Genomic DNA, 57,671 nt, shown 5'->3' on the forward strand with positions numbered 1-57,671 from the left:
CGGCCCGGTCCTCGGTGATGTTGATGCGCTCACCGCGGAACATGGCGTCCCGCAGCCCGAACACATCGGTCGCCGCGGCCAGTTCACGCAGCAGCCGCAGCGTCTCGTCCGTGACGAGGTGCTTGGAGTAGTCGATGCGCAGGTCGCCCACGCGCACCACGTACCGCTCCGCCCGCCCGGGGTCCCGGGCGAACAGCTCACGCAGGTCCGGGTGGGACAGCGGGCCCTTGCTGTGTTCGGCGAGCGCGGTCCACTCGGGCCGCCGGTCGAGCCTGGGGGTGTCAGACATGGACGGGGTTCTCCTTGCCGGCCTCGCCGCGCAGGGCGACGGCGTACATCTCGTCGGCGTCGAGGCGCCTGAGCTCCTCGGCGATCAGTTCGGAGGTGGGGCGCACCTTCAGGGCGACGGAGCGCGGGGGCTGCCCGGGCAGGGTCATCGTGGCGAGCGGACCCTCCGGGCGGTCGACGACGATCTCGCCGTTCGCCGTGCCCAGGCGGACGGCCGTGACGACCGGCCCGTCGGTGATCACGCGGTCCACGCGGACGCCCAGGCGGGCCTCCAGCCAGCGGGCCAGCAGCTCGGCGGCCGGGTTGTCCGCCTCGGCCTCCACGACCGCCGACGTCACCGGCACCCGGGCCTGGTCCAGGGCCGCGGCCAGCATGGAACGCCACAGTGTCAGCCGGGTCCAGGCGAGGTCGGTGTCGCCGGGGGCGTAGGCACGGACCCGGCGCTCCAGGGCCTCCATCGGCCGCTCCACCGTGTACAGGTCGGTGATCCGGCGCTGGGCCAGCGCGCCCAGCGGGTCCTTCGCCGGGTTGTCCGGCGCCTCCACCGGCCACCACACGACGACCGGCGCGTCCGGCAGCAGCAGCGGCAGCACCACCGAGTCGGCGTGCTCGGACACCTCCCCGTACATGCGCAGGACGACGGTCTCGCCGGTGCCCGCCTCGGAGCCGACCCGGACCTCGGCGTCCAGGTGCGAGCGGGTGCGGTCGCGCAGGTTGCGGGGGTGGCGCTTGATGACGACCAGGGTGCGCGAGGGGTGCTCGTGGGAGGCCTCCTCGGCCGCCTTGGTCGCGTCGTAGGCGTTCTCCTCGTCGGTGACGATGACCAGGGTGAGCACCATGCCCACGGCCGGGGTGCCGATCGCCCGGCGGCCCTGCACCAGCGCCTTGTTGATCTTGCTTGCCGTGGTGTCGGTCAGGTCGATCCTCATGGCCTGCGCCAGCTCCGTCCGTCTCGTGCGAGCATCTCGTCCGCTTCCCGCGGTCCCCAGCCGCCCGACGCGTACTGCGCGGGCTTGTCGTGCGAGGCCCAGTACTCCTCGATCGGGTCGAGGATCCGCCAGGACTCTTCCACCTCCTGGTGGCGCGGGAACAGGTTGGCGTCCCCCAGAAGGACGTCCAGGATCAGCCGTTCGTACGCCTCCGGGCTGGACTCCGTGAACGACTCGCCGTAGGCGAAGTCCATCGACACGTCGCGGATCTCCATCGACGTGCCCGGCACCTTGGAGCCGAAGCGCACCGTCATGCCCTCGTCGGGCTGGACGCGGATGACGATGGCGTTCTCGCCCAGCTCCTCCGTCGCCGTGGAGTCGAAGGGGGAGTGCGGGGCCCGCTGGAAGACCACCGCGATCTCGGTGACGCGGCGGCCCAGGCGCTTGCCGGTGCGCAGGTAGAAGGGGACGCCCGCCCAGCGGCGGTTGTCGATGCCGAGCTTGATGGCCGCGTAGGTGTCGGTGGTGGAGGCCGGGTCGATGCCCTCCTCCTCCAGGTAGCCGGGCACCTGCGCGCCGCCCTGCCAGCCGCCCGCGTACCCGATGCCGTCGTAGTAGCCGGCCCGGCCGCCGATGCCGATGTCCTCGGCCATCGTGATCTGCACGTGGTCGACGTAGGACCGGTTCCAGATCGGCTCGTACATGGTGTTGGCGAAGCGCAGCGCCAGGATGTTCTGGACGGTCTCCTTGCCCAGGTAGTGGTCGATGCGGAAGACCTGCTCCGGGTCGAAGACCTCGTGCACCAGCGCGTTGAGGTCGCGGGCACTGCCGAGGTCGTGGCCGAACGGCTTCTCGATCACCGCACGGCGCCAGGAGCCGTCCGGCGCGTCGGTCAGGCCGTGCTTCTTGAGCTGCTGCACGACCTTCGGGAAGAACTTCGGCGGCACGGAGAGGTAGAAGGCGTAGTTGCCGCTGGTGCCGCGGGAGGCGTCCAGCTCCTCCACGGCGTCGTGCAACTGTTCGAACGCCTGGTCGTCGTCGAAGTCGCCCGGGATGAACCGCATGCCCTCGGAGAGCTGCTGCCAGACCTCCTCGCGGAACGGCGTGCGCGCGTGCTCCTTGACCGCGTCGTGCACGACCTGGGCGAAGTCCTGGTCCTCCCAGTCCCGGCGGGCGAAGCCGACCAGCGAGAAGCCCGGCGGCAGCAGGCCGCGGTTGGCCAGGTCGTACACGGCCGGCATCAGCTTGCGGCGGGACAGGTCGCCGGTGACGCCGAAGATGACCAGCCCGGAGGGGCCCGCGATGCGGGGCAGCCGCCGGTCCCGGGGATCGCGCAGCGGGTTGCTCCAGTCGAGCGGTGCCACCGGCTCCACGCCCTTCCCGGCCGCGCCCCCGCCCTTCGCCCCCTTGGCGGCACGGGCCGTCCCGCCCTTCTTCGCGCTCCGGGGAGCCTTCGACGGCCCGGACGCCTTCGCCGCACCGGCGGCGCCGGCCTCCTCGGCCTCCTCGGCGTGCAGCGGCCCCGCCGCCTCCCGGGCCGTCCGGGTCTCCTTGGCCTCCTTGGACGCCTTGGTCTCCTGGGCCGCCCCAGGGGGAAGCTCCTCGCTCATTCCCCGTCAACTCCCTTGCCGTCGAGGGACTTCGTCACGGCGGCGAGCAGGTCGTCCCAGGCCGCCTCGAACTTCGCCACGCCCTCTCGCTCCAACTGCTCCACCACCTCGTCGTACGACACGCCGAGCCGCTCCACCGCCGCGAGGTCGGCCCGGGCCTGGGCGTACCCGCCGGTGACCGTGTCGCCCCGGACCTCGCCGTGGTCGGCGGTGGCGTCCAGGGTGGCCTCCGGCATCGTGTTCACGGTGCCGGGAGCGACCAGCTCCTCCACGTACAGGGTGTCCCGGAATGCCGGGTCCTTCACCCCGGTGGAGGCCCACAGGGGACGCTGGGGGTTGGCGCGGGCCGCCGCGAGGGCGGTGAAGCGGTCGCCCGCGAAGACGTTCTCGTACGCCTCGTAGGCCAGCCGCGCGTTGGCGAGGGCCGCCTTCCCGCGCAGGCCGAGCGCCTCGTCCGTGCCCAGCAGCGTCAGGCGCTTGTCGATCTCGCTGTCGACGCGGGAGACGAAGAAGGACGCGACCGAGTGGACGCCGGCCAGGTCGATGCCGGCCGCCCGCGCCGTCTCCAGGCCGGCGAGGTAGGCGTCCATGACCTCGCGGTAGCGCTCCAGGGAGAAGATCAGCGTGACGTTGACGCTGATCCCGGCGCCGACGACCTCCGTGATCGCCGGGAGACCGGCCTGCGTCGCCGGGATCTTGATCATCACGTTGGGGCGGTCGACCAGCCAGGCGAGCTGCTTGGCCTCGGCGACCGTGGCCCGCGTGTCGTGGGCCAGCCGCGGGTCGACCTCGATGGACACCCGGCCGTCCCGGCCGCCGGTGGCGTCGTACACCCCGCGCAGCACGTCGGCGGCGGCGCGGACGTCGGCGGTGGTCATCATGCGGACCGCCTCGTCGACGGTGACGCCCCGGGTGGCCAGGTCGGCGAGCTGCTCCTCGTACCCTTCGCCGGAGCCTATGGCGGCCTGGAAGATCGACGGGTTGGTGGTGACGCCGACGACGTTCTTCGTCCTGATCAGCTCGGCGAGGTTGCCGGACTCGATCCGCCGCCGCGACAGGTCGTCCAGCCAGACGGACACGCCCTGGTCGGCCAGGCGCCGCAGTGCTCCCGCGGTGGCGGTTGCTTCGGTCACAGTGATCATCTTCTCTTTCTGCTTCGCAGGGGTGGGCTCAGCCGCGGGCGTCGGCCAGGGACTCCCTGGCGGCGGCGGCCACGTGTTCGGCGGTGAAGCCGAACTCGGTGAACAGGGTCTTCGCGTCGGCGGAGGCGCCGAAGTGCTCCAGGGAGACGATGCGGCCCGCGTCCCCGACGTACCTGTGCCAGGTCAGGGCGATCCCGGCCTCCACGGCCACCCGGGCCCGCACGGACGGCGGCAGCACGCTCTCGCGGTAGGCGCGGGGCTGCTCCTCGAACCACTCCACGGACGGCATCGACACCACCCGCGCGGCGGTCCCCTCGGCCTCCAGCGCCTCCCGCGCGGCCATCGCGAGCTGCACCTCGGAGCCGGTGGCGATCAGCACGACGTCGGGGGCGCCGGTGGACGCGTCGGCCAGGACGTACCCGCCGCGCGCCGCGTCCGGGTTCGGCGCGTAGACCGGCACGCCCTGGCGGGTGAGGGCGAGGCCGTGCGGGGCCGGGTGGGTGGAGTGGCGCCGGAGGATCTCGGCCCACACGGTCGCCGTCTCGTTGGCGTCGGCCGGGCGGACCACGTTCAGGCCGGGGACGGCGCGCAGCGAGGCCAGGTGCTCGACCGGCTGGTGGGTCGGCCCGTCCTCGCCCAGGCCGACGGAGTCGTGCGTCCACACGTACGTCACCGGCAACTGCATCAGCGCGGACATGCGGACCGCGTTGCGCATGTAGTCGGAGAAGACCAGGAAGGTGCCGCCGTAGACACGGGTGTTGCCGTGCAGGGCGATGCCGTTCATCTCCGCGGCCATGGAGAACTCGCGGATGCCGAAGTGCACGGTGCGGCCGTACGGGTCGGCACCGGGGAGCGGGTTGTCCGCCGGGAGGAAGGAGGAGGTCTTGTCGATGGTCGTGTTGTTCGAGCCGGCCAGGTCGGCGGAGCCGCCCCACAGTTCGGGCAGGACCGGGCCGAGTGCCTGGAGCACCTTGCCGGAGGCGGCGCGGGTGGCGACCGACCTGCCGGTCTCGAACACCGGCAGGGCGTCCTGCCATCCCTCGGGCAGCCGGCCGGCGAGCACCCGGTCGAGGAGCGCCGCGCGCTCGGGGGCGGCGTCGCGCCAGGCGGCGATCCGCTTGTCCCAGGCGGCGTGCGCCTCGGCGCCCCGGTCCAGGGCCCGGCGGGTGTGGGCGAGGACCTCGTCGGCCACCTCGAAGGACCGTTCCGGGTCGAAGCCGAGGACGCGCTTGGTGGCGGCGACCTCGTCCGCGCCGAGGGCGGAGCCGTGGGAGGCCTCGGTGTTCCGCGCGTTCGGGGCGGGCCAGGCGATGATCGTGCGCATCGCGATGATCGACGGGCGGCCGGTCTCGGCCTTCGCCGCCGTCAGCGCCGCGTGCAGCGCGTGCACGTCCACGTCGCCGCTCTCGGCGGGCTCGATGCGCTGCGTGTGCCAGCCGTAGGCCTCGTACCGCTTCAGCACGTCCTCGGAGAACGCGGTGGCGGTGTCGCCCTCGATGGAGATGTGGTTGTCGTCGTAGAGGAAGACCAGGTTGCCGAGCTTCTGGTGACCGGCCAGCGACGACGCCTCGGCGGAGACGCCCTCCTGGAGGTCGCCGTCGCTGACGATCGCCCAGATCGTGTGGTCGAAGGGGGACTCGCCCTCGGGCGCCTCCGGGTCGAACAGGCCGCGCTCGTAGCGGGCGGCCATCGCCATGCCCACCGCGTTGGCCACGCCCTGGCCCAGCGGACCGGTCGTGGTCTCGACGCCCGCCGTGTGCCCGTACTCGGGGTGGCCCGGCGTCCTGGAGCCGTGCGTGCGGAAGGCCTTGAGGTCGTCCAGCTCCACCTCGTACCCGGCGAGGAAGAGCTGGGTGTAGAGGGTCAGCGAGGTGTGGCCGGGGGAGAGGACGAAGCGGTCACGGCCGGTCCACTCGGGATCGGCGGGGTCGTGGCGCATCACCTTCTGAAAGATCGTGTACGCGGCCGGGGCGAGCGCCATGGCCGTCCCCGGGTGACCGTTGCCCACCTTCTGCACGGCGTCGGCCGCGAGGATCCGGGCGGTGTCGACGGCACGCCGGTCCAGTTCGGTCCATTCGAAGCGGTCCGCGCTGTCCACCGTCTGCTTGCTCGCCTGCGTGCTCATCTTCAAGAAATCCTCGATCGGAGCGGAGTGGCTGGTCTGACGCGTTCAAATCTAAAAGTCTGACTTTTTGGAGTGAAGGTCGTGGTGTGCCAGCCTGTGGTGAAACTGGGACACGCCCCGGCCGCGCGGCGGACGGGCGGGACGGCGCGAGAAGGACATGGCGGACGAACACCACCAAGACGGCGAGGGCGGCCGGGGTGCCGGCGGAGGAAGCGGCGAGGGCATCAGGACGTTCCCCTTCCCGGTCGATCTCAGCCTCCTCGGTGTCGGCATGCAGGTCGGGCCCATGGGTGCCGGCCGGACCTGGCACGCGCACGCCCCGCTGCACCGCGTGCACCGCATCGACTTCCACACCGTCATGCTCTTCACCGGCGGTCCGGTCCGTCACATGATCGACTTCGCCGAGTACGAGGCGTCGGCCGGCGATCTGCTGTGGATCCGTCCCGGACAGGTCCACCGCTTCGCGCCCGAGGGCGAGTACCGCGGAACGGTCCTCACCATGCAGCCCGGATTCCTGCCCCGCGCCACCGTCGAGGCCACCGGCCTCTACCGCTACGACCTGCCGCCCCTGCTCCACCCCGACGAGGCCCGCCTCGCCGCGCTGACGGCGGCCCTCGGCCAACTGCGGCGCGAGTACGAGGACGCGACCACCCTCCCGCTGAGCCTGCACACCGCCGTGCTGCGCCACACGCTCTCCGCGTTCCTGCTGCGCCTGGCACACCTGGCGGCCGGCTCGGCACCGGAGGGGCGCGCGGACGCGCCGCAGGACAGCACCTTCACCCTCTTCCGGGACGCCGTCGAGCGGGGCTTCGCCACCAACCACAGCGTCAGCGCCTACGCCGACGCGCTCGGCTACTCCCGCCGCACCCTGGTACGCGCGGTGCGGGCCGCCACCGGCGAGACGCCCAAGGGGTTCATCGACAAGCGGGTCGTCCTGGAGGCCAAACGGCTCCTCGCCCACACGGACATGCCGATCGGCCGGGTCGGCGCCGCGGTCGGCTTCCCGGACGCGGCGAACTTCTCCAAGTTCTTCCAGCAGCACACCGACCAGACACCGGCGGCCTTCCGCGCGGAGCTGCGCTGACAGCCGCGCGCACGACGAAGGGGCCCCACGGTCGCGTGGAGCCCCTTCGCCCTCCTGCGGGGGGTCGTTCGCGGCTCAGCGGCCGAAGCCGAACCAGTTCACGTTCACGAAGTCGGCGCCCTGGCCGCTGGTGAAGGTCAGGTAGACGTCGTGGGTGCCCGTCACCGAGGAGATGTTCGCCGGGATCGTGCGCCACGACTGCCAGCCGCCCGTGTTGCCCACGGCGAAGCTGCCGATCGGCGTGCTCGTACGGCTGTCCAGGCGCACCTCGACCAGTCCGCTGACCCCGGCGGGCGCACCGCTGGCCACCCGGGCCTTGAACTGGGTGGCGGGACTCGAACCGAACTTGACGCCCTTGTACTGCGCCCAGTCGCCGTTGGCGAGGGCACCGAGGTTGCGGCCGCCGCCCGAGTCGGACGTGGACTCGGTCATGGTGCCGGACTGGGCGTCGTAGGACTCGGCCTCGATGGTGCCGTACGCGTCACGGTCACCGCCGGTCGGCGGCGGCGTGGTACCGCCCCCGCCGGCCGACAGCACCTGGACGTAGTCCACGAGCATGGAGTGGCCGGGCTGGGTGCCGCCGTCCGGGCCGCCGCCGAAGGCGTCCGGGAAGCCGCCGCCCATCGCCACGTTGAGGATGACGAAGTACCCGTGGTTGGTGGCGTTCGCCCACGTCGTCGCGTCCACCTGGTTGGCGCGGACGGTGTGGAAGGTGGTGCCGTCGACGGAGAAGCGCATCTCCTCGATGCTCGTCGAGCGGTCCCACTCGACCCGGTAGGTGTGGAAGCCCGCCTGGCAGGTGGTGCCGGGACAGGGAGCGTTGCCGCCGATGCCGCTGGTCTCGTTGCACGGGCCGCCGGGCGAGGTGCCGCAGTGCAGGGTGGACCAGACCGTGTTGAGGCCCTGGGTGTTCTCCATGATGTCGATCTCGCCGACGCCGGGCCAGTTCCAGTAGTTGCCCCGGTAGGGCGCGCCGAGCATCCAGAACGCCGGCCAGTAGCCCTTGGCCGCGGCGCCGGTGACGTTCGGGACCTGGATGCGGGCCTCCACGCGCAGCTTGCCGCCGGCCGGCGGCTGGAAGTCGGCGCGCTTGGTCTCGATGCGGCCCGAGGTCCAGTTGCCGGTGCCGTCGCGCTGCGGGGTGATGCGCAGGTTGCCGCTGCCGTCCAGCGAGACGTTGCTCGGGGAGGAGGTCATCGTCTCGATCTCGCCGGTGCCCCAGTTGGCGGGGCCGCCGGGGTACGAAGTGCCCGTGTCGTACTGCCAGTCGGCCGTGTTGACGCCGGAGCCGGCCGCGCCGTCGAAGTCGTCGGCGAAGACCTGCGTCCAGCCGGACGGGGGCGGGGGCGCGGCGGCGCCCGCCGACGGACCCGTCACGGCCGTCGCCGCCGCGGCGAGGCCGAGCGTGCCGACGACGGCCACCAGCGCCCGGCGCAGCGGCCGGCGTCTGGGCGGGTTGCCGGATGTCTGACTCATGTGGGGGTCGCCTCTCGGTGCGGGGGTGGGAAGCGGGTGCGCCCGAGCGCGCTCGGGGGAGGAGGAGCTGGCGTTGAGAGCGCTCTCAGAGTGCCGCCAATGTGCTCCCGGTCGTCGTCGCCGTCAAGAGGTGAAGCCGAGAAAGTCCTTACCGCGCAGGGGAGTTCAGCCCGTGAAGGCCGCGAACGTCACGAAAGTGCCGGGCCGGAGGGCGGGCGGTCGGAGGGGCGGGCACGGACCGCGGGCGGGATCTCGGCCGGCGGCGGGGCGGGGGCGGGCCGTCGGCTCGGCGCCCGCGGGATGCCGGGGGCCGGCGTCAAGGGGGCGCCGGCGCGGACGCGCGCGCCGACCGGCGTGGTGGCGGCCCGGGCACGTCCCGCTCCCGGGGCCCCACCGCCGGGGGGGGAGCACCCCCTCGGACACTCGGCCGTGCCATGATCGGCGCAGGCGCAGGCGCAGGCGCAGGCGCAGGCGCAGGCGCAGGCGCAGGCGCAGGCGCAGGCCGAGCGAGGGTGCGGGCCGAGCGAGGGTGCGGGCCGAGTAAGGGTGCGGGCCGAGTAAGGGTGCGGGCCGAGTAAGGGTGCGGGCCGAGTAAGGGTGCGGCCCGGCGACGGAAGGGTGCGGACGGCGTGAGGCTGACGATGCTGGGCGGCGGCGGGTTCCGGGTGCCGCTCGTGTACGGGGCACTGCTCGGGGACCGCGCCGAGGGGCGGGTGACCGAGGTCGTCCTGCACGACACCGACGCGGCCCGTCTGACGGCGGTGACCAGAGTGCTGTCGGAGCAGGCGGCAGACGTGCCCGACGCGCCGGCGGTGACCGCGACGACCGACCTCGACGAGGCACTGCGCGGCGCCGACTTCGTGTTCTCCGCGATCCGCGTCGGCGGCCTGCGGGGACGGGCCGACGACGAACGGGTGGCGCTCGCGGAGGGCGTCCTCGGCCAGGAGACGGTGGGCGCGGGCGGCATCGCGTACGGGCTGCGGACCGTGCCGGTCGCCGTCGACATCGCCCGCCGGGTGGCCCGGCTGGCGCCGGACGCCTGGGTCATCAACTTCACCAACCCGGCCGGACTGGTCACCGAGGCCATGTCCCGGCACCTGGGCGACCGGGTCATCGGCATCTGCGACTCGCCGGTCGGCCTCGGCCGCCGCGTCGCCCGCGTGCTGGGCGCCGACCCGGGCCGCGCCTTCGTCGACTACGTCGGCCTCAACCACCTCGGCTGGCTGCGCGGGCTGCGCGTCGGGGGACGCGACGAACTCCCGCGGCTGCTCGCCGACCCGGACCTGCTCGGTTCCTTCGAGGAGGGCCGGCTCTTCGGCCCGGAGTGGCTGCGCTCCCTCGGCGCGATCCCCAACGAGTACCTGCACTACTACTACTTCAACCGGGAGACCGTCCGCGCCTACCAGGAGGCCGAACTCACCCGCGGCGCCTTCCTGCTCGACCAGCAGGCCCGCTTCTACGACGAGATGCGCCGCCCCGGGGCCCCGGCGCTGGCCACCTGGGACCGCACCCGCGCCGAGCGGGAGGCCACCTACATGGCCGAGAACCGCGAGACGGCGGGCGCGGGCGAACGCGAGGCCGAGGACCTGTCCGGCGGCTACGAGAAGGTGGCGCTGGCGCTGATGCGCGCCGTCGCCCGCGACGAGCGCGCCACCCTCATCCTCAACGTCCGCAACCGCGGCACGCTCTCCGTGCTCGACCACGACGCGGTGGTCGAGGTCCCCTGCCTGGTCGACGCCAACGGCGCCCACCCGATGGCGGTCGACCCGCTGCCGGACCACGCCACCGGCCTGGTCTGCGCGGTCAAGTCCGTCGAGCGCGACGTCCTGACCGCGGCCGCGACCGGCTCCCGCGCCGTGGCGGTACGGGCCTTCGCCCTGCACCCCCTCGTCGACTCGGTGGGCGTCGCGCGCCGCCTCGTCGACGCCTACCGGGCGGTGCACCCGGGGCTGGCCTACCTCAGGTGAGCCCCGCCGGCGCGGACGTCGCCGGTGCCTGGGCGGCGGCCGCCGGACGTGCCGGTTCCGGCGACGGTGCGGGCGCCGGCACGGCCGGAAGGTCCGGGAGCCGGTGGGGCGGGGACGACGGGAGCAGGGGGCGCGGTCCCGACACCACCGCGTAGTCCTGGCCCAGGAACGGCGGCTCCAGCTCGCCCGGGTCGTCCCCGAGGGCCAGCCGGACCGCCGCCCACGGCACGTTGAGCCCGCACAGCGCCAACTGGTGCAGGCCGCCGGCCGGGCGGGTGTTGACGTCCATCAGGACGGGCCGGTCGCCGTACATACGGAACTGCACGTTGGACAGGTGGTGCAGCCCGAACGCCTCCGCGACGAGCCGCGCCGGCGCCAGCCACCGCTCGTGCAGGGTGAACCCCCGGCGGCGGCCGTTCTTCGTGCGGCCCACGGCGAGCCGGACCCGGTTGTCGGGCCCCGTGAGGCAGTCCACCGAGACCTCCGGCTGCTCCAGGCGCGGCATCACCAGCCAGTCCACGGGCTCCTCGGCCGCCCGCAGCGCCTGGAGGACCAGGGGCAGCGGCACCGACGGGCTCGGGAAGCCGTTGAGGTGCGCGAGCGAGAAGGGGTCCCGCGTGACCATCCGGAAGCCCACGCCGCCCGCGCCGGACGCCGGTTTGAAGCACGCCCGGTGGCCGCCGGCCTCCAGTTCCTCCACGGCGAGGAGGAGTTCCTCCGCGCTGCGCACCCGCCACCACGGCGGCACCGGCACGCCGACCGCCCGGACCGCCTCGTAGGCGGTCACCTTGTCGGCGAACAGGGCCACCGCCTCCGGCGAGGGGGCCAGCAGGGCCGTACCGGCGGCCTCGAACTCGGCGCGGTGCGCCACGATCGCCGCCTGGTGCAGCCGGGGCACGAACACGTCGATGCCGCGCCGTGCGCACTGCGCCAGGGCGAACTCGACGTAACCGGCCGGGGAGAGACCCTCGGGCTCCAGATCGGCGGTGTCCGCGGCGGCCAGTACGGGGGAGTCCGGGTCGCCGTGCGTGGCATGGATCTCGACGGCCCGGTCGGCGGGATTTCTCCGCAACTGGTCCATGAAGAAGACGTTCTCCGCGTACGTGCGGTTGAGCCAGACGCGTACGGGAGAAGCCATGCAAGCCGCCTTCCAAGGGTTCGCGGGCAGGGCGGAGCGGGCCGTGCCCGGCCAGGGGTTCGAAAGGGACACCGGGCCGCTCTGCGCGAAAAATGGGGCGTGGCGGTGGTGTTGGGGCGATCATAGGGGTACGCGCGGCCCGGAGCGCAACGCGCCTCACACGGATGCCCCGGCCCGCCGCACACCGGCCCGCGGGCCCGGCGGGGCGGGCGGACGGCGCCGGGGCACCTTGTGACCGGGGCGGCGATGTGATCTCGTGACGGAGGCGCCGGACACGTCGGCGGGGGAGGGCGGGGATGACGTCGAAGGCAGTGGCACCGGGCAGGGTCTGGGCCGTCAGCGACCTGCACATCGGGTACCCGGAGAACCGGGCCCTGGTCGAGGGGATGCGCCCCGAGTCGGCGGACGACTGGCTCCTGGTGGCCGGCGACGTGGCGGAGACCGTCGCCGACATCCGCTGGGCACTCGAAATCCTCGCGGACCGCTTCCGCCGGGTCGTGTGGGTCCCCGGCAACCACGAACTGTGGACGCACCCCCGGGACCCGGTCGCCCTGCGCGGCGTCGCCCGCTACGAACACCTCGTCGCGATGTGCCGCGAGCTGGGCGTGACCACGCCCGAGGACCCCTACCCCGTCTGGGAGGGCGAGGGCGGCCCGGTGGTCGTCGCACCGCTCTTCCTGCTCTACGACTACTCGTTCCTGCCCCCGGGATGCGCGACCAAGGCCGAGGGCCTGGCGTACGCCCACCGCACCGGCGTCGTGTGCAACGACGAGTACCTGCTGCACCCCGACCCCTACCCCAGCCGCGAGGCGTGGTGCCGGGCGCGGGTGGCCGAGACCGGGCGCAGGCTCGCCGAGATTCCCGCGGAGCTGCCGGTGATCCCCGTCAACCACTACCCGTTGCACCGCCATCCCACCGACGTCCTGTGGTACCCCGAGTTCGCCCAGTGGTGCGGCACCTCGCTGACCGCGGACTGGCACCGCAGGTTCCGGGTCGAGACCATGGTCTACGGCCACCTGCACATCCCGCGCACCACCTGGCACGAGGGAGTCCGCTTCGAGGAGGTCTCGGTGGGCTACCCGCGCGAATGGCGCAAGTGGCCCGGGCCGCCCGGACGGCTGCGCCGCATCCTGCCCTCCCGAGTGGCGTCCGCCGCGCCGAGCAGCCCCGAGGTGACCCGTTGATCGAGGAACTGCTGCCCGACTCCGTAGTCGCCGTCGAGGCGTTCGGCCACGACGAGACCGGACACCTGCCCCTCTTCCCGGAAGAGGAGGAGTTCGTCGCGCGGGCGGTCGCCAAGCGGCGCCGGGAGTTCACCGTCGTACGGTCCTGCGCCCGCCGGGCCATGGAGAAGCTGGGCGTGCCCCCGCAGGCCGTGCCGACCGGCGAACGCGGGGCCCCGCGCTGGCCGGCCGGGCTCGCCGGCAGCATGACCCACTGCGACGGCTACGGCGCCGCCGCCCTGGTCCGCCTGACCGACCTGGCCTCCCTCGGCATCGACGCCGAACCCGACGGACCGCTCCCGGACGGCGTCCTGAAGACCATCGCCCTGCCCGCGGAGGCGGCCCGGCTGCGCCGGCTCGACGAGACCCGGCCCGGCGTCCACTGGGACCGGCTGCTGTTCAGCGCCAAGGAGTCGGTCTACAAGGCGTGGTTCCCCCTCACCGGTCAGTGGCTGGACTTCTCGGAGGCGGACATCGAGATCCACGCCGACGACCCGGCCGACCCGCGCCGCGGCACCCTGCACGCCGCCCTCCTGGTGCCGGGACCCACCGTGGGCGGCAGGCGCCTGGCCCGCTTCGAGGGCCGCTGGGCCGCCAGCGACGGCCTGGTCGCCACGGCCGTCGCGGTCCCGTACCCCTGACCGGCGGTCCGGGTGCCCGCGCCCGTCACGTGCGCGGGCACCACTGTCGCAGCAGCCAGAAGAACGCCTCCTCGTTCCCCGCGAGGCCCGCCGCCGCGAGGGCCTGCTCCGCCTCCGCCAGCACGGAGGGCGGGACGAGCGGCGGCCGGGGCGGGGCGCCCGGGCCCGGACCGGTGTCCAGACCGGCCCGCACGGTGTGCAGGAGCCGCAAGTAGGCCTGGACGGCGCTGCGTTCACGGTCGGTCAGTACGGCGGTGGTCATCGGTCGGCACTCCCCACAACGACGTCAGCGGTCACGCGCCCCCGCACGGCGACGGCACCCTCCCAGCTTGCCGCCCACCACTGACAGTCCCGCCCGGCCGCGCCTGGAGCGCGGCCCCCTCCGCACCGTTCGGACCACCGGTCGGTCGGCTGCGCGACGGACGCACGGCCGGGCCGTGCCCGGCGCCCGTCACCGGCGCCCCTGCCCGGCGTGCTCACGGCTCGGGGCGCTGCACGTTCTCCAGCAGCATGTCCAGCCACTCGGCGACCTTGTCGCGGTGCTGGTCGGTGGGCAGTTGCGCCGCCCGCCACGCGATGCCGCGCACCCCGTGGTCCTGGAGCAGCCGCTCCAAGGGGTCCTCGTCGGCGGCCGCCTCCCGCTCCCGGTCGGCGAGTTGCTGGAGCAGTTCCTGCTCGGTGTGCTGGAGGGCGCCCGCGAGCGCCTCGGGGTCCTCGGCGGTGAGGAAGCCGGCGTGCACCCGGAAGAAGCGCTGAATGGCGTCGCAGTGCTCCATGGTGGGACGGCGGTCGCCGTTGATGAGCGCGCCCGCCTGCTGCCGCGACATGCCCGCGCCGTCGGCGATCTCCTGCTGGGTGTACTTGCGGCCGTTCGGCTTCAGCCGAGTGCGCCGCAGCAGGTCCAGACGCTGCACGAACCTGGTCTGCACATCCGGCTCGCCCGCGGGCCGGCCGCCGAGCAGGGCCCCCACGACGGGCTCGGGGACGCCGGAGGCGGCGGAGAGCCGGCCGACGTCGAAGACCTCGGTGTGCGGCACCCCGAGGCGGTCCGCGAGGGCGCCGACCCGGGCGACGACGGCGGTCAGCGTGGTGGCCGGCGTGGCGCCCGGACCCTCGAAGCCACCCGTCACCGACAGCTCTCCTACGTCTCTCACAGGCCTCACAGGCTTCTCACAAGCAGTTGCCGTGAACTTCCCGGAGAGTAGCCTGCCGCTCGAACTCGCATCCAGGCATCGCCACAACTGTGGCCTATTTCAGCCGTCAACATGCGCGAAATGCCACGATAGTTGACACGCCTCACGTCGGGACGCCAGGATGCGGGACGCCGCGAGAAGGCCGCATAGGCAAGAGGGGTGACCTCCCGATGGCATTTCAGGCAGGAGGGCAGCGGTCGGCGCCGCGGCCCGGACCCGCGACCCCCGAGGCCCAGGCCTATCTCCAGGACTACACCGCGCTCCTGGACTCCGTCCCCCATCCCTCCCTCGTCGTCGACCACCGCTGGGACGTGGTCCTGGCCAACGGTGCCTTCCGGACACTCTTCCAGGGGGCGGGCCCGCATCCGACGGCCATGCCGGACGACAACTTCCTCAGGTTCGTCCTCTTCCACCCGGACGCCGCCACCGTCCTCGGCGAGCACGAGTCGAGCTGGTGCCTGCCCATGCTGGCGCACTTCGCCGCCACCCTGGAGCGGTACGGCCACGACCCCGGCCTGCAGGCCGTCCGCCGGGACATCGCCCAGGACCCGCTCATGGAGGCCGCCTACCGCCAGGGCCTGCCGCACTGGGTCCGTGCCGTCGGCGCCCGTGCCGTCGAACACGACGGTGCCGTACGGCCGCTGCACCACCCCGACCCCCGCCGGGGCACGACCGAATGCCGCGTCGTGGTCGAGACGCCCGGGGCGCTGCGGCAACTCGGGTACACCCGGCTCACGCTCGTCCTGCGGGAACCGCGCCGCACCGCGCACCGGTCGTCTGGTGCCCGGCGTGCCGCCTCCCACCTGAGGGCCGTCCCCGCCGCCGAGTGACCGCGGGTCACGGGCCTGAACCCTCCCGCTCCGCTCTCCCGCGCCCTCCTGCGCCCGCGAAGTTACCTGTGCGTTCCGCACGCCGGAGTGGTGACAGCGGCAACTGTGCGGCACGGCACGGTGCGTGACAGCGTCGTCCCCGTCAGCGACCGGGTCGTCCCCGTCAGCGACCGGCGGGAGGGGAGAAGACGTGAACAAGGGCTACGCCGTGTACTGCGACGCGGACCCGTACTTCTACGACGCCCCGCACCGTGCGGCGGACCGGACCGGCACCTCGCGCCCCCGGTACGCCGCGGCCTGCTCGCCCCTGCCGCGGGGATGGCGGCGCAACGAGAGCGGGGACTGGCTCGCGCTGCGCCCGGCCGACGCCCGCCTGCCCGACCAGGGCTGGAAGATCCACGTCTCCGCCTGCCTCGACAACGCCGAGTCGGTGCTCGACCGCGTGTGGCGGCACTGCGTCGCCGGCGGGACGGCCTTCAAGTTCGTACCCGGCCGCCACCTGCTGCACCAGCGCAACGCCAAGTACGCCGACCGGGCGGGCAGCGGCAAGTTCGTCACCGTGTACCCGGCCGACGAGGCGGACTTCGAACGCCTCGTGGGGGAGCTGTCCGACCTGCTGGCCGGCGAGCCCGGACCGCACATCCTCAGCGACCTGCGCATCGGCGACGGCCCGGTGCACGTCCGCTACGGCGGCTTCACCCGCCGCGACTGCTACGACGCGGACGGCGAACTGCGGCCGGCCGTGGCCCGCCCCGACGGCGTGCTGGTACCCGACCCCCGCGGGCCGGTCTTCCGAGTCCCGGACTGGGTCGTCCCGCCCGCCTTCCTGCGCCCCCACCTCGACGCCCGCTCCGCGGTGACCGTGACCGGCATGCCCTACGCCGTCGAGTCGGCGCTGCACTTCTCCAACGGCGGCGGCGTCTACCTCGCCCGCGACACCCGCACCGGCGAGCGTGTCGTCCTCAAGGAGGCGCGTCCGCACGCCGGTCTCGCGGCCGACGGCGCCGACGCCGTGACCCGGCTGCACCGTGAACGGCGGGCGCTGGAACGGCTGTCGGGCCTGGAGTGCACGCCCGAGGTGCTCGACCACCTCACGGTCGGGGACCACCACTTCCTCGTCCTGGAGCACATCGACGGCAAGCCGCTCAACACGTTCTTCGCCCGCCGCCACCCGCTCATCGAGGCCGACCCGGGGGAGCGGAGACTGGCCGAGTACACCGCCTGGGCCCTCGACGTCCACGCGCGGGTGGAGCGCGCCGTCGAGGCGGTCCACGCCCGGGGCGTCGTCTTCAACGACCTGCACCTGTTCAACATCATGGTCCGGGAGGACGGCACCGTCGCCCTGCTGGACTTCGAGGCCGCCCACCCCGTCGGCGAAGCGGGACGCCAGACCGTGGCCAACCCGGGGTTCGTGGCGCCGTCCGACCGGCGCGGCGTCGCGGTGGACCGGTACGCGCTGGCGTGTCTGCGGCTCGCGCTGTTCCTGCCGCTCACCAGCCTGCTGGCGGTCGACCGGAACAAGGCGGCGCATCTCGCGGAGGTGGCGGCGGAGCAGTTCCCGGTGGACCGGGCTTTCCTGGACGAGGCCGTCGAAGAAATCACGCGCGTCGACGGCGACCCGACGGCGAGAACGGGCGCCGATGCGGCGGTGCCGCGGTCGAACGGGGCGGGGACGCCCGGGACCGCCGGTACCGAGGAGCCTCGGAGCGCGGGACCCGCGGTGCGGCGGACTCAGGGGCCGTTGGTGCGGCGGGCCCACGGGGCAGTGGTGCGGCGGCCCCACGGGCCGGTGGTGCCGGTGCGGCCGGACGACTGGCCGCGCAGCCGGGACTCCATGGCCGGGGCGATCCGTGCCTCCGCCGCACCCTCCCGCACCGACCGCCTCTTCCCGGGCGACATCGCGCAGTTCGCCACCGCCGGCGGCGGGCTGGCCTTCGCCCACGGCGCGGCGGGCGTGCTCTACGCCCTCGCCGAGAGCGGAGCCGGGCGGGACGAGGACGGCGAGCAGTGGCTGCTGGAGCGGACCGCCCAACCGCCCTCGGGCACGCCGCTCGGCTTCCACGACGGGCTCGCCGGGATCGCCTGGACCCTGGAGCACCTCGGCCACCGCGACCGGGCCCTCGACCTGACCGAACTCCTCCTCGACCAGCCCCTCGACCACCTGGGCCCCGACCTGCACAGCGGCACCGCCGGCCTCGGCCTCGCCCTGGACTCGCTGGCCGGCACCACCGGAGAGACCGCACCGCACGCGGCGGCCCTGCGGTGCGCCGAACGGGCCGCCGACGGAGTACCGGCGGACCGCGCGGGCCGCGGACGCGTCCGCGCCGGGCTGCTGTACGGGGGCGCGGGCCGGGCGCTGCTCTTCCTGCGGCTGTTCGCCCGCACCGGGGACACCGCCCTGCTCGACCTCGCCCGGGACGCGCTGCGCCAGGACCTCGCCCGCTGCGTGCGCGGCGCGGGCGGCGCCCTGCAGGTCGACGAGGGCTGGCGCACGATGCCCTACCTCGGCGCCGGCAGCGTGGGCATCGGCATGGTCCTCGACGACTACCTGGCGCACCGGGCCGACGAGGAGTTCGAGCGGGCCAGGAACGAGATCGTGGCCGCCGCCCAGGCGATGTTCTACGCCCAGCCGGGTCTGTACCGCGGCGTGGCCGGAATGGTGCTGTACCTCGGCCGCACCACCGCCGCGGTGCCCGGCACGGGCCCCGCCGCCGTACGGCGCCAGCTCGACGCGCTGTCCTGGCACGCCATGTCCTACCGCGGCCGCCTGGCCTTCCCCGGTGAGCAGATGATGCGCCTGTCCATGGACCTCTCCACCGGAACGGCCGGATGCCTGCTGGCCGTCGCCTCCGTCCTCGGCGACGCGCCCGTCGGGCTGCCGTTCCTGCCGCCGCTGCGCCGAAGCGGCACCCCCGGACCCGGCCCCACTCGGGGTCGTGAGAAAGCACACCCGTTGCCGAACGAAAGGAAGTCGTCATGAACCTGTTCGACCTGCAGTCGATGGAGACCCCCAAGGAAGAGGCCATGGGGGACGTCGAGACCGGCAGCCGCGCGAGCCTCCTGCTCTGCGGCGACAGCAGCCTGAGCATCACCACCTGTAACTGACGCAGAAGGTGACGGCCGCGGCGACGCGGTGAGCCATGTCGCCGGGCGCGGGCGCCCCGGGTTCCGGCCCGGGGCGCCGACGCCTGCCCGGACGTACGGAGGTTTCGCAGGTGCGAACGAGAAGACCGGCGGTGCCGCGGGCGCCCGGGAAGCGGAACGGGGCCGACGGCCCGGCACCCGGGCGCGCGCTGGAGGCACTGGTGCTGCTGTGCTCGGTCGCGGCGGCCGGTGCGGCCGTGGCCCAGCCCCTGGTCCTCGGCCGCACCCTGGACCTGCTCCTGCGGGACGGCGACGCGGGGTGGTGGCTCCCGCTGAGCGCCGGGCTGCTCCTGGGGGAAGTACTGCTGGACAGCGCGACCTCCCTGTGCACCGGGCGCTGCACCGCCACCTGGACGGCGGCCGTCCGCGCGCGCGCCCTGCGCGGACTGCTGCACGCCGTGCCCGACCACGCACGCGCCCTCTCGCCGGGGGACGTAGGCACCCGCCTCACCCTCAACGCCGCCGACGCGGGGGGCGCCCCGGCGGCACGGGCGGCACTGGCGGCCTCACTGATCACCCCGCTGGGCGCCCTCGGGGCCCTGGCCTTCGTCGACCTCTGGGTGGCGGCCTGCGTGCTGGCGGGACTGCCCGCCCTCGCCCTGGTACTGCGCTCCTTCGCACGCGACACGGGCGCCACGGTCGCCGCCTACCAGCGCACGCAGTCCCTGATCGCCTCGCGGCTCCTCGAGGCGCTGGAGGGCGCGGCCACGATCGGCGCGGCCGGCACCGTCGGCCGGGAGCGCGCCCGTGTCCTCGCCCCGCTGGCGGAACTGGCCGACCGGGGCCGGCACATGTGGGCGCTGCACGGACGGGCGCTGGCCAGGAGCGGTGTCCTGGTCCCGCTGCTGACGCTGGCCGCCACCGCCGTCGGCGGACTGCGCCTGGCGGCCGGCGAACTGAGCGTGGGGGGCCTGCTCGCCGCCGGCCGCTACGCACAGCTCACCGCGGGTGTCGGCGCCGCCGCGTCGCTGCTCGGCGGGATCGTACGGGCCCGCGAGGCCCGGCACCGGACCCTGGAGCTGGAGGGGATGGAACCGCTCACGTACGGAACACGACGGCTGCCCCCGGACGGGCCGGGGGAGGTCGAACTGCGCGGCGTGCGCGTGGTGCGCGACGGCAGGCAGGTGCTGCGCGCCGACGGGGTGCGGGTGCCGGGCGGCAGCACGGTCGCCGTGGTCGGACGCGGCGGAGCGGGCAAGTCCGTGCTGGCGGCGGTGGCGGGACGGCTCGTCGACCCGGACGAGGGACACGTGCTGCTGGACGGCGTCCGGCTCGACCGCCTGACGCGCGACGCGTTGCGCACCGAGGTGTCCTACGCCTTCGAACGCCCCGTGCTGGGGGAGGGGACGGTCGCGGAGGCGGTCGCGGGCGGGGTGCGGCAGCCGACCGGCGAGCAGGTGCGGGAAGCGGCCCGCGCGGCCGGCGCCGACGGCTTCGTACGCCGTCTGCCGCACGGTTACGACACACCGCTGGCGCAGGCGCCCCTCTCGGGCGGGGAACACCAACGGCTCGGCCTGGCAAGGGCGTTCGCGCACGCCGGACGCCTGCTGGTCATGGACGACGCCACATCGAGTCTGGACACCGCCACGGAGCACGAGGTTGACCTGGCGCTGCGCCGCTCGGTCCGGCCCGGGACCCGGCTCGTGGTCGCCCACCGGCCCTCGGTGGCGGACCGGGCGGACCTGGTGCTCTGGCTGGAGGACGGGGAGGTGCGCGCGGTCGGAACGCACCGCGAACTGTGGCGCACGGCCGGCTACCGGGCGGTCTTCGGCGCTGGCGCGGGCGCGGACGCCGACGGCACCGGGACGGCGGCGCCGGCCGACGGGCCCGTACCGCCGGGCGCGGGGGAGGCCGAACCTTCCGCATGCCGTCAGGAACCGGAAGAGGCGCACCCGTGACGTCCGCCGGACACCGCGCGCAGGCACCCGGCGACGCGGGTACCGGGGACGCCGGGACCAGGGCGGTGCGCCGGCTGGCGCCGCCCGCGCGGCGCTTCCTCGCCCGCCGCAGGGGTGTGCTGCTGCGGCTGGCGCTCTGGTCGCTGGCGGAGTCGGGGCAGGCGTTCCTGGTGGGCTACGGAGTCGCCCGCTCCGTCGACGACGGATTCCTCGCCGGCGACCCGCGCCGGGGGCTGCTGTGGCTCGCGGTCGCCCTGGCCGCCGTACTGACCGGAGCGCCGGTCGTCCGGGGGGTGTTCGCGCAACTCGCCGGATTGACGGAGCCGTTGCGCGACGCCCTGGTGCGGCGCGCGGTCGACCGGTCCCTGGTCCGGGTGGCCGCGGGCGGCCCCGGCGGGCCGGACCGGGCGGCCGTGTCACGGCTGACCAACCAGGTCGAGATCGCCCGGGACAGTTTCGCCGGCCTCGTCCTCACCCTGCGCTCCTTCGTCTTCACCGCCGCCGGCGCCTTGCTCGGCCTGCTGTCCCTGCACCCGGCCCTCCTCGTCGTGGTGATGCCCCCGCTGGCGGCCGGTCTCGCGCTGTTCCTGCTCACGCTGCGGCCCATGGCGGCCGCCCAGCGCCGGGCCCTGGCGGCCGACGAGGCCCTGGGCGACCACGCGGCGCGCGCCCGTGCCGCGCTGCGGGACCTCACCGCCTGCGGCACCGGGTCCGCGGCGGAACGGCGCGGCGCGGACCTGGTGGCCGACGCCGCCGCGGCGGCGCGGACGCTGGCCGGGTGGGCGGCGGTGCGCACGGCGGCACTCGGCGTCGCGGGCCACCTGCCCGTGCTCGCGCTGCTGGTGGCGGTGGAGTGGCTGCGCGGGCGAGGAGTGAGCGCGGGCGCGCTGCTGGGCGCGTTCACCTACCTCGTGCAGTCCCTGCTGCCCGCCCTGCACAGCCTGATGACCGCGCTCGGGGCCGCCGGGGCCCGGCTGCTGGTCGTCCTCGACCGGATCGTGGGCCCGCAACCGGACCCCACCGACGCCCCGGGGGCGGCGGCCTCCCGAGCGGACACCGCGGACGGCCACGGCCATGGCCACGGCCACGATCTCGGCACCGGTCACGGTCCCGGCGGTCGGCCGTCCGTCCACCGTCCCGGCGGTCGGCCGTCCGTCCAGGGCGCACGCCCGGCGCACCACCGGGACGCCCCGGTCCCGGCGCTGGAACTGCGCTCCGTCACCCTGTCCTACGGCGCCCGGGCGGAGCCCGTGCTGGACGCGCTCGATTTGAGCGTCGCCGCGGGGGAACACCTCGCCGTCGTCGGACCGAGCGGCATCGGCAAGTCCACCCTCACCCGCCTCGCCGCGGGCACGCTCGCGCCGAGCGCCGGCGAGGTGCGGGTGGCCGGGAACCCGGTCGCGGGGCGCACCGCCGCGCAACTGGCCGCCCTGCGGGTGCTGGTCCCGCAGGAGGCCTACGTCTTCTCCGGCACGGTCGCCGACAACCTCGCGTACCTCAGGACGGACGCGGACCGGGAGGAAGTCGACGCGGCGGTGGGGGCCTTCGGCCTGCGGCCCCTGGTCGAGCGCCTGGGCGGGCTGGACGGGGAGCTGCGGCCCGCCGAACTCTCCCCGGGAGAGCGGCAGTTGGTCGCGCTGGTCCGCGCCCACCTGTCGCCCGCCCCCCTGCTGCTGCTCGACGAGGCCACCTGCCACCTCGACCCGGCGTCCGAGGCCCGCGCCGAGGAGGTCCTCGCGGCGCGGCCGGGAACGCTGCTCGTGGTGGCGCACCGGCTCTCCTCCGCGGTCCGTGCCGACCGGACCCTGGTGCTGGACGGCGTACGGGCCGTGTGCGGGACGCACGACGAGCTGCTGGGCCGTTCGCCGCTCTACCGGGACCTGACGGGCCACTGGTGTGCCCGTCCGTCCGGGCGGGCGTGAGCGCGGGCCGCCGCCGTGCGGCGCCGCACGGCGTTCACGTCCAGCCGGCGCTCTGGACGATGCGGATCGCGTCGACCCGGTTGCGGGCGCCCACCTTGCGGATCGCCGTGGCCATGTAGTTGCGGACCGTCCCCCGGGAGAGGTGCAGCCGCGCCGCGATCTCGGCGATCGGCGCCCCCTGGGAGGCCAGGGTCAGTACGCTCAGCTCCCTCGTGGTCAGCGGCATCTCCGCACCCTCCAGCAGCGCCACGGTGAGCGTCTCGTCCAGGAAGCGTTCGCCCTTGGCGACGGTGTGCACCGCCGTGATCAGCCGGTGGACCGGGGCGTTCTTGTCGACCAGTCCGAGGGCGCCTCCCTCGAACGCCCGGCGCAGCACCCCCGGCCGCTTGGCGGTCGCCAGCACGACGAGCCGGTCCCCGTACCGGGCCCGCAGACGCACCGCGCGTCCGCCGTCCGGGCCCGTCAGGCACTCCCCGTCGACGACGCAGACGTCCGACGGCGGCGCCTCGCGCACCCCACCGTCGGCGTCGGGACACTGCGCGGACACGTCCAGCGTGTCGTCGGATCTGAGCAGTTGCGCCAGCGCCGACCGCAGCAGTGTCTCGTCGTGCACCACGACAATACGAACCATCTCCCCCACCTCATCGTCCGGCGGCGGTCCCGTACGGACCGCCGGTTGCGCGCGCCCCCGCGCCACGGGCCATGTGCCCCCCACCGGGACGGCGGAACACCACGCGTACGCACGTGCGAACGGCATCGGAGGCAATGCGCCGTCGCCGACGCAGTGCAGAGGGACGGGCGGGACGGGTGACCCGACGAAGAAGGGCGGATAACGCACCGGTCCGCGGCCGGCGCGGGAGCCTGCGGGGACCGGCGTGCGACGGCCGGTCCCGCGTCCCGGGCCCCGGCGCCCAGGCCAAGAGGGGGTCCCGTGCCCCGGAGCCGGCCGTGCACCCGCCCTCCGGGTCCGGCGGCCCCGTTCCCGGCCGCCGCCGGACCCGGCCGAAAACCGCCGCTGCCCAATCTGGCGCGAAAGGCACCGCGCCGCACGAGATGGGGACTGTCGGTGGGCGCCCCTAGTCTTTGGCCAACACCTCAGCAGAGCGTGCTGGTTCACGGCTCGGCCCGTCTGCTGTGCCGTGTGTTCCCAGTGGTGGCGAGAGGCGAAGAGCTGATGGGTTGGCTGGCAGCGGGCGACGAGTACGAAGTCGCCCTGGTGGAAGGCCGGGTGGTGGCGCGGACCGCGTCGGCGGAGTCCCGGGCGCGGGGCGGGCACGAGCGCACCCTGCCCGCGGAGATACGGGACCGTCCCGAGGTGGTCGAACTCCAGCGCTTCGCCGAGTGGCTCGACCGGCACGCCGCCGAGTGCGCGGCGCAGGTCGCCGCCTGGATGGTGTCCTCGCTGCCGGTGCCGGCCGGGCTGCTGGCGCAGGTGTGGCCCGACGAGGCGTGGCGGGCGGCACTGCGGGACATCGTCGTCGTCGGCGACGGACCCGGCGAGACGGGTTTCCTGCGCGACGCCGACGAGACGGAGGGCCTGCGGGTGGTGAACCTGGACGGCGAGACCGTCCGGCTGACCTCCCCCACGGTCACCATGCCCCACCCGGTCCTCCTGCCCGACCTGGAGGAACTGCGGACCTTCGCCGCCGAGGCGGGCGTGGTCCAGGGCGTGGCGCAGATCCACCGCGCCACCTGGCTCAAGCCCGCCGGGACGGACGACGGGGCCGACTCGGTCTCCGAGTTCGAGGGCGCCGAGTACCGCTCGTGGTTCCACCTCTCCGCCCGTGCCACCTCCCTCGGCTACCGGGTCTCCGGCAACGGCGTCGTCGACCGCGTCCGGGACGCCGGCCGCACCGTCACCGCCCGGGTCGGCATGAGCGACCCCTACACGGAGGAGAAGGCGTGGACCGGCCGTCTGACCTGGCACCACGGGGACGACCGCCGCAGGCTCCCGCTGCGCGAGGTCGGTCCCGTCGCCTGGTCCGAGGGCATGCGCATGGCCGCCGCCCTGCACGCGGGCCGCACCGTGCCCGCGGACGACGCCCGGTGAAGACCTCCACCGCACGCACACCCACGAAAGGCAAGCGATCATGAGCGACGGCACGACCCGGGACGGGGCGGACGCCAAGGCGGAGGAACTGCTGCGCGCGGGAGCCGTACTGCCGCCGGGCACCACCACGGGAGGCGACCGCGCGGTGCCCGTGTTCACCCGTGCCTACCGGCACCCGGGCCTCGACGACCGGGTCGTCGTACGCCTGACGCCCGCGGACCCGTACGCCCAGGAGCCCGCCGGGGACGGCGGCGGATTCCTCGGCCTGCTGCCGGCCGGTGAACCGGTCGAGGTCGGGGTCGGACAGCACCGGGCGATGGGCTTCCCCGAGTGGGTGCTGGTCCGCCACCCCGCCGACGGCCATCTCGCGATGTCCCTGGTGGAGGAGATGGACAAGATCGCCAGGACGGTGCGCTCCCGGCCGAAGCGGGCCCGCGCCGCCTACGAGTCGGCCGCCGAGCGGCTGGCGGGCTCGGTGCCGCACTTCCTGCCCACCTTCTACGAGGAGGCGGGCCGGGTGTTCCTGGCCGCGGGCCAGAAGGCGTACGCCTCCCAGATGTTCGTCAACGCGCGCAAGGCCGAGACGGCCCACGCCCTGCCGTTCGACGAGGCCCGCATGGACGCCGTGTTCCTGGAGTTCGCCCTCGCCGACGCCGTGCCGACCAAGGTGCTCTCCACCTACGCCAAGGGCCTGGCGTCCCGCGTGCCGGCCGCCACCGCCTTCAGGCACCTGCGCGGACTGTTCGTCCGGCTCGCCGCGCACGGCGTGGCACCGTCGAGTCCCGGCGCGAGCGACCTGCGCAAACTGGCGAAGGCCGCCGCGGGCAAGGACGCGCTCGCCGAGGAGACGGCCTACCTGCGCGAGGTGCTGCCGCTGCCGGGCACCCTCAAGGCACCGCCCGGCTGGTGGAAGGCCCACCTGGCCGCCCTGCGGGAGCTGACCCGGCGCGAACCCGCCGTCCGCGGCACCCTGTTGGGGCTGCTGCCCGCGGAGTGGGAGCAGGACGACCTGGGCCAGTGGCTCGGCCTGCTGGAGAAGACCGGCGCGACCGGGGGACTGTGCGACCCCGCCCAACCCGCCGAGACGCGTTCCCCCGACGGCACGGCCGGCTGGACCCGCCGGTTCCTCCGCCTGTGCCGCACCGACGAGGGGCGCCTCGCACCGCCCGAGCTGTACCCGCTCGTCGACCGGCTCGCCGACACCCTGCGCGCCGAACTCCACGCCGGGGGCGGCGCCCTGCCGCCCCCCGTCAGCGACGTCGACCTCCTCGACCAGCTCCTCGCCCTGCGCATCCCGGTCGGCGACCCCGAGGAACGGCCCGGCCTGGACCTGCAGGCCTGGGCGGCGCGCGACGAGCGGCGCGACCTCCTGGCCCTCGCCGCCGACAGCCGCTTCCGCGCCGCCTTCCGGCGCGGCTGCCCCAGCTACGAACGCGAGGGCATCGACCGGCGCACCGTGACCCGGCTGGCCGAGTCGCCGGGCGGACGCCCCATGCTCGCCGAGTGGGTGGCCGAGGTCGGCCGCAGGTATCTCACCGCCGAACTGGGCGAGTTCGCCCTCCGCAACGGCCCCCTCCAGACGCTGGCGTGGCTGCCCGGCGAGGTCCTCGCGACCGCCGAGCAGGAGGTCCGGGACGCCCTGAGCACCGGCATGGCCCCGAACCTCGCCCGTGCCCTGCGGGGCGGGATCCTCGACGAACTGGGCTGGCCCGCCTGGGAGGAGGCGGTCGGCACGCCCGCGTCGCCCGAGGACGCGCGGAGCACCCTCGTGAGCGAGGCATGGCCGCACCTGATCGTCTTCCGTGACGGCCGCGCCCGGGTGATCGGGGCCGAGGGCACGGTCCTCAGCCACGAGATGCGCCTGCCGCCGCCGTCGGAGCGCTCGGGCCCCGAGGCCCGCTACGTGGACGGCGGGCTCCTCGTCTTCTGGAAGGGCATTTCCTCCTCTTCCTTCACCGGCTCCCTCGGCTACTGGTACGCCCCCGAAACGGGTGCCTCCCCGCCCACCGAGGTGGACGGCGACGTCAACTCCCCCTACCCCTGCCACGCGAACGAGCGGGGCGGAACCAACGGCATGCGCGCCACCTCCCTCCCGCTCCCCGGGGGCGGGAGGGCCACCGGAGGGCGCGTGCTGCGGCGGGGAGACACCCACGTGCCGCACGGACGGCCCGTGATCGGCGACGGCACGTCGTACTGGGTCTGGGTCAGGGACTGGTCCGACGCGCGGAACAGCGCCTGGTTCGCCTACGACCCGGCCGCCGGCACGGTGGGGGAGCGCGACGAGCCGGACTGGTTCACGCAGGGGCTGCGCGCCGCGCCGGAAGGCAGCACCCTCGGCACCGCCTGGCTGCTGCCCGCCCCCGACCTGGTACCGGGCCCGGTGTCCGCCCCGGTGGACGGCGTGCTCGGCTGGCGGGTCCTCACGCTGCCCGACGGCTCGCAACGGGGCGAGGACCTGTCCGGCCGCACCGTCGTCGTACCCCCGCGCGTGGGCGGAAGCCCGGAGCACGCGCTCGTCTTCCCCGGCACCGACCGGGTCGTGACGGTGATGCGCTGGTCGACCGAGGTCCAACTGCGGGACGCCGGGGGCGCGGTCCTCGCCCATGTCGACGGCCACCAGACGGCCGGCCCCTTCTCGGCGGGCACCCCGCTGTTGCCGCCCCTGCGCTACTGGCCCCTGCTCAGCCCCCGCGACCCGCAGGGCTCCGCCGCGCTGCGCCGGGCCGGCGACGACACCGCGGCGGCCCTGCTGGCCGCTGCCCTGGCGGAGGCCCCCGGAATCGCCGCGGAGGACCGGGACCCGGTGCTCGCCCCCGTGCGCACCCTGCTCCCGGAGGTCGGCCACGAGGCCCTGCGCCAGGGCATCACCGGCCTGGCCCGGTTCGCCGCCGAGCAGCAGCGCACCCTGGACGCCGCCCTGGCCCGCCTGGACACGGCGGTTCGGGGCGCGACCCCGGAGCAGCCCCGGCCCGCCGTCGGCGACCGCCTGCTCGCCTCCGCGCTCAACGGCGCCGGCCTCACCGAACGCGACGCGCGCTGGTACTTCGACTTCCGGCACGACCTCTTCGAGCTGCCGCAGCTCGTCGCCCGGTCGATGAAGGCCCCGCCCGCCCCCGCCGAGCACGGCCCGCTGAAGCACCTGAACGCGGTGGCCCTGCCCGAGCTGCCCGCGGTGGTGGCGCTCCGGGCGGCCTCCGAGGCCACCGTCGAGGAGCACCGGCAGGCCCTGGGCGCCTTCCTGGACGAACTGGACGCACAGGGACTGACCGAGCTGGACCCCGGCCACTGGCGCCGCGTCCACCTGGCCCTGGAGCCCCACGCGTTCGACAGCCCCGGCGCCAGGCCCTGGAAGGGGACCGTGCTCGACCTGGGCGGCGGCGCGTTCCTGGTCTTCCCCGACGCCTGGTACCAGTTCGTCCGCGAGTACGGCGACCACGAGATCAAGGGCAGGCACTACGGCGCCCTCCACCACGACCCGTCCGGCCGCTTCGAGACGCCCGCGCCCTTCACCCCGGTGTCCGCGGAGCCGTTCGTCCCGGAGCCGGCCCGGGCGCCCGGCTGGGCCGCCGCCCTGCGCGCAGAGCTGGCCGAGCGCGGCCCCGCGCCCTGGCGCCCGGAGGCCGCCGACGAGTTCGCCCGGCTCACCGGGGTCACCCCGACCACGGCCAGGATCATCCTCGCCGGGGTGCCGCAGATCGACGACAAGCGCACGAGCGTGCCCTCCGCGACCCTCAAGGCCATCGGAGTGAAGGCGGCCGACGCCCGCGTGTCGAAGGAGGAGCTGAGGTCCCTCGACAGCGCCGCCCTGCGGGCCGTCGTGGCCGCCCTGCTGCCCACCGAACCGTCCCGGCTCTGGACCCACGGCCCCGACGCCGCCCGCGCGGCCGCGGTCTGGAACGAGCGTCTCGGCCGGCGCACCCCGCTGCCCGAAGACGTGCTGCACGACGCCGTCCGCAGCATCGAGCCCGTGGGCTGGGCCCCGGCCGAGGCCCTGCGGGGCTTCGTGGACCTGGCCGGCGAACCGCGGCTGACGACCGACCTGACCTGGAGCTTCGGCGACTACTACCTCGAAACCGCCGAGAAGACGCCGCGCTTCGACAGCTCGGTCCTCAAGGGATCGGTGGCCCTGGCCGCATGGCTCGCCCACCGGCTCCCCTCCGGCGACCCGATCCGGGCCACCCTGCCCGGCGTCCTGACCGCGCTGCGCGAACGCCTGGCCCACCCCGGCCTGCTGCTCGCCCTGGACCGGCGGGGGATCGACTGGGAGGCGTTCCGGCGGGCCGCCGGAGAACCCACGGAGACCGGCCACGGCTTCGAACGCTACGGTGCGGTGGCGGTGAGCACCGTGAACCCCGCAACCCTCGCCGCCGTCCGGCCGGCGCTGCTGGACGCGACCGGTCACGAGGCCCACCTGACCGCCCTGTGCACCGGCGAGCGGCCCAACGCACAGGAGACGGCACTGCGCCTGGTCCACGACCGGGCCTTCGCCGAACTGCTCGCCGACCCCGGCAACCCCCTGGCCGGCGAGCGCGACGCCGACGGGCTGTGGTGGCCCCAGGACCCGGCCCGCTCCGTGCCCGACCTGGTAGGCGAGGCCGCCGAACAGTACGGCGTCGGCGAGGACGCCGCCGTGCTGTACCTGATGCTGCTCGCCCTGCCCGACCCCACCGACCGCAACACCGCCCGCTGGACCGGCTGGGGCGGGCAGCGGGGCGGAACGGCCCGGCTGCGGGCCGCCCGCGCCGAACTCGCCGCCACCGGCCTCGTGGTCGAGGGCAGCCGCGCCAAGGCCGGACGCTCGCTGTTCCTGCCCGGCGGCTGGACACGGTTGCCCACCCCGCACCTGCCACTGGAGCGGTGGAAGCTGCCGATGTACGACCTGCGGGAGGGCGAGGCGCCCGTCCTGGGAGTCGTCGTGCCCACCCGGCCCGTGGCCGTCCTGTACCGCGAGGCCTGGCAGCGCGTCCAGGAGGGGGACGGACCGAGCCTGGAGGAACTGGAGGTGCCGCGACCGCGCAAGCGCCGCCGCTGAGGTCCGGCCCCGGCGGGGACGGCCGCCGCACGCCGCCGTCCCCGCCGCCCCTCCGTCCCCCGCCCGCCCACGCCCCTGGACCCATGACCGCACGCGAAGACACCGCCGGCCGTCCGGCAGCCCGCAGACAGCCCCTCGTGATCGGCGTACGCCATCACAGTCCCGCCCTGGCCGTCGCCGTCCCCCGGCTGCTGGACGCGGTGGACGCCGAGGTCGTGTGTGTGGAACTGCCGGCCGACTTCCAGCCGTGGCTGCCCTACCTCGCCGACCCGCGGACCGTGGCGCCGGTGGCGCTGGCCGGTGTCCACGAGGACGGACGGCTGCGGTTCCATCCGCTCGCCGACTTCTCGCCGGAACTGGCGGCGATCCGCCGGGCACGGGAGCGGGGCGCGGAGGCGGTCTGCTGCGACCTGCCGCTGGCGGACCCGCGATGGCCCTGCGGGCCGCCGGACGGGGGTGCCCGCGCCGTGGCCGTCGACGACTTGTGGGACCGCACCGTCGAGGCACGGGCGCCGGGCAGCGCTCCCGAAGCCGTGCGACGAGCAGCCCTCGACTTCGGACGGGCGGTGCGCCTCGACACCGCGGCCCACGGGGGGATCGCGGCCGGTGACCTCGCCCGCGAGGCCCACATGCGCCGGGTCCTCGGCCGGTGCGCACCGCGTCGGGTCGCCGCGGTGGTCGGTGCCTTCCACGCCCCCGCGTTGACCGACGCGGACGAGGGGGACGCGCCGGGGGAGGCGGGGCGGGAGCCGGATGCGGCGACGGGGGTGGGGGCGGATGCGGCGCCGGGTGCGGAGGTGGAGGCGGAGGCGAAGACGGAGGCAGTCGTCACCTCCCTCGTGCCGTACGCCTTCGCCCTGCTGGACCCCCGCACGGGGCACTCGGCCGGCATCCGCGACCCGCGCTGGCGCCAGGCGGTCCTCGACGCGGGCGGCGATCCCGGGCGCGTCCGGAACGCCGCCGCCCGGATCATCACCGAACTGTGCCGGGAGATCCGGGCGTCCGGGGGCGCGGCGGGCACCGGCGAGGCCGTCGAGACCCTGCGGTTCGCCTGCGACCTGGGCACCCTGCGCGGTCTGCCCGCCCCGGGCCGCGGAGAACTCCACGAGGCGGTGACGTCCGTACTCGGCCGGGGCCGCCCCCTCGGCCGGGAACTGGACGCCGTCCTGGTCGGCACGGGACGGGGCCGGCTCGCGCCCGGAACACCCCGCTCCGGACTCGGGCCCTGGGCGGAGGCCGAACTGGCCGCGCTGCGGCTCCCGGGACCGCATGCCCCGGACGGCCGGGACCTGCGGCTCGCTCCACTCCGCTCCGACCTCGACGCCCGCCGCGAGATCCTGCTCCAGCGCCTCGGGGAGTGCGGGGCGGGCTACGCGGAGCCGGTCCCGGTGAGCACGCCCGGGGAGGGCGGCGCGCTCACCACACGCTGGCGGGCCGCGTGGACCCCGGCGGTCGCCGCCCGCCTCGACCTCGTGGGCGTCCGCGGCGTCACCGCGGCCCAGGCGGCCGACGGCATCCTCCGCGAGCGCCACCGCAGGGCGGCCGAGGCCGGCCGGGTCACCCCGGCCCGGGTCGTCGCCCTCCTGGGGGCGGCGGCCAGGTGCGCCCTTCCCGCCCTGCTCCAGGACGGTCTGACGGAGGCCGAGCGGGTCCTTCCGGGTGCCGCCCGCCTGCCCGAACTGCTGGACGCGCTGGACCTGTTGGAAGCACTGCGCCGACAGCACCTGCCCGGCACCACCGAAGCCGTCCGCGTCCGGGCGGCCCGTCTCGCCGGGCTCCTGCTTCAAGCCGCCGTCCGGCTCCTGCCCGGACTGGCCGGCAGCGACGACCCCGAGGACGCCGTCGCGGTCGTGACCCTCGCCGTCCGCCGCGCCGAGGACCGGCTCGGACTGCGGCTGGACGGCGAGCTGTACGCGCTCTCCCGCACCGGCTCCCCGCTCCTCCAGGGTGCGGCACAGGCCGCCCGGGTCCTGCTGGACCTCGACGGCTCCGATCTGCTGGGCGCGAGGCTCGCCGGCTGGGTGGACACGGCGACGGGACCGGACGGCCGGCGCCGGCTGGAACGCCGGCTCACCGGGGTGCTCGTCGCCGCCGGACCGCTGGTCGAGTCGGCGTCCACCGCCCTGCGCCCGCTCTTCGAGCGCGTGGAGACCATGGACGACCGTGCCTTCCTGGACCGGTTGTACGCGCTGCGCGGCGGCTTCGGAGCCCTCACGCCGGAGGGGCGCACCCGGGTGCTCGCGGCCGTCCGCGACCGCCTGGGCGGCCGGCCCGGCCTCGGGCTCCCCGCCCCGGCCGAACTGGTCGGGCGGTGGGCCGCGGCCGACGCCGAGGGCCACGCCCTGCTGCGGGAGCTGGGCCTGGCGGGACCGGTGCGCGCCCCCGCGCCCGGGCAGGCCACCGTCGTGTCGCCGGGGCAGGCCACCGCCGTGCCGCCGGGGCACGGCACCGCCATGCCGCCCGGGCAGCGTGCTGACGCATCCGAGGCCGTGCGGGGGACCCGACGGATCGGTCCCGCCGACCGCTGGCGGCTGGTGCTCGGCCGTGACACCGCCCAACTCCCGCCCGGACTACGGCCGTACGCACACGCCCTCGACGAACTCTTCGGCCACGACGCGGCCGAGGCGGAAGAGAGCCGCGACGGGAGCGGGGAGGGAGCGGCCGACGACGGGCCGGAACCCGGCGCGGGCGGCACCGCCGCAGACGGCGCCGACGACGAGGACGGAACCGGGGGGCGGGCCCGGAGCCGCCCCGACGTCCGGCACTGGGCCGAGGACCTCCGGGTGCTCTTCGGCGCGGAGATCCGCGAGGAGATCCTGGGCCGCGCCGTCGCCGACGGCCGGACCGACGCCGTCGAACTCCTCGACGCGGGCTCCGTACGCCCCTCCGTCGAGCTGCTGTCCACCGTCCTGACGCTGGCCCGGGGGATGCCCGAGCAGCGGGTGGCACGTCTGAGGCCGCTCGTGAAGCGGCTGGTCGGGGAACTCACCGAGCAACTCGCCACCCACCTGCGCCCCACCCTGACGGGCCTGGCCGTCCTCCGCCCCACCCGGCGTCCCGGCGGGCCCCTCGACCTGCCCCGCACCCTGCGGGCCAACCTCGCGCACACCCGCCTGCGGGAGGACGGACGGGTCGAAGTCGTCCCCGAACGGCCGGTGTTCCGGACCCGCGGCGCCCGGCAGAACACCTGGCGGCTCGTCCTCGTCGTGGACGTCTCCGCCTCCATGGAGTCCTCGGTGGTGTGGTCGGCGCTCACCGCCGCCGTCCTCGCCGGTGCGCCCATGCTCTCCACCCACTTCCTCACCTTCAGCACCGAGGTCGTCGACCTCACCGGCCTGGTCGGCGACCCCCTCTCCCTGCTGCTGGAGGTGAAGGTCGGCGGCGGTACGCACATCGCCGCGGGCCTCGCCCACGCCCAGACCCTGGTGAAGGTGCCCGACCGGACCCTGATGGTGGTCGTCAGCGACTTCGCGGAGGGCGCCGCGGTCGAACGCCTGCTGGCGGAGACCAGGGCCCTGGTCTCGTCCGGGGTCCGGCTGCTGGGCTGTGCCGCCCTGGACGGCGAGGGAACGCCGTGCTACTCGGTGCCGGTTGCCCGGCAGCTCGTCGCCGCCGGCATGCCGGTGGCCGCCCTCAGCCCGTTCGCGCTCGCCCGCTGGGTCGGCGAACAGGTCCGCGGAGCCGCCCGGTGACCCGCCCCCGCCCGGACACCGCGCCCGTGCTCCCACCGGTGGCCCCGGAGGTCCTCGCCGCCGCGGTGGAGAGCCTGACCACCCGGCTGCGCGGCCGGCTCGACGCGGCCGTCGAGGCGCTGGCCGCCAACCCGGTCGACACGGCGGACGACGGCACCTACGGCGTCCACTGCGCGGTGGACGCCCGAGTGACCCTGGCACCGGGGCCGTCCGGCACGATCACCGCCCCCGACCAGGCACGCTGCACCTGCCTCCTGTCGCCCCGCTGCCTCCACCGCACCGCGGTCCTGGCCGCGGCCCCGGTCGCGGAGGCGGCCCCGCCCGCCCCGGGGGAACCGGCCACCGTGGGGGAACCGGCCACCGCCCCGGCTCCGTCCGCGGCCACGGCTCCTTCGACCGTCCCGGCTCCCTCCGCCGCCCCGGCCCCGTCCGCCGGTCAGACGCGTGCCGCCGCGGACCTCTGGACGGCGGGCGCGGCGGTCCTGGCGGCGGGCGTTCCCGCCGTCGGCGCCGTCCTGCGGGCCGAGTTGCTGCGGGCCGCACACACGGCGCGTCTGGCGGGCCTGTACCGGGCGGAGGGCGCCGCCCTCGACGTCGTACGCCGGGTGCGCGAGGCGCACGACCCGGACAGCCCGAACAACCCACGCGGTACGGGCGAGTTGACGGCCGCCCTCCGTGAGCTCCTGCTCGTCGCCCACCGGCTGAAGGCGGCCGACGCCGACCCGGCGCTGATCGGCGCCGTCCGCCACCATCACCGCCCCGACCGGCCCCTGCGCCTCTACGGCGTCTGCCGCGAACCGGTCGTGGAACCCGGTGGCCGGGGCGGTGTCGTCACCCGTCTGGTCGGGGACGACGGCCGCTGGTACGCGCTGCGCGACGTCGGTCCGGGCGGTGCCGGGCGGGCCCGCCGTGCCGGTACCGCCCCTGTGGCCCTCCGCTCCTTCCTGAGCGACCACGAGCGGCTGTCCCGCGGTGGTCTCGTCGTCACCGGCGCGGTCGTCGCCCCCGACGGCAGCCTGCTCGCGGAGCCCGGCGTCCGGGCCGCCTTCGCGCCCGGACGCCCCTGGACCGACGTCGTGCCCGCGACCGCCGCTCCCGCCGGCCCCGGGCAGGCCGCGCCGCCGACCGTGTGCGCCGTGGAGGTCCTCGCCGCCGACGGTGAGGGCGTACTCGTCCGCGCCCTCACCGGCGACGCCCCCGGGCCGGTCCTCCGGCTCGCCCCCGCCCACCGGCACCCCGCCCTCGCCCACACCGCCAACCTCGGGCGGCTGGGCGCGTGTCCGGGGCTGCGGGTCCGGGTCCTCGGCCGCGTCGACCCCGAGCGGGCCACCACCCTGCGCCCCCTGGCCGTCGGACCGGTGAACGGCAGCGGGGCGCCGACCCTCGCCCTGCCCGAGCAATGGCGGGGCCGCGCCGACCTCGGCTACGACCGGCTGCGCGACGAGCACCTCCCGTTCGGGGCGACCGCCCGCCCGGCCGCGTCCGGCCTCCCCGGCGCGACGCCCCGCCCGGCCGACCCGCCGCTCCGGCACCTGCGCGACCTGGTCGAGCTGGCGGTCACGGGCGGGCGCCGCGCCGCCGCGGAACCCGCGCGCACCGGCGACCGCGACGGCCGCGCCGCCGCCCTGCGCGACGGCGGTTTCACCACCGGCGCGGACCTGTACACCGCGCTCGCGGCGGCGGCCGCCCGGCGTTCCCGCGACGTCTTCGGACGCCCGGCCGGGGACGACCGGGACCACTACGCGGCCCGGTGGCTGGCCACGGCCGTCTACCTCACCGGCACGGAAGCCGCCCTGGGCCGCGCCCTGTGGCAGGGCTGAGCCGCGGCTCGGCGGGCGGCGCGGCCGACGCGTGTGCGGCGGCGGGCCCGGGGCGCACCCCGCGTACCGGTGACTTTCACACGAGCGCCACCGGGCCCTTCCCCGACGTTTGCCGCTCCTGGAACACTCGTTCCGCGCGCATTCCGTCATCACCCGGCACCGTCCGGCCGGTTGACTCCCCCCAGACGAAAGGCCCCTCACCCCCATGGCCGAAGTGAACCGCCGCAGGTTCCTGCAACTCGCGGGCGCCACCACGGCGTTCAGCGCCCTGTCCGCGAGCATCGACCGGGCCGCCGCGCTCCCGGCCAACCACCGCTCCGGATCGATCGAGGACGTCGAGCACATCGTCGTCCTGATGCAGGAGAACCGTTCGTTCGACCACTACTTCGGCACGCTCCGAGGTGTCCGCGGCTTCGGCGACCCGCACCCGGTGGCGCTGGACGGCGGCAGGCCGGTGTGGCACCAGCGCAAGAGCGACGGCACGGAGGTGCTGCCGTTCCGTCCCGAGGCCGACGACCTCGGCATGCGGTTCCTCGAAGGGCTCCCGCACGGCTGGGCCGACGGACAGGACGCCTACCACAACGGCAAGTACGACCGGTGGCTGCCCGCCAAGGGCACCACGACCATGGCCCACCTGTCCCGCGAGGACATCCCGTTCCACTACGCGCTCGCCGACACCTTCACCGTCTGCGACGCCTACCACTGCTCCTTCATCGGCTCCACCGACCCCAACCGCTACTACCTGTGGTCGGGTTACACCGGCAACGACGGCCGCGGCGGCGGCCCGGTCCTCGGCAACGACGAACGCGGCTACGACTGGACGACGTACCCCGAGCGTCTGGAAGCGGCCGGCGTCTCCTGGAAGATCTACCAGGACATCGGCGACGGCCTCGACGCGGCCGGCGGCTGGGGCTGGATCGACGACCCCTACCGGGGCAACTACGGCGACAACTCCCTGCTGTACTTCAACGCGTACCGCAACGCGAAGCCCGGCGACCCCCTGTACGACAAGGCCCGCACGGGCACCGACGCCAGGAGGGGCGAGGGCTACTTCGACAGGCTGCGCGCGGACGTCAAGGCGGGCACCCTGCCGAAGATCTCCTGGATAGCCGCCCCGGAGGCGTTCTCCGAGCACTCCAACTGGCCCTCGAACTACGGCGCCTGGTACATCTCCCAGGTCCTGGACGCGCTCACCTCCAACCCGGCGGTGTGGGCGAAGACGGCCCTGTTCATCACGTACGACGAGAACGACGGCTTCTTCGACCACGTGGTGCCGCCGCTGCCGCCGAAGTCCGCCGCGCAGGGCCGCTCCACCGTCGACGTCTCCCTGGACGTCTTCGAGGGCGGCGCCACCCACCGCGAGGGCTTCTACGGACTGGGCCCGCGGGTGCCGATGCTGGTCGTCTCGCCCTGGAGCAAGGGCGGCTTCGTGTGCTCCGAGACCTTCGACCACACCTCGGTGATCCGGTTCATGGAGCGGCGCTTCGGCGTCCGCGAACCGAACATCTCACCGTGGCGCCGTGCCGTCTGCGGCGACCTGACCTCGGCCTTCGACTTCTCCCGCAAGGACAGCCGCCCGGCCCGCCTGCCGGACACCGACGCCTACGAGCCGCCGGACCGCACGCGCCACCCCGACTACCGCCCGGCACCGCCCGCCGATCCCGGCATGCCCCGGCAGGAGCGCGGGTCGCGTCCCTCCCGCCCGCTGCGCTACGACCCGTACGTGGACGGTGCCGCGGACCCGGCGGCCGGGAGGTTCACGCTGACCTTCGCCTCCGGGGCCCGGGCCGGCGCCGCCTTCCTCGTCACCTCGGGCAACCGCACGGACGGCCCCTGGACGTACACCACCGAAGCGGGCAAGAGCATCGCGGACACCTGGAACTCGGCGTACTCCGGCGGTTCCTACCACCTGACGGTGCACGGCCCGGCCGGTTTCCTGCGGGTCTTCCGCGGCCCGAACGAGCCCGCCGGTCCCGCCGGATGCGAGGTCACCGCCCGGCACAGCGGGGACGACCTGCGGCTCACCCTCACCAACGCCGGGACCGGCACGGTCCGACTGCGGATCGCCAACGCCTACGACGGCCGCGCCCGGACCCTCGCCGTCCGCCCCGGCGCCACCGTGCACCACACCGTCGGCCTCGCGCGCAGCCGCCGCTGGTACGACGTGACCGTGACCTCCGAGACCGACCCCGCCTTCCTGCGGCGCTTCGCCGGTCACGTGGAGAACGGCAGGCCGGGGGTGAGCGACCCGGCGATCGCCACCGACTGAGGCCGGGGCCGGCGAAGACCGGCGCCGTCGTACGGCGGGCAGCGGTGGCTCACGGGCCGACCTGATGGCCAGTCAGCCCGTGAGATATCGTGTACCGGGAACAAACAGCAGGCAGGCGGTCCGTCGAGTTCCAGCCCGGGAGAGTACAGCCGATGGCGAGGCAGCTACGCGCCGAGCAGACCCGCGCGACGATCATCGGTGCCGCGGCCGACCTGTTCGACCGGCCGCCGCTGCCGCACCCCTTCACCGAGTGGCGGGAGACGGCCACCTCCCGGCTCCTGAACGCGGTGCGGCAGGCCGACGTGCACCCGGACTCCGACGTCGACTCCGTCGCCCACGCCCTCGTCTGCTCCGTCGTCGGCACCTGCGTCGTGGGCGCCGCCCTCGAACCGGCCGGCCGCCAGCCCCGGCGCCTGGCCGAGATGTGGTGCATCTGGATCCGCGGCATGGTCCCGGTCGCCCGGCGTGCCCGCTACCTCTCCCTCGCGGCCCGTCTCGAGCGGGAGACGGGCGCGGCCTGACGGCGGTGACGCGTGCGCTCCGCCCGGCTACAACTGGGCCGAGGCGAAGCCGCTCAGCAGAACCAGGGTGCCGCCGATCTCACCGACGACCAGCGCCTCGCGCACCCCGCGCAGGCCGGCCCTCCGGTCGCGCATCTGGTTGTCGGTCCGGCCCTCGCGTCCGAGCCGCGCGTACTTCGAGATCGTCAGAACGAACATGCCGATGATCGCGGCTGCCGCCGTGACGTTCACCGCGGACGGCCAGCCGGAGAACTGGACGAGCGGCGCCACGATGGCGGAAGTCGCGAAGGAGTACAGCAGCGCGGCGTTGTGCGCGACGCTCACGTAGCGGTGTGCCGTTCCGTCCGGGGACGCAATGGACTGCTGCCATTTCCACACCCCGAGGACCAGTGCCACGAGGAAGATCAGACCGGCGGCGAAGAGGACCCAGGCGGTCTCCTGGCGGATCATGGTGTGCCTCCGAGTGGGGGGAGTCGTCGCGCGTCACGTGCGGGCCGGGGGGGGGCGCGGTGGGGCCGCGGGTGAAGGGCCCGGGGCGCCACGTCGGGCGGTCCTCGGAAACGGTAGCTTGGATCTTGGCGACCCCGGTGAGGAGGTCCCCGGAGGCGGCGACCGCGAGGCCCGTCCCCGGCCTCCGCGAAGGGCGAGCCGCCGGAACGGCTGCCGCGGGAACGGATGTCACGGGAACGGCTGCCGCGGGAACGGCTGCCGCGGGAACGGCGTCTCCACGCGGCCGGTCCGCGGTGTCATCTCCGAGGGGCCGCGGAGACGGCGGGCCCGAGATCCGCACCGTCTGCGCCGAGCCCGCTGCGACCCCCGTCCGCACTCGGCTCGACACCGTTGCCGGCATGCTCGGCCGACGGCTCCGTCACTGCCTGGAGCCGTATGGGGTGCCCCGTCCCCGGGCGGCGGGACGCCGGAACGGCGGTCGCCCGCCCGCAGCCCCCTGGCTCCGGGGCGGAGGGCGCCGGGGCGGCGAACGCCGCTACGGCCGCCGTCCCGGTCCGCTCCGGGGTCGCGCGGCTGAGCTGGAGCACGCCCCAGGCGGCCAGCGCCGCTCCGGCCAGCGCGAGGAGCACACCGCCCGCTCCGCCCCTGAGCCGTTCGCCCAGCAGTGAGAGCCCGATCACCGCGGCGGCCACCGGATTGGCCAGCGTCACCACCGCGAGCGGGGCACCGAGACCGCCCCGGTAGGCCGTCTGGGACAGCAGCAGGCCGCCCGCGGCGAAGGCGGCCACCAGCACGGCCACGCCGATGACCTGGACGCTCAGCAGGGGTCCCGAGCGGTCGGTGACGGCGACCGTCACGGTCTGGGTGAGCGCCGAGGCGACGCCGGACGCGATGCCCGACGCCGTGGCGTGCCGCAGCCCCGGCCGGCCGCCGGGCCAGGACAGCATGCCGATCAGCGCGGCCGTCGCGCCGGACACCGTCAACGCCTCCGGCACGCTCAGCACGTCGTCGGGCGCAGGCCCGGACGCGGTGAGCAGCAGGGCGCCGAGGCCCAGCAGCGTCAGCCCGGTGCCCCGCCACTCGATCGCACTCACCCGCCGCCCAGCCAGCCGCGCCCCCAGGGGCACCGCCGCGACCAGTGTCAGGGCGCCCAGCGGCTGCACCACGGTGAGCGGGCCGTACTTGAGCGCCACGACGTGCAGCAGCGCGGCCGATGCGTTGAGCGCGACCGCCCACCACCAGGCGCCCGCGGTGAGCATCCGCAGAGGACCGGCGCCGGCGGCGCGCGCGGCCAGCCGTTCCTGGGCGACGGCCGCGGCGGCGTACGCACAGGCCGAGACGAGGGACAGCAGGACGGCGACGAGCGCGGCGTTCACCGGCCCACTCCGACCGGTTGGGGCCGTGCGGCCGACGACCGGCGGCGGATCTCGGGCCGCCGTCGGGCCGGGAGGCGTCGCGGGCGGGCGGGCCGGTGCGGCGGGCGGAGCAGCGCGAGCGCGAGCCCGAGCAGGGCCGTGGCCACGATCACGTCGAGCCAGTAGTGGTTCGCGGTGCCCACGATCACCAGGAGGGTCGCCAGCGGATGCAGCAGCCACAGCCACCGCCACCGCGACCGCGTCGCGACGATCAGACCGATCGCCAGCATCAGGGCCCAGCCGAAGTGCAGCGAGGGCATCGCCGCGAACTGGTTGGACAGCGAGTCCGCGCGCGGCGGGCCGTACACCGAGGGGCCGAAGACCCTGGCCGTGTCGATCAGACCGGTGCCGCCCAGCATCCGCGGCGGGGCGAGCGGGAACAGCAGGTGCAGCAGCAGGGCGGCACCGGTCACGGCGGCCAGGACCCGGCGGGCCCAGACGTAGTGCGCGGGCCGGCGCAGGTAGAGCCAGACCAGGAAGGCCAGCGTCGCCGGGAAGTGGACGGCGGCGTAGTACGTGTTGGCCCCGTGGACCAGCGTGTCGCCGTGCAGGAGCAGGGACTGCACCGTGCCCTCGTCGGGCAGCCGGAGCACGCGCTCCCAGTCCCACACGTGGTGGGCGTTGCGGAAGGCGTCGGTGGTGTGTCCCGTCGCCAGTTGCCGGCCGAACTTGTAGACGAGGAAGAGCCCGGCCACGAGCAGGAGCTCACGGACGAGCGGTGGGCGCGCGGGCGTGTCCGGCCCCGCTTGTGCAGGCTCGCTGCGGGAGTTCATCCCCCGGCCCCTTCGCTGACGGTGGTGCGTGCGACTCATCGGTACGGGGGCGTGTGACGGTTCTCATCGATACGACCGCGTTCCGATACGCCAGTGTACCGATACGGTGGTGTACCGGTACACTGGCGTATCGGAAGACGGACGACACACTGGGTGCGGGGCCGGAAAGAAGGCCCCCGGGTGAGAGAGAAGGAGCGGGGCCGATGACGTCGCAGGACGCGGTCCGGCCGGAAACGGCCGGCACCTCGCGCCGCTCCAAGATCACGCCCGAGCGTGAGCAGGAGTTCTTCGACGCCGTGCTCGAACAGCTCCGCTCCTGCGGCTACGACGCCGTGACCATGGAGGGCATCGCCGCCAGCACCCGGTGCAGCAAGTCCACGCTCTACCGGCAGTGGAAGACCAAGCCCCAGTTCGTGGCCGCCGCCCTGCGCTCCAACAGCCGGGTGCGCTTCGCCGACATCGACACGGGCTCGCTCGCCGAGGACCTGCGCCGGGCGGCCGCCGCCGCGGGCGAGGGCGCGGGCAAGGACACCGGGCTGCTCCAGGCGCTCGGCCACGCGGTCATGCAGGACCCGGAACTCAAGTGCGCGCTGCGCGAGGCGCTCGTCGAGCCGGAGATCGCCGCGCTCCGGGCGATCCTCGCGCGCGGGGTGGACAGGGGAGAGGTCCCGGCCGGCCACCCGGCGCTGGAGTACGTGCCCGCGCAGCTCTTCGGCATGCTGCGGATGCGTCCGGTCCTGGAGGGCGAGCAGGCCGACGCGGCCTACCTCGTCCGGTTCGTGGAGGCCGTCGTGCTGCCGGCCCTCGGCCTCCCCTGAAAGACCCAGGCCGCCGTCCACGGGATGACTGGACGGCGACCTGCCCGCGCCGCACCGTGGGGACGGGGGCGGCGCGCACCCCCGGCCGGGTGGGGAGCCCTTTGAGCGGAAGGGCGCCCCACCCGGCCGAACGCTTCACGGCCGCGTCGGCCGGGGCCCGTCAGACGTCCTGGCCGCTGCCACCGCCGCCGCCGGAGGTGTCCACCTTGATGCCCCGGGTGATCTCGTCGATGACCGTCTGCTTCTGGTCGGCGTCGACGCCGAAGCGGACGACGACGATCTGCGACGGCCGGGCGGGGGAGGGGAAGGCCAGCGACTCGACGAAACCGTCGGAGCCCTTCGCGGTGACCACCTTCCAGCGGACCAGGTAGCCCTTCTGCCCGGCGACGGTGACCGCCTTGGAGGCAAGCTCGTCGTGCGAGGTGATGCCGCCGTAGGACTCCTCGCCGTAGGACTCCTCGGCGTTCGCCGCGATGTCGGCCTTCGCGACCTCTTCCGGGGTGTCGCCCTCGGTCTTCAGCAGCATCGCCGGGGCCGAGTAGGCACCGCCCTTCGTGCAGGACTTGGCGGTGTCGCCGGGGCACTTGTAGACGTCGTCCGACGTGATCTGCGCGCCGACCTGCAACTCCTGCCCCGACCAGCCGTGCGGGAGAGGCAGGCTGATCCCGCTGAGCGCGTCCGTCACCGGGCCGCTGTCGATCGTGGGCGGTTCCGAGGCGTCCGGCGACTTCGGCGAGGGGCCCTCGCCGTCCTCGCCGCCGTCCTTGCCCCCGCTGCCGCCGCCGGGGCCGCCGAAGGGATCGTTCCGGTCGCCGGAGCCCGGCCGGTCCTGCTGCGACCCGGCCGCCCGGTCGCCGCCCGAGCCGTCGTCGGTCAGCGCGTACACGCCGACCCCGATGCCGGCCAGCACCGCCACGGCCGCCGCGACGGCTATGCCGGTGCGCACCCGCCGCCGGCGCGCCGACGGCGGCGGGACCGGAAAGCCCGCGTACCCCGGGTGCACGGGATACGGCCCGGGCCCGGCGTCCGGAAGCGGGGGCTGGAGCGGGGGCTGGGCCGGCGGCCGGGCGGGCGCGGGCGGGGCCTCCGGGGCGGCCCCTCCCGCCGGACGCACCTGGTCGGTCCACGCCGTGCCGTCCCACCAGCGTTCGGTGGCGGGACCGTCATTCTTCTGTCCGGGGTCCGGGTACCACCCGGGAGGAGTCGCCTGCGTCATGTGCCCACCGTATGAGGCGTCGGTGAAAGCCGGATGAGAGGCCCGGCCGGAGGGTCCGTCACCACCGCCGCGGAGCCGCGCCGTGAGAGGTTGACGGGCCCTCGGTCCCACCGGCGCTGATGACGGGCCCCACGCGTCGATCACGCTTTACCGCATGTCACCCGTCACGGCAACTGCTCGGCGGAGCGCCCACCACGTGAGCGGTCGGAGGGCTAGGCTCAGGCTCTGTACGTCATTCGGGCGACTCGGGGAGGTAGCGGGATGACGGAGGTACGGCGGACGGGCGCCGTCCCGCCCTCCCTCTGGGAGCGTGACGAGGAGGTCGCCACCATCACGCGCGCGGTCGACGTCCTGTGCGCGGACCGCTCCTCCCCCGGCACCCTGCTGGAGGCCCGCGGCGAGGCCGGGGTGGGCAAGTCGGCACTGCTCGCCGAGACCCGCCGCATCGCCGAGGCCCGGGGCTGCACCGTCTGGTCGGCCCGCGGCGGCGAGACCCTCCGGTCCGTCCCCTTCAACGTGGTGCGCCAACTCCTCCAGCCCGCCCTGGTGTCCATGCTCCCCGAGGAGGCCCGCGACTACCTCGGCGACTGGTACGACATCGCCGGCCCCGCCCTCGGCATAACGGACCCCGGCGAGCGGCAGGCCGACCCGCAGGGCGTGTGCGACGGCCTCGTCGCCGCCGTCCGCCGGCTCGCCCGCCGGGAGTGGCCGCTGGTGCTGGTGATCGACGACGCCCACTGGGCCGACCAGGAGACCCTGCGCTGGCTCGCCGCGCTCGCCGAACGGCTCGACGAGACCTCCGTCCTCGTCGTCATCGCCCGCCGCCCCGGCGACGTCAGCGGCGACAGCGCCCGCCACCTGGAGGCGGCCAGCGCCGTGGGAAGTCCCCTCGCCCCGCTGAACGCTCTCACCCCGGACGCGACGGCCGGGCTCACCCGCGCCACGCTCGGCCCGCACGCCGAGGCCGCGTTCTGCCGCGAGGTGTGGGCCGTCACCGGCGGCAACCTCTACGAGACCGTCGAACTCCTCGCCAAGGTCCAGGACAGCGAACTCCAGCCCGTCGAGGCGGAGGCCGCCGAACTGCGGTCCCTGAACCGCTCCGCCCGCGGCAGCGGCCTCGTCGCCCGCCTGGAGCAACTCGGCGTCGACGCCACCCGGTTCGCCTGGGCGGCGGCCATCCTCGGCGGCGGCATCACCGTCGACATGGTCGCCGCGCTCGCCACCCTCGACCGCGCCGACGCCGCCCGCTGCGCCGAACTGCTCCGGGGCGCCCGGATCCTGTCCGTGCCCGACACCGCCGGACAGCCGGGCGGGGACGAGCTGGAGTTCGTCCACCCGCTGATCGCCACCGCCGTCTACAACTCCATCCCCGGTGCCCTGCGCACCGCCATGCACGGCATCGCGGCCCAACTGGTCACCGACTCCGGACTCGGTGCCGCGGCCGCCTCCCGCCACCTGCTCAAGGTGTACCCCGACGACGACCAGGAGGTCGTCGCCCAGTTGCGCGAGGCAGCCCGCGAACACCTCGCCGTCGGAGCCCCCGACGCCGCCCGTCGCTGCCTCGAACGCGCGCTCCAGGAACCGCCGTTGCCCGAATCCCACGCGCTCGTGCTGTTCGAGCTGGGCTGCGCCACGCTCCTGACCGCGCCCTCCACCACCATCGGCCACCTGCGCACCGCGCTCGCCATGCCCGGGCTGGACGGCGAGCAGCGCGTGGACGCCGTCTTCCGGCTCTCCCAGGCCCTGCTCCACAACGACCAGTTGGAGGAGGCCGTCCGCACCGTCGAGGCGGAGGCCGCCCGCAACCCCGACCCCTCCGCGCGCCTGCGGCTCCAGGCCGCCCAGTACATGTGGGAGGGCATCCACGCGGGCGAGACCTCCTCGCCCCACCGCTCCGCCCGCCTGGCCGAACTCGCCGCCACCTGCACCGGCCGGGACAACGCCGAGCGGGCCCTGCTCATCCTGCGCGGCTTCGACGCCATGACCCACGGCGAGAGCGTCGAAGAGGTCGTCGAGCTGTGCGACCGCGCCCTCGTCAACGGCCGCCTCGCCCCCGGACTCGGCTGGACCGACACCGAATGGGGCCTGGAACTGCCCATGATGCTGGCCAGTTCCTACGCCTACGCCGACCGCCTCGACCGCGCCGAGGCCCTGTTCACGGAGGCCCTGCGCGCCTACGAGAGCGCCGGCTGGAACGGCGGGCACCTCGCCCTCGCCCATGCCTACGTCGGCCTCGGCCACCGCAGGAGGGGCCGCCTCAGGGACGCCGAGCAGTCCCTGCGCGCCTCCCTGCGCATCGCCGAACGCGTGGGCCGCGGACTGCCGTTGTACTGGTCGGCCACCTGCAACCTGGTCGACACCCTGCTCGCCCGCGGCCACGTCGAGGAGGCCCGCACCGTCGCCGACCAGTACGACTTCGCACCGCCGTACCCGTCGACGATCGTGCTGCCCGACCCCCGCACCGTGCGCGGGCGCCTGCTGCTCGCCACCGGCCGCACCAAGGAGGGCGTCAACGAACTGGAGGCGGCCGAGAAGGCGGCGGCGGCACGCGGCCGGCACAACCCCGTGGTGGTCCCCTGGGCGACCGAACTGGCCCGGGCACTGGCCGCCGAGGACCCCGCCCGCGCCGCCCGGCTGGCCACCGACGCCCGCCGCCAGGCCGAACGCTTCGGCACGGACACCGCCATAGGAGAGGCCCTGCGCTGCGCCGCCGCGCTGGAGACCGGGCAGCGCGCGGTCCGGCTCGCCGCCCAGGCCGTCACCTACCTGGAGGCCTCGCCCTGCCAGTACGAGCACGCCGCAGCCCGCGTCGAGTACGGCATCGCGGCCCGCTCGGCGGCCGAGCTGAACCGGGGCATGGCCCTGGCCGACTCCTGCGGCGCCGACGGCCTCGTGGCCCGCGCCCGCGAGGCCCTGGCGGTCGTGCGGGCCGGCTGACTCACGGCCGGGGCGCGCCGCGGCACCTCACCCGGCCGCGCCGTCCGCCTCCTCGGCGAGCACCCGCTGGGCCGTCGCGAACGCCGAGTTCGCGGCCGGCACGCCGCAGTACACCGCCGTCTGGAGCAGCACGGCGCCGATCTCGTCCGCCGACAGCCCGTTGCGCCGGGCCGCCCGCACATGCATCGCCAGCTCCTCGTAGTGGCCGTGCGCGACCAGCGCCGTCAGCGTGACCATGCTGCGCTCGCGCCGCGACAGCGTCTCGTCGGTCCAGATCTCGCCCCACGCGTAGCGCGAGATGAAGTCCTGGAAGCGGGCCGTGAACGGAGTCTGACGCCCCTGCGCCCGGTCCACGTGCGCGTCGCCCAGCACCTCGCGCCGCACCGCCATGCCCCGCCCGGCGTCGCCGTCGAAGTGGGCCCGCAGCGCCGTCAGCACCGCCTCCGGCCGCTCGGCCGGCGCCAGGTGCGAGGCACCCGGGATCTCGGTCAGCGTCGAGCCCGGCACCGCGTCGGCCAGCTCCCGCAGGTGCGCGGGCGGCGTGGCCGGGTCCTCGCGCCCGGCGACCAGCAGCGTCGGCACGGAGATCTCCCCGATCCTCTCCCGCAGGTCGAAGGCGGCCAGCGCGTCGCAGCAGGCGGCGTACGCGCCCGGATCGGCCTCCCGGTGGTCCCGGACCAGCCGCGGCACGGTGAACCCCGGTGTGAACCACCGCGCGTCCGCGCTCCGGGCGAGTTGCGCCAGTCCTTCCTCGCGCACCCGCGCCGCCCGCTCCTCCCACGCCTTGGCGCCGTCGAAGTGCGCCGACGAGCAGACGACCGCCAGCGACGACACCCGCTCGCTGTGGTGCACGGCCAGGTGCAGGCCCACCGCGCCGCCCAGCGAGACACCCGCGTACGCGAACCGCTCCACGCCGAGCGAGTCGGCGAGCGCGAGCACCAGCTCGGCCAGGTCCCCGACGGTGGCGCCGGGGCCGATCAGGTCCGCCGGCGAACCCCCGTGTCCCGGCAGGTCCCATCGGATCACCCGGTGCCGGACGGACAGCTCGGGCGCCACCGCGTCCCACAGCGCGTACGAGGTGCCCAGCGAGGGCCCGAGCAGCAGCGGGGGAGCGGAGGCGGGGCCTTCGGACAGGTGGTTGAGCAGGGCCGGGGTCGTCAACGTCGCTCCAGAGCACGGTCGGTGAGGGTGGCAGCGGCACCCGTGTAGCGGGCGGGGTCGGTGAGGGCGGCCAGGTCGAGGTCCCGCAACTCGGGTACTTCGGCGAGCAGTTCGCCCAGGCTCCGGTCCTCGGCGTAGGTGCGCGCGGCCAGTTCGGTGAGCAGCTCCTTGGCGCGGGCCCGCCCGAGCACCGGTGCCAGTTCGGCCGAGAGGCGCTCCGACACGATCAGTCCGTGGGTGAGACCGAGGTGCGCGCGCATCACGTCCGGGCGCACCCGCAGCCCCTCGGTCAGCTCCGCGGCGTCGCGGGCCGCGCCGCCGGTCAGGCGCAGCAGGTCCCGCAGCGGCTCCCACTCGGCGTGCCAGGCCCCGGCCGGCCGCTCGTCCTCCGCGGTCAGCGAGCCGTACAGCGTGGCCGCGAGCTGCGGGGCGCGCCGGGCGGCCGCCGCGACGAGCGTGGACCGCACCGGGTTGGCCTTGTGCGGCATCGCCGACGAGCCGCCGCCGCTGCCCTCGGCGACCTCGCCGATCTCGGTGCGGGACAGGGTGAGCACGTCCACGGCGATCTTCCCGAGCGCCCCCGCGGCCAGGGCGAGGGCGCCGGCCAGGTCGGCGACCGGAGTGCGCAGGGTGTGCCAGGGCAACAGCGGTGCGGCCAGGCCCAGTTCACGTGCGTACGCCGCCGGGAGTTCGACCGGGCCGGTCGCGCCGTACGCGCCGAAGGCCGCCAGGGTGCCCGCCGCACCGCCGAGTTGGGCGGGGAGCGTGGCACGCACCGCCGTGATCCGGTCCCGCGCGTCCAGCACCAGCGAGCGCCAGCCCGCCGCCTTCAGTCCGAAGGCCGTCGGCACGGCGTGCTGGGTGAGGGTCCGGCCCGGCATCGGTGTGTCCCGGTGCTCGGCGGCCAGCCGGGCCAGCGCCCGTTCCGTACGGGCGAGGTCGGGCAGCAGCAGGTCCAGGGTGCGGGCGGCGACCAGCATCGCCGCCGTGTCCAGGATGTCCTGGCTGGTCGCGCCCCGGTGCACGTACGGCCCGTAGGGCTCGCCGACCGCCTCGGTCAGGTCGGCCACCAGGGGGATGACCGGGTTCCCGCCGCTCCGGGCCCGCTCGGCCAGGGAGTGCGCGTCGAAGGCGCCCGGGTCGGCGGCGGCCGCGCTCACCGCGTCCGCCGCCTCGGCCGGGGCGAGCCCCAGCGCGGCCTGGGCACGGGTCAGTGCCGCCTCGGCGTCGAGCAGGGCCCGCAGATACGCGCCCTCCCCGGTCGCGGACGCGGCCGGCGAGCCCGCCCACCCGGGGGCGAGCAGGCTCGCGCCGGTGTCGGCGGGGTCGGCAGGTGATGTCACTGGAACTCCAGGAAGACCGTCTCGCCCTCGCCCTGAAGGCGGATGTCGAAACGGTACGTCCCGTGGCCCTCGTCCGCCGCGATCAGCGTGTCGCGGCGCCCGTCCGGCACCCGGGCCAGCAGCGGGTCGGCGGCGAGCGCCGCCTCGTCGCCCGGCAGGTAGATCCGGGTGAACAGGTGCACGAGCAGCCCGCGTGCGAACACGCACACGCTCAGGTAGGGCGCGCTCCGCCCGCGAGCCCCCGGTCGCAGCGTCCGCGCGTACCAGTGGCCGTTCGCGTCGGTCTGGATGCGCCCGAAGCCGGTGAACTCCACGCCGTTGCGGCCCAGGAAGTCCCCGGAGGCCGGGTCGCGCCGCATCGAGCCGTCGGCGGTCGGCACCCGGCCCCCGGTGTCCGGCCCCCACAGTTCCAGCAGGGCGTCCGGCAGCGGGTTGCCCTCGCCGTCGCGGACGTACCCGTGCACGGTGACCGTGTCCGGGTGCCCGGCGGGCGCGATGTCCTCGCCGCCCCGGAAGGGCAGCGCGTACCCGTAGAAGGGGCCGACGGTGTGCGACGGGGTGGGCAGCACCTGCTCCGGGCTGCTGGTGTCGGTCTTCGTCATGGCGGGTCAGCGTCCTTCTTCGATCCAGGTGGCGTTCGGGCCGTCGAGCACGATGTCCCAGTGGTAGCCGAGCGAGAACTCCGGCACCGACAGGCTGTGGTCGTACGTCGCGATCAGCCGCTGCCGCGCCGCGTCGTCGGTCACCGACTGAAGGATCGGGTCGTACGGGAACAGCGGGTCGTTCGGGAAGTACATCTGGGTGACCAGGCGCTGGGTGAACGCCGAGCCGAACACGGAGAAGTGGATGTGCGCCGGGCGCCAGGCGTTGACGTGGTTGCGCCACGGGTAGGGGCCGGGCTGCACGGTGGTGAAGCGGTAGAAGCCGTCGTCGTCGGAGAGGGTGCGGCCCACGCCGGTGAAGTTCGGGTCCAGCGGCGCGTCGTGCTGCTCGCGCCGGTGGGCGTACCGTCCGGCCGAGTTGGCCTGCCAGATCTCCACGAGCTGCCCGCGCACCGGCCTGCCGTCACGGTCGAGCAGGCGCCCGGAGACGGTGATGCGCTCGCCGACCGGCTCCCCGGTGTGCTGCCGGGTCAGGTCGTTGTCGATCTCGGTGATGTCCCGCTCCCCGAAGGCCGGGGAGGACAGCTCCACCAGCTCCGGGTCCTGGGTGACGTCGATGGCGATCGGCGGCTGCTTCGGGTGGCGCAGCACCGAGGAGCGGTACGGGGCGTAGTCGCGGCGCGGGTGGTGCTCGACGGGGCCGCCGTCGGCGACCCGCTTCTCGTAGGCGGCGTGCTCGGCCGCGATCTCCGCGTCGATGTCGTGCTGGGTGAGAGTCATGGGATTCCCTGGGTGACTAGCGGTCGAGGACCAGGGCGAGGCCCTGGCCGACGCCGATGCAGAGGGTGGCGACACCGGTGCCGCTCCCCTTGCGGGCCAACTGGTGGGCGACGGTGCCGGCGAGGCGCGCGCCCGAGGCGCCGAGGGGGTGGCCGAGGGCGATGGCGCCGCCCTGCGGGTTGAGGACCGCGGGGTCGAACTCGGGCCACTCGGCGACACAGCCGAGCACCTGGGCCGCGAAGGCCTCGTTGAGTTCGAGCACGTCCAGGTCGGCGAAGGTCCGTCCGGCCCGGGCGAGCGCGCGGTTCACGGCCTCGACGGGGGCGAGCCCGAAGTACTGCGGGTCGGTGGCCGATACGCCGGTCGCCGAGACCCGGGCGAGCGGCTCGCGTCCCGTGGCCCGCAGGCCCTCCTCGTCGACCAGGAGCAGCGCGGCGGCGCCGTCGTTGAGGGGAGAGGCGTTCCCGGCGGTCACGGTGCCGTCGGTCTCCCGGAAGGACGGCCTGAGCTTCGCCATCGCCTCCAGCGACGCGTCCGGGCGGACGCACTCGTCGGCGGCGAACTCCACCGGGTCGCCCTTGCGACGCGGCACGGGGACGGCGGCCAGCTCGGCGTCGAAGAGGCCGCCGTCCTGGGCGCGGGCGGCCTTGCGGTGCGAGGCGAGGGCGAACTCGTCCTGCTGTTCGCGGGTGATCCCGTGCTTGTCCGCGACGAGTTCCGCCGACTCGCCGAGCGGGATCGTCCACTGCGGATCCATCGCCGGGTTGACCATGCGCCAGCCCAGGGTGGTCGAGTACATCTCGGTGTGCCCGGCGGGGAAGGGCCGGTCCGGCTTGGGCAGCACGTACGGCGCCCGCGTCATCGACTCCACGCCGCCCGCGAGCGCGACCGAGGCGTCGCCGACCGCGATGGCACGGGCGGCCTGGATCACCGCTTCGAGGCCGGACGCGCACAGCCGGTTCACCGTGACGCCGGGGACGGTGGTGGGCAGGCCGGCCAGGAGGGCGGCCATGCGGGCGACGTTGCGGTTCTCCTCGCCGGCGCCGTTGGCGTTGCCGAAGTACACGTCGTCGATCCTGGAGGGGTCCAGGCCGGGTGTACGGCCGAGGAGTTCGCGGATCGCGTGCGCGGCCAGGTCGTCCGGGCGCACGCCCGCCAGACCTCCGTTGTACTTGCCGAACGGGGTGCGCACCGCGTCGACGATGTAGACGTCCGTCACTTCAGTGCCTCCGCACTCTTCGCGACGACGAGCTCGGCGTCGGTCCTGGCGACGACGTCGTCCACGCCCACGCCCGGCGCGGTCTCCACCAGGACCAGGCCGTCGGCGGTGACGTCGAGGACGCCGAGGTCGGTGATGACACGGTTCACACACGCCTTGCCGGTGAGCGGCAGCGCGCACTCCCGGAGGATCTTGGGGGAGCCGTCCTTGGTGGTGTGCGTCATGACGACGATGACCGTGCGGGCGCCGTGGACCAGGTCCATCGCGCCGCCGATCCCGGTGATCATCTTGCCGGGGACGGCCCAGTTGGCCAGGTCACCGGTGGCGGAGACCTGCATCGCGCCGAGCACCGCCACGTCGATGTGACCGCCGCGGATCATGCCGAAGGACAGGGCCGAGTCGAAGAAGGCGGCCCCCGGCCGGACCGTGACCGTCTCCTTGCCCGCGTTGATCAGGTCGGGGTCCACCTCGGCCTCGGTGGGGTACCGGCCGGTGCCCAGGATGCCGTTCTCCGACTCCAGGGTGACCTCGACGCCCTCGGGGAGGTGGTTCGGGATCAGGGTGGGCAGCCCGATGCCGAGGTTGACGTACTGGCCGTCGCGCAGCTCCCGCGCGGCCCGCGCGGCCATCTGTTCACGCGTCCAGGCCATCAGGAACTCACCGTCCGCTTCTCGATCTTCTTGTCACCGGCCTGCTCCGGGGTGAGCGCCACCACCCGCTGGACGAAGATCCCCGGGAGGTGCACCGCGTCCGGGTCGATCCCGCCCGGCTCGACCAGCTCCTCCACCTCGGCGACCGTCACCCGCCCGGCCATCGCGGCCAGCGGGTTGAAGTTCCGGGACGACTTGGCGAAGACCAGGTTGCCGTGCCGGTCGCCCCTGGCCGCGCGGACCAGCGCGAAGTCGGTGCGGATGCCGCGCTCCAGGACGTACTCGGTGCCGTCGAACTCGCGGACCTCCTTGGGCGGCGAGGCCAGCGCGACCCCGCCCGACCCGTCGTAGCGCCACGGCAGCCCGCCGTCGGCGACCTGGGTGCCGACCCCGGCGGGGGTGTAGAAGGCGGGGATGCCCGCGCCGCCGGCCCGCAGCCGCTCGGCCAGGGTGCCCTGCGGGATCATCTCGACCTCCAGCTCCCCGCCCAGGTACTGGCGGGCGAACTCCTTGTTGGCGCCGATGTAGGACCCGGTCACGCGGGCGATGCGCCCGGCGGCGAGCAGGACGGCCAGCCCGGAGTCCATCGCCCCGCAGTTGTTGGAGACCACCGACAGCCCGCCGGTCCCGCGCTCGTACAGCGCCTGGATCAGCACGTTCGGCACACCGCTCAGCCCGAAACCGCCCACCGCGAGCGACGCGCCGTCGGGCACGTCGGCCACCGCCTCACCGGCCGTGGCCACCACCTTGTCCATCCGAGAAGCCCCATCTCTTCCGCGCGCCCCGGGAGCAGATACTCAGGGCACTGAGTATTTCAGCGAGGTTTCCCACACGCTGCCATCGGACGGCTGGAGCGTCAAGACCCATGAAAACGCGAGGTAGATCGAGCGAGGTGCAGATGGATCGCCTTCACCCGTGCCCTGTATCGTCAGTGCACCGATGAAAGTGACCACGGGAGTGTGCGCATGGCAGCGGTCGATCTGACCACCCACCCCGGCCACCTGGCCAGGCGCCTTCAGCAGGCCCACTACCTGCTGTGGACCACGATGGTCTCCGAGGAGACCACCTCCCCGCAGTACGCCGTCCTCAACGCCCTGGTCGCCGAGCCGGGGGTCGACCAGCGCACCGTGGGGGAGAGGGTGGGCCTGGACCGGTCCACCATCGCGGAGGTGGTCAGCCGGCTCGGCCGCCGCGGGCTGCTCGACAAGGTCCGCGACCCGCAGGACGGCCGCCGCTCGCTGCTCCGGCCCACCGACGAGGGCCTGCGGGTCCACCGCAGGCTGGGCGTGCGCGTGGCCCGGATGAACCAGGTCTTCCTCGCCCCGCTCGCCGCCGACGAGCAGGCGGTCTTCATCGACCTGATGCGCCGGGTCGCGGACGCCGCGGAAGGGCTCCGCAACCCGGCCGAGCCGGCGCCGGCCACCGGCTGACCGGGGCTTCGCGGATCAGGACCCGCCCGCGAAGACCACCCAGACCTGGCCCCGGGCGAAGTTCAGCGGCTCGCCGCCGTCGGAGGTGAAGGTGGTGCCCGACTCGGCCGCCCCGCGCTTCCAGGTCGCCTCGTAGGCGCGTCCGTCGCGCAGCACCTCCGCCCGGCCGGAGCCCACCGACTCGACGTAGGGCGAGTTGCTGCCGCGGAAGTCCCGGAACTGCGACTCGCGCACCTTCACGTGCTGCACGACGACCGTGGCCGGGGCGAGCCGGCCGCCGTCGGCGGTGCGGGCCGGGCTGCCGTCCATGGAGACCAGCCACCGGTCCCGGCTGCCGGACCAGGTGAAGGTGAAGCGCGCCGAGGGGTAGCGCACCGTGAGCGAGGACTCCTCCCGGCCGCCCGCGGGCGCCTTGCCGTAGGTGAACCCGGTGGTGAGGGCCGCGGCACCCGACGGCTTCCCGAGCAGCTCACCGGGGTGCAGGTAGAGGTTGTGGGGAGCCCGCCGGTCCGGCTCGCGGACCCAGGCCCCGGAGTCCTCGTCGGCCGGCTCGGCGCGCAGCGGTGCCTTGTCGACGAGCGGCAGCAGCTTGCTCTGCGCGCCGGAGAAGGCCAGCACCGGCCGGTCGAACTGGCCGAGCAGTTCCAGGTCGGACTCGCGGGCGCTGCGTACCGGCCCCACCGACTCGGGCAGCTTGGTGGCGTAGACCCCCATCAGGCGGCTCAGCCCCGCCTCCACCGGCTCGGCGTAGACGACGTCCGCGTCCTCCAGGCCCGTCTGGGGGCGGGCGTCGCGCACGTTGTCGACCTTCACGGCGAGTACCGGCCCGGAGGCGGCGGGGGCCGCGCTGTGCGACCGCTGAGCCGGTTCCGGGGGCCGCCCGTCGCCCTCCGTGCCGGGTCCCGTCGCGTCCGGGCCCGCCGTGCAGCCCGCCGCGGCCAGCGAGACCGCCACCGCCGCGGTCAGCAGGGCGACGCGGCACCCCCTGCGCGAGACCCTTCTTCCGCTGCTGCTTCCACTTCGCACACCGGCCATCCGTCCACCCATCCCGTTTCATCGATTGTGCGCTTCTTGAAGGATTTAGTGCCATACCTGAACGAATCCGATACGGCACACGGAGCGAGGCAGATAATCCGCTGTTCGGCCGAAACGATCGCCGGGTTCGGTGACGGAAGCCCCGGGGTACCCGGCCGCCACGCAGAGACCGACGCGCACGGCGACGGAGGGAGCGCGGGGCGATGAAGGCAGTGACATGGCAGGGCAAGCGGGACGTGCGGGTCGAGGACGTGCCGGACCCCAGGATCGAGGAGCCGACCGACGCGGTCATCCGCGTCACCTCGTCCGGACTGTGCGGCTCCGACCTGCACCTGTACGAGGTGCTCACGCCGTTCATGACACCGGGCGACATCCTCGGGCACGAGCCGATGGGCATCGTCGAGGAGGTCGGCCCGGAGGTGACCGGCCTGAGGCCCGGCGACCGGGTCGTCGTCCCGTTCCAGATCGCGTGCGGACACTGCTACATGTGCGGCACCGGGCTGCCGACCCAGTGCGAGACCACCCAGGTCACCGGCGAGGGGATGGGTGCCCCGCTGTTCGGCTACACCCGCCTGTACGGCGCGGTACCCGGCGGCCAGGCGGAGTACCTGCGCGTGCCCCAGGCCCAGTTCGGCCCGATCAAGGTCCCCGAGGGCCCGGCCGACGACCGCTTCGTCTACCTCTCCGACGTGCTGCCCACCGCCTGGCAGGCGGTCGAGTACGCCGCCGTGCCGCAGGGCGGGAGCCTCGCCGTGCTGGGCCTCGGCCCGATCGGCGACATGGCCTGCCGGATCGCCCGGCTCAAGGGCGTCGACACGGTGTTCGGCGTCGACCTCGTGCCGGAGCGGCTGGAACGGGCCCGGGCGCGGGGAGTGGAGACGTTCGACCTGCGGTCCTTCGACAACGAGAAGGAGCTGGTCGGCGCGATCCAGGACCGGACGGGCGGCCGCGGCCCCGACGCCGTGATCGACGCGGTCGGCACCGAGGCGCACGGCGGGATCGTGGCCAAGCTGGTGCAGCAGACCGCCGCGGTCATGCCCCGGGCCGTCGGCAGCCCCCTGGCGGAGCGGTTCAGCGTCGACCGGCTCGCCGCGCTGTACACGGCGATCGACCTGGTGCGCCGCGGCGGCACCATCTCGCTGTCCGGCGTGTACGGCGGCATGGCCGACCCGATGCCGATGCTCACCATGTTCGACAAGCAGATCCAGCTCCGCATGGGCCAGGCCAACGTGCGCCGCTGGAGCGACCAGATCGTCCCGTACCTGACCGACGAGGACCCCCTCGGCGTAGACGGCTTCGCCACCCACCGGGTGCCGCTGTCCCAGGCGCCGCAGGCGTACGAGATGTTCCAGAAGAAGCGGGACGGCGCGGTCAAGGTCCTGATGAAGCCGTAGGCGCGACGCGGCCCGGCGGGCGTCAGGGCCCGCCCAGGATCTCCGTCAGGTCGTAGCGGACCGGCTCCTCCAGTTGCGCGTAGGTGCAGCTCTCGGGGGTACGGTCCGGGCGCCAGCGGCGGAAGCGGGCCGTGTGCCGGAAGCGCGCCCCGTTCTCCATGTGGTCGTACGCGACCTCGACGACCCGCTCGGGGCGCAGCGGCACCCAGGACAGGTCCTTCTTGCCGGACCAGCGGCTGGGGGCGCCCGGCAGCCGCGCCGACTCGTGGGCGGCCTCCTCGGCCCACCTGGCCCACGGATGGCCGCTCGCGTCCTCCATGCGCAGCGGCTCCAGCTCCTCCACCAGCTCGGCCCGGCGCTTCATGGTGAAGGCCGCGCACACCCCCACGTGCTGGAGCACACCCCGGTCGTCGTACAGCCCGAGCAGCAGCGAGCCGACCACGGGCCCGCTCTTGTGCAAGCGGTACCCGGCGACGACCGCGTCCGCCGTACGTTCGTGCTTGATCTTGAACATGGCCCGCTCGTCCTGCCGGTAGCGCAGGTCCAGCGGCTTGGCGACCACGCCGTCGAGCCCCGCCCCCTCGTACTGCTCGAACCACCGCCGGGCCACCTCGATGTCGTGCGTCGCCGGCGCCACGTGCACCGGCGGCGCGCCCCCGGACAGCGCCCGCTCCAGCAGCGCCCGCCGGTCGGCCAGCCCCACGTCGAGCAGGGACGCGTCGTCCAGCGCCAGCAGGTCGAAGGCGACCAGCGAGGCCGGGGTGCGCTCCGCCAGCGTGCGCACCCGGGAGTCGGCCGGGTGGATCCGCTCGGTCAGCGCGTCGAAGTCCAGGTGCCCGTCCCGCGCGATCACGATCTCCCCGTCCACCACGCACCGCCCGGGCAACCGCTCCCGCACCGCCGCCACCAGCTCCGGGAAGTACCTGGTCAGCGGCTTGCCCGTCCGGCTTCCCAGCTCCACCTCGGCCCCGTCCCGGAACACGATCGCACGGAAGCCGTCCCACTTCGCCTCGTAGTGCATCCCCGGCGGGATCCTCGCCACGGACTTGGCGAGCATCGGCTTCACGGGCGGCATGACGGGGAGGTCCATGGTCCGATTCTGTACGCCCTTGACCCCGTACGCCTGATATGCGAAGCCGTCGCGCTGCGCCTACCGTGGCTCGCATGGCGGAAGCGGTGGAACTGGAGGCGGGCGGGCGGGCCGTGCGGCTGTCCAGCCCGGGGAAGGTGTTCTTCCCGGAGGACGGCTACACCAAGCTCGACGTGGCGCGGTACTACCAGGCCGTCGCCCCCGGCATCCTGCGCGCCCTGCGCGATCGGCCCACCACGCTCCAGCGCTACCCCGACGGCATCACCGGCGAGTGGTTCTACCAGAAGCGCGCCCCCAAGGGCATGCCCGACTGGATCCCCACCGCGCACATCACCTTCCCCAGCGGACGCAGCGCCGACGAGATGTGCCCCACCGAGGAGGCGGCTGTGCTGTGGGCCGCCCAGTACGGCACCCTCACCTTCCACCCCTGGCCGGTGCGCCGCGACGACGTCGACCACCCCGACGAGCTGCGCATCGACCTCGACCCGCAGCCCGGCACCGACTACGACGACGCGGCCCGCGCCGCCCACGAACTGCGCGCGGTTCTGGAGGAGTTCGGCGGCCTGCGGGGCTGGCCCAAGACCTCCGGCGGGCGCGGCATCCACGTCTTCGTGCCGATCGAGCCGCGCTGGACCTTCACCCAGGTGCGGCGCGCCGCCATCGCCGTCGGCCGGGAGATGGAACGGCGGATGCCCGAGCGGGTCACCATCAAGTGGTGGAAGGAGGAGCGCGGCGAGCGCATCTTCATCGACTACAACCAGACCGCCCGCGACCGCACCATCGCCTCCGCCTACTCCGTGCGCCCCCGCCCGGGCGCGCCCGTCTCCGCACCGCTGACCTGGGACGAGGTGGGCGTGGCGCACCCGCGGGACTTCGACATCACGACCATGCCCGCGCGCTTCGCCGAACTCGGCGACGTGCACGCGGGCATGGACGGGACGAGGCACTCCCTCGACGCGCTGCTGGAGCTCGCGACGAAGGACGAGCACGACCACGGGCTCGGTGATCTGCCGTACCCGCCCGAGTATCCGAAGATGCCGGGCGAGCCGAGCCGGGTCCAGCCCAGCCGGGCCAGGAAGAAGGCTCCCGGCCCGGACTGAGCCCCAACGGTCGGGGACCTACAGGTCCTTGATCCGGACGTCGCGGTACGAGACCACGTCCGACGTGCTGTGCACCTGCAGTCCGACGTAGCCGGAGGCGAACCGCCGCCCGTCCGTGCCCGGGTCGTCCGAGCGCTCGGGGTAGAAGGTCTGGCCGCCGAAGTTGTCGAACTCGTTGATCAGCACACCGTTGCGGTAGATCGAGTAGTGCTGGTCCACCACCCGGATCTCGTAGTCGTTCCAGGTGCCCTTCTCCGTCACGCC

Annotated in this window: 43 protein-coding genes and 1 pseudogene (1 of these 44 running past the window's edge); 20 read left to right on the top strand and 24 right to left on the bottom strand. The window is 74.8% G+C overall.

Annotated elements, in window-relative coordinates:
* The 5 genes and pseudogenes from IG88_RS39425 to tkt form a co-directional block, all read right to left on the bottom strand.
* A pseudogene (locus IG88_RS39425) lies at positions 1 to 289 on the bottom strand (glucose-6-phosphate isomerase); the annotation flags it as partial.
* Positions 282 to 1,217 (bottom strand): glucose-6-phosphate dehydrogenase assembly protein OpcA, encoded by a 936-nt coding sequence (gene opcA, locus IG88_RS0133650; protein ID WP_031049463.1) that lies wholly within the window; start codon positions 1,215 to 1,217, stop codon positions 282 to 284. The gene opcA and the pseudogene IG88_RS39425, both read right to left, overlap by 8 nt.
* Complete coding sequence (locus tag IG88_RS0133655) at positions 1,214 to 2,827, bottom strand: glucose-6-phosphate dehydrogenase (protein WP_031049465.1); 1,614 nt, start codon at positions 2,825 to 2,827, stop codon at positions 1,214 to 1,216. The genes opcA and IG88_RS0133655 overlap by 4 nt, the downstream gene beginning before the upstream one ends.
* Complete coding sequence (gene tal, locus IG88_RS0133660; RefSeq protein ID WP_031049466.1) at positions 2,824 to 3,969, bottom strand: transaldolase; 1,146 nt, start codon at positions 3,967 to 3,969, stop codon at positions 2,824 to 2,826. The genes IG88_RS0133655 and tal overlap by 4 nt, the downstream gene beginning before the upstream one ends.
* Positions 3,970 to 3,997: 28 nt before the next feature.
* On the bottom strand, positions 3,998 to 6,094 hold the full coding sequence (tkt, locus tag IG88_RS0133665) for a transketolase (protein WP_031049468.1): 2,097 nt from the start codon (positions 6,092 to 6,094) through the stop codon (positions 3,998 to 4,000).
* A 157-nt stretch (positions 6,095 to 6,251) separates the two neighbouring features.
* On the opposite strand from tkt, the gene IG88_RS0133670 reads away from it, so the two are divergent.
* Positions 6,252 to 7,178, top strand: a complete 927-nt coding sequence (locus tag IG88_RS0133670; RefSeq protein WP_031049469.1) for a helix-turn-helix transcriptional regulator — start codon at positions 6,252 to 6,254, stop codon at positions 7,176 to 7,178.
* A 75-nt stretch (positions 7,179 to 7,253) separates the two neighbouring features.
* Here the strand turns inward: IG88_RS0133670 and IG88_RS0133675 are convergent, their stop codons facing one another.
* A complete protein-coding gene (locus tag IG88_RS0133675) occupies positions 7,254 to 8,654 on the bottom strand; it encodes a glycoside hydrolase family 16 protein (RefSeq protein ID WP_031049471.1) in 1,401 nt (466 codons plus the stop codon).
* 629 nt (positions 8,655 to 9,283) lie between these two features.
* Here IG88_RS0133675 and IG88_RS0133680 point away from each other — a divergent pair.
* A complete protein-coding gene (locus IG88_RS0133680; RefSeq protein WP_031049473.1) occupies positions 9,284 to 10,621 on the top strand; it encodes a 6-phospho-beta-glucosidase in 1,338 nt (445 codons plus the stop codon).
* Here the strand turns inward: IG88_RS0133680 and IG88_RS0133685 are convergent.
* Positions 10,614 to 11,759, bottom strand: coding sequence for an ATP-grasp domain-containing protein (locus IG88_RS0133685; protein WP_031049474.1), 1,146 nt, complete (start codon positions 11,757 to 11,759; stop codon positions 10,614 to 10,616). The two genes, IG88_RS0133680 and IG88_RS0133685, sit on opposite strands and share 8 nt — an antisense overlap.
* A gap of 296 nt (positions 11,760 to 12,055) precedes the next feature.
* On the opposite strand from IG88_RS0133685, the gene IG88_RS0133690 reads away from it, so the two are divergent.
* Positions 12,056 to 12,943 (top strand): metallophosphoesterase family protein, encoded by an 888-nt coding sequence (locus IG88_RS0133690; protein ID WP_031049475.1) that lies wholly within the window; start codon positions 12,056 to 12,058, stop codon positions 12,941 to 12,943.
* Positions 12,940 to 13,623 carry a 4'-phosphopantetheinyl transferase family protein gene (locus IG88_RS0133695; RefSeq protein WP_031049476.1) on the top strand — a complete coding sequence of 228 codons (684 nt, stop codon included), beginning with the start codon at positions 12,940 to 12,942 and terminating at the stop codon, positions 13,621 to 13,623. The genes IG88_RS0133690 and IG88_RS0133695 overlap by 4 nt, the downstream gene beginning before the upstream one ends.
* A gap of 25 nt (positions 13,624 to 13,648) precedes the next feature.
* On the opposite strand, the gene IG88_RS0133700 is transcribed toward IG88_RS0133695, so the two are convergent.
* Both IG88_RS0133700 and IG88_RS0133705 read right to left on the bottom strand, forming a co-directional pair.
* A complete protein-coding gene (locus tag IG88_RS0133700; protein ID WP_031049479.1) occupies positions 13,649 to 13,885 on the bottom strand; it encodes a hypothetical protein in 237 nt (78 codons plus the stop codon).
* 214 nt (positions 13,886 to 14,099) lie between these two features.
* Complete coding sequence (locus tag IG88_RS0133705) at positions 14,100 to 14,753, bottom strand: helix-turn-helix domain-containing protein (RefSeq protein WP_031049480.1); 654 nt, start codon at positions 14,751 to 14,753, stop codon at positions 14,100 to 14,102.
* A gap of 233 nt (positions 14,754 to 14,986) precedes the next feature.
* On the opposite strand from IG88_RS0133705, the gene IG88_RS0133710 reads away from it, so the two are divergent.
* From IG88_RS0133710 to IG88_RS0133730, 5 genes are all read left to right on the top strand, one after another.
* The gene (locus IG88_RS0133710; protein ID WP_031049482.1) at positions 14,987 to 15,646 is read left to right on the top strand and encodes a hypothetical protein; all 660 of its coding nucleotides are present in this window, start codon (positions 14,987 to 14,989) and stop codon (positions 15,644 to 15,646) included.
* A 190-nt stretch (positions 15,647 to 15,836) separates the two neighbouring features.
* The gene (gene lanKC, locus IG88_RS0133715) at positions 15,837 to 18,626 is read left to right on the top strand and encodes a class III lanthionine synthetase LanKC (protein ID WP_031049485.1); all 2,790 of its coding nucleotides are present in this window, start codon (positions 15,837 to 15,839) and stop codon (positions 18,624 to 18,626) included.
* Positions 18,623 to 18,751, top strand: coding sequence for a SapB/AmfS family lanthipeptide (locus IG88_RS0133720; RefSeq protein ID WP_003972313.1), 129 nt, complete (start codon positions 18,623 to 18,625; stop codon positions 18,749 to 18,751). Before lanKC ends, IG88_RS0133720 begins: the two co-directional genes overlap by 4 nt.
* A gap of 35 nt (positions 18,752 to 18,786) precedes the next feature.
* Complete coding sequence (locus tag IG88_RS0133725; RefSeq protein ID WP_078861688.1) at positions 18,787 to 20,688, top strand: ABC transporter ATP-binding protein; 1,902 nt, start codon at positions 18,787 to 18,789, stop codon at positions 20,686 to 20,688.
* The gene (locus tag IG88_RS0133730; protein WP_051852175.1) at positions 20,685 to 22,610 is read left to right on the top strand and encodes an ATP-binding cassette domain-containing protein; all 1,926 of its coding nucleotides are present in this window, start codon (positions 20,685 to 20,687) and stop codon (positions 22,608 to 22,610) included. Before IG88_RS0133725 ends, IG88_RS0133730 begins: the two co-directional genes overlap by 4 nt.
* Before the next feature lie 34 nt (positions 22,611 to 22,644).
* Here IG88_RS0133730 and IG88_RS0133735 read toward each other — a convergent pair whose 3' ends face one another.
* Entirely contained in the window at positions 22,645 to 23,250 is a 606-nt protein-coding gene (locus IG88_RS0133735; RefSeq protein WP_158854163.1) for a response regulator transcription factor, read from the bottom strand.
* Between the two features lie 534 nt (positions 23,251 to 23,784).
* Between IG88_RS0133735 and IG88_RS0133740 the strand changes: the two genes are divergently transcribed.
* The 6 genes from IG88_RS0133740 (at position 23,785) to IG88_RS0133765 (ending at position 37,994) form a co-directional block, all read left to right on the top strand.
* A complete protein-coding gene (locus tag IG88_RS0133740) occupies positions 23,785 to 24,660 on the top strand; it encodes a DUF4132 domain-containing protein (RefSeq protein ID WP_031049496.1) in 876 nt (291 codons plus the stop codon).
* 40 nt (positions 24,661 to 24,700) lie between these two features.
* The gene (locus IG88_RS0133745; protein ID WP_031049498.1) at positions 24,701 to 29,692 is read left to right on the top strand and encodes a hypothetical protein; all 4,992 of its coding nucleotides are present in this window, start codon (positions 24,701 to 24,703) and stop codon (positions 29,690 to 29,692) included.
* An 83-nt stretch (positions 29,693 to 29,775) separates the two neighbouring features.
* A complete protein-coding gene (locus tag IG88_RS0133750) occupies positions 29,776 to 33,384 on the top strand; it encodes a DUF5682 family protein (RefSeq protein ID WP_031049500.1) in 3,609 nt (1,202 codons plus the stop codon).
* The gene (locus IG88_RS0133755) at positions 33,381 to 35,204 is read left to right on the top strand and encodes a hypothetical protein (protein ID WP_031049501.1); all 1,824 of its coding nucleotides are present in this window, start codon (positions 33,381 to 33,383) and stop codon (positions 35,202 to 35,204) included. The genes IG88_RS0133750 and IG88_RS0133755 overlap by 4 nt, the downstream gene beginning before the upstream one ends.
* Positions 35,205 to 35,409: 205 nt before the next feature.
* Positions 35,410 to 37,473 (top strand): phosphocholine-specific phospholipase C, encoded by a 2,064-nt coding sequence (locus tag IG88_RS0133760; protein WP_031049503.1) that lies wholly within the window; start codon positions 35,410 to 35,412, stop codon positions 37,471 to 37,473.
* A gap of 152 nt (positions 37,474 to 37,625) precedes the next feature.
* The gene (locus tag IG88_RS0133765; RefSeq protein WP_031049506.1) at positions 37,626 to 37,994 is read left to right on the top strand and encodes a hypothetical protein; all 369 of its coding nucleotides are present in this window, start codon (positions 37,626 to 37,628) and stop codon (positions 37,992 to 37,994) included.
* 27 nt (positions 37,995 to 38,021) lie between these two features.
* On the opposite strand, the gene IG88_RS0133770 is transcribed toward IG88_RS0133765, so the two are convergent.
* From IG88_RS0133770 to IG88_RS0133780, 3 genes are all read right to left on the bottom strand, one after another.
* Positions 38,022 to 38,444: a hypothetical protein gene (locus tag IG88_RS0133770; protein ID WP_031049510.1), complete on the bottom strand. Its 423-nt coding sequence runs from the start codon at positions 38,442 to 38,444 to the stop codon at positions 38,022 to 38,024.
* A gap of 296 nt (positions 38,445 to 38,740) precedes the next feature.
* Entirely contained in the window at positions 38,741 to 39,820 is a 1,080-nt protein-coding gene (locus IG88_RS0133775) for a hypothetical protein (protein ID WP_234332427.1), read from the bottom strand.
* A complete protein-coding gene (locus tag IG88_RS0133780; RefSeq protein ID WP_031049514.1) occupies positions 39,817 to 40,632 on the bottom strand; it encodes a phosphatase PAP2 family protein in 816 nt (271 codons plus the stop codon). The genes IG88_RS0133775 and IG88_RS0133780 overlap by 4 nt, the downstream gene beginning before the upstream one ends.
* A gap of 203 nt (positions 40,633 to 40,835) precedes the next feature.
* Between IG88_RS0133780 and IG88_RS0133785 the strand changes: the two genes are divergently transcribed.
* Entirely contained in the window at positions 40,836 to 41,450 is a 615-nt protein-coding gene (locus IG88_RS0133785; protein ID WP_031049517.1) for a TetR/AcrR family transcriptional regulator, read from the top strand.
* Positions 41,451 to 41,610: 160 nt separating this feature from the next.
* Here the strand turns inward: IG88_RS0133785 and IG88_RS0133790 are convergent, their stop codons facing one another.
* Complete coding sequence (locus tag IG88_RS0133790) at positions 41,611 to 42,666, bottom strand: DUF2510 domain-containing protein (protein WP_031049519.1); 1,056 nt, start codon at positions 42,664 to 42,666, stop codon at positions 41,611 to 41,613.
* A 261-nt stretch (positions 42,667 to 42,927) separates the two neighbouring features.
* On the opposite strand from IG88_RS0133790, the gene IG88_RS0133795 reads away from it, so the two are divergent.
* Positions 42,928 to 45,603: an ATP-binding protein gene (locus tag IG88_RS0133795; RefSeq protein WP_031049521.1), complete on the top strand. Its 2,676-nt coding sequence runs from the start codon at positions 42,928 to 42,930 to the stop codon at positions 45,601 to 45,603.
* A gap of 27 nt (positions 45,604 to 45,630) precedes the next feature.
* Here the strand turns inward: IG88_RS0133795 and pcaD are convergent, their stop codons facing one another.
* The 7 genes from pcaD to IG88_RS0133830 are packed head-to-tail and all read right to left on the bottom strand — an operon-like array spanning position 45,631 to position 52,113.
* Positions 45,631 to 46,764, bottom strand: a complete 1,134-nt coding sequence (gene pcaD, locus IG88_RS0133800; protein WP_031049524.1) for a 3-oxoadipate enol-lactonase — start codon at positions 46,762 to 46,764, stop codon at positions 45,631 to 45,633.
* Positions 46,761 to 48,107, bottom strand: a complete 1,347-nt coding sequence (gene pcaB, locus IG88_RS0133805) for a 3-carboxy-cis,cis-muconate cycloisomerase (RefSeq protein WP_031049527.1) — start codon at positions 48,105 to 48,107, stop codon at positions 46,761 to 46,763. The genes pcaD and pcaB overlap by 4 nt, the downstream gene beginning before the upstream one ends.
* Positions 48,104 to 48,709: a protocatechuate 3,4-dioxygenase subunit alpha gene (gene pcaG / locus IG88_RS0133810; RefSeq protein WP_031049528.1), complete on the bottom strand. Its 606-nt coding sequence runs from the start codon at positions 48,707 to 48,709 to the stop codon at positions 48,104 to 48,106. Before pcaG ends, pcaB begins: the two co-directional genes overlap by 4 nt.
* Positions 48,710 to 48,715: 6 nt before the next feature.
* The gene (gene pcaH, locus IG88_RS0133815; RefSeq protein ID WP_031049531.1) at positions 48,716 to 49,489 is read right to left on the bottom strand and encodes a protocatechuate 3,4-dioxygenase subunit beta; all 774 of its coding nucleotides are present in this window, start codon (positions 49,487 to 49,489) and stop codon (positions 48,716 to 48,718) included.
* A 16-nt stretch (positions 49,490 to 49,505) separates the two neighbouring features.
* Entirely contained in the window at positions 49,506 to 50,708 is a 1,203-nt protein-coding gene (locus IG88_RS0133820) for a thiolase family protein (RefSeq protein ID WP_031049533.1), read from the bottom strand.
* Positions 50,705 to 51,358, bottom strand: coding sequence for a CoA transferase subunit B (locus IG88_RS0133825; protein ID WP_031049536.1), 654 nt, complete (start codon positions 51,356 to 51,358; stop codon positions 50,705 to 50,707). Before IG88_RS0133825 ends, IG88_RS0133820 begins: the two co-directional genes overlap by 4 nt.
* On the bottom strand, positions 51,358 to 52,113 hold the full coding sequence (locus IG88_RS0133830; protein ID WP_031049539.1) for a CoA transferase subunit A: 756 nt from the start codon (positions 52,111 to 52,113) through the stop codon (positions 51,358 to 51,360). The genes IG88_RS0133825 and IG88_RS0133830 overlap by 1 nt, the downstream gene beginning before the upstream one ends.
* Before the next feature lie 210 nt (positions 52,114 to 52,323).
* On the opposite strand from IG88_RS0133830, the gene IG88_RS0133835 reads away from it, so the two are divergent.
* Entirely contained in the window at positions 52,324 to 52,788 is a 465-nt protein-coding gene (locus tag IG88_RS0133835) for a MarR family winged helix-turn-helix transcriptional regulator (protein WP_031049541.1), read from the top strand.
* A gap of 15 nt (positions 52,789 to 52,803) precedes the next feature.
* Here IG88_RS0133835 and IG88_RS0133840 read toward each other — a convergent pair whose 3' ends face one another.
* Positions 52,804 to 53,823 (bottom strand): DUF3048 domain-containing protein, encoded by a 1,020-nt coding sequence (locus IG88_RS0133840; protein ID WP_031049544.1) that lies wholly within the window; start codon positions 53,821 to 53,823, stop codon positions 52,804 to 52,806.
* A 203-nt stretch (positions 53,824 to 54,026) separates the two neighbouring features.
* Between IG88_RS0133840 and IG88_RS0133845 the strand changes: the two genes are divergently transcribed.
* Complete coding sequence (locus IG88_RS0133845; protein ID WP_031049546.1) at positions 54,027 to 55,217, top strand: zinc-dependent alcohol dehydrogenase; 1,191 nt, start codon at positions 54,027 to 54,029, stop codon at positions 55,215 to 55,217.
* Positions 55,218 to 55,239: 22 nt separating this feature from the next.
* Here IG88_RS0133845 and IG88_RS0133850 read toward each other — a convergent pair whose 3' ends face one another.
* A complete protein-coding gene (locus IG88_RS0133850; RefSeq protein WP_031049548.1) occupies positions 55,240 to 56,307 on the bottom strand; it encodes an ATP-dependent DNA ligase in 1,068 nt (355 codons plus the stop codon).
* 74 nt (positions 56,308 to 56,381) lie between these two features.
* On the opposite strand from IG88_RS0133850, the gene ligD reads away from it, so the two are divergent.
* Entirely contained in the window at positions 56,382 to 57,407 is a 1,026-nt protein-coding gene (gene ligD / locus IG88_RS0133855; protein ID WP_031049550.1) for a non-homologous end-joining DNA ligase, read from the top strand.
* Between the two features lie 18 nt (positions 57,408 to 57,425).
* Here the strand turns inward: ligD and IG88_RS0133860 are convergent, their stop codons facing one another.
* Positions 57,426 to 57,671: the final stretch of an OmpL47-type beta-barrel domain-containing protein gene (locus IG88_RS0133860; protein ID WP_031049552.1), read on the bottom strand. Its footprint extends 1,944 nt past the window's final position; 246 of the gene's 2,190 nt are visible here — the last part of the coding sequence; the start codon falls outside the window, past its right edge; it ends in the stop codon at positions 57,426 to 57,428.

Source organism: Streptomyces sp. NRRL F-5650 (genome assembly GCF_000721365.1).
GTDB lineage: Bacteria > Actinomycetota > Actinomycetes > Streptomycetales > Streptomycetaceae > Streptomyces > Streptomyces ardesiacus.

What these genes read in the sequence shown, in the direction of transcription:
- IG88_RS0133770 (WP_031049510.1), bottom strand. Translation starts at nt 38,444, where the DNA reads ATGATCCGCCAGGAGACCGCCTGGGTCCTCTTCGCCGCCGGTCTGATC.
- IG88_RS0133690 (WP_031049475.1), top strand. Translation starts at nt 12,056, where the DNA reads ATGACGTCGAAGGCAGTGGCACCGGGCAGGGTCTGGGCCGTCAGCGAC.
- pcaG (WP_031049528.1), bottom strand. Translation starts at nt 48,709, where the DNA reads ATGACGAAGACCGACACCAGCAGCCCGGAGCAGGTGCTGCCCACCCCG.
- IG88_RS0133845 (WP_031049546.1), top strand. Translation starts at nt 54,027, where the DNA reads ATGAAGGCAGTGACATGGCAGGGCAAGCGGGACGTGCGGGTCGAGGAC.
- IG88_RS0133840 (WP_031049544.1), bottom strand. Translation starts at nt 53,823, where the DNA reads ATGGCCGGTGTGCGAAGTGGAAGCAGCAGCGGAAGAAGGGTCTCGCGC.
- IG88_RS0133685 (WP_031049474.1), bottom strand. Translation starts at nt 11,759, where the DNA reads ATGGCTTCTCCCGTACGCGTCTGGCTCAACCGCACGTACGCGGAGAAC.
- IG88_RS0133675 (WP_031049471.1), bottom strand. Translation starts at nt 8,654, where the DNA reads ATGAGTCAGACATCCGGCAACCCGCCCAGACGCCGGCCGCTGCGCCGG.
- IG88_RS0133765 (WP_031049506.1), top strand. Translation starts at nt 37,626, where the DNA reads ATGGCGAGGCAGCTACGCGCCGAGCAGACCCGCGCGACGATCATCGGT.
- IG88_RS0133655 (WP_031049465.1), bottom strand. Translation starts at nt 2,827, where the DNA reads ATGAGCGAGGAGCTTCCCCCTGGGGCGGCCCAGGAGACCAAGGCGTCC.
- IG88_RS0133670 (WP_031049469.1), top strand. Translation starts at nt 6,252, where the DNA reads ATGGCGGACGAACACCACCAAGACGGCGAGGGCGGCCGGGGTGCCGGC.
- IG88_RS0133850 (WP_031049548.1), bottom strand. Translation starts at nt 56,307, where the DNA reads ATGGACCTCCCCGTCATGCCGCCCGTGAAGCCGATGCTCGCCAAGTCC.
- IG88_RS0133790 (WP_031049519.1), bottom strand. Translation starts at nt 42,666, where the DNA reads ATGACGCAGGCGACTCCTCCCGGGTGGTACCCGGACCCCGGACAGAAG.
- IG88_RS0133700 (WP_031049479.1), bottom strand. Translation starts at nt 13,885, where the DNA reads ATGACCACCGCCGTACTGACCGACCGTGAACGCAGCGCCGTCCAGGCC.
- ligD (WP_031049550.1), top strand. Translation starts at nt 56,382, where the DNA reads ATGGCGGAAGCGGTGGAACTGGAGGCGGGCGGGCGGGCCGTGCGGCTG.
- opcA (WP_031049463.1), bottom strand. Translation starts at nt 1,217, where the DNA reads ATGAGGATCGACCTGACCGACACCACGGCAAGCAAGATCAACAAGGCG.
- tkt (WP_031049468.1), bottom strand. Translation starts at nt 6,094, where the DNA reads ATGAGCACGCAGGCGAGCAAGCAGACGGTGGACAGCGCGGACCGCTTC.
- IG88_RS0133825 (WP_031049536.1), bottom strand. Translation starts at nt 51,358, where the DNA reads ATGGCCTGGACGCGTGAACAGATGGCCGCGCGGGCCGCGCGGGAGCTG.
- IG88_RS0133830 (WP_031049539.1), bottom strand. Translation starts at nt 52,113, where the DNA reads ATGGACAAGGTGGTGGCCACGGCCGGTGAGGCGGTGGCCGACGTGCCC.
- IG88_RS0133795 (WP_031049521.1), top strand. Translation starts at nt 42,928, where the DNA reads ATGACGGAGGTACGGCGGACGGGCGCCGTCCCGCCCTCCCTCTGGGAG.
- IG88_RS0133725 (WP_078861688.1), top strand. Translation starts at nt 18,787, where the DNA reads ATGTCGCCGGGCGCGGGCGCCCCGGGTTCCGGCCCGGGGCGCCGACGC.
- IG88_RS0133785 (WP_031049517.1), top strand. Translation starts at nt 40,836, where the DNA reads ATGACGTCGCAGGACGCGGTCCGGCCGGAAACGGCCGGCACCTCGCGC.
- IG88_RS0133740 (WP_031049496.1), top strand. Translation starts at nt 23,785, where the DNA reads ATGGGTTGGCTGGCAGCGGGCGACGAGTACGAAGTCGCCCTGGTGGAA.
- IG88_RS0133710 (WP_031049482.1), top strand. Translation starts at nt 14,987, where the DNA reads ATGGCATTTCAGGCAGGAGGGCAGCGGTCGGCGCCGCGGCCCGGACCC.
- pcaH (WP_031049531.1), bottom strand. Translation starts at nt 49,489, where the DNA reads ATGACTCTCACCCAGCACGACATCGACGCGGAGATCGCGGCCGAGCAC.
- IG88_RS0133780 (WP_031049514.1), bottom strand. Translation starts at nt 40,632, where the DNA reads ATGAACTCCCGCAGCGAGCCTGCACAAGCGGGGCCGGACACGCCCGCG.
- IG88_RS0133835 (WP_031049541.1), top strand. Translation starts at nt 52,324, where the DNA reads ATGGCAGCGGTCGATCTGACCACCCACCCCGGCCACCTGGCCAGGCGC.
- IG88_RS0133720 (WP_003972313.1), top strand. Translation starts at nt 18,623, where the DNA reads ATGAACCTGTTCGACCTGCAGTCGATGGAGACCCCCAAGGAAGAGGCC.
- IG88_RS0133745 (WP_031049498.1), top strand. Translation starts at nt 24,701, where the DNA reads ATGAGCGACGGCACGACCCGGGACGGGGCGGACGCCAAGGCGGAGGAA.
- tal (WP_031049466.1), bottom strand. Translation starts at nt 3,969, where the DNA reads ATGATCACTGTGACCGAAGCAACCGCCACCGCGGGAGCACTGCGGCGC.
- IG88_RS0133760 (WP_031049503.1), top strand. Translation starts at nt 35,410, where the DNA reads ATGGCCGAAGTGAACCGCCGCAGGTTCCTGCAACTCGCGGGCGCCACC.
- IG88_RS0133750 (WP_031049500.1), top strand. Translation starts at nt 29,776, where the DNA reads ATGACCGCACGCGAAGACACCGCCGGCCGTCCGGCAGCCCGCAGACAG.